The organism is Caballeronia sp. LZ043 (genome assembly GCF_031451075.1).
Classification (GTDB): domain Bacteria; phylum Pseudomonadota; class Gammaproteobacteria; order Burkholderiales; family Burkholderiaceae; genus Caballeronia.
Window position 1 is genome coordinate 1146438 of the sequence record NZ_JARUXT010000001.1, and the last position, 55528, is coordinate 1201965.

57 protein-coding genes and 2 tRNA genes (2 of these 59 only partly in view) are annotated in these 55528 nt (G+C 65.2%); 36 read left to right on the forward strand and 23 right to left on the reverse strand.

Annotation, left to right across the window (positions count from 1 at the left end):
- The 10 genes from QCE64_RS05055 to astE form a co-directional block, all read left to right on the forward strand.
- Nucleotides 1-9 carry the end of a histidine ABC transporter permease HisQ gene (locus tag QCE64_RS05055; protein WP_309915151.1) on the forward strand. 681 nt of this gene lie to the left of the window's left edge, so 9 of the gene's 690 nt are visible here — the last part of the coding sequence; the start codon falls outside the window, past its left edge; the stop codon is at nt 7-9.
- Nucleotides 10-40: 31 nt separating this feature from the next.
- Nucleotides 41-772: an ABC transporter permease gene (locus QCE64_RS05060; RefSeq protein WP_309915153.1), complete on the forward strand. Its 732-nt coding sequence runs from the start codon at nt 41-43 to the stop codon at nt 770-772.
- 55 nt (nt 773-827) lie between these two features.
- A complete protein-coding gene (locus QCE64_RS05065) occupies nt 828-1655 on the forward strand; it encodes an ATP-binding cassette domain-containing protein (protein ID WP_309915156.1) in 828 nt (275 codons plus the stop codon).
- 61 nt (nt 1656-1716) lie between these two features.
- The gene (locus tag QCE64_RS05070) at nt 1717-2685 is read left to right on the forward strand and encodes a GlxA family transcriptional regulator (RefSeq protein WP_309919638.1); all 969 of its coding nucleotides are present in this window, start codon (nt 1717-1719) and stop codon (nt 2683-2685) included.
- A 108-nt stretch (nt 2686-2793) separates the two neighbouring features.
- Complete coding sequence (locus QCE64_RS05075) at nt 2794-4020, forward strand: aspartate aminotransferase family protein (protein WP_309929682.1); 1227 nt, start codon at nt 2794-2796, stop codon at nt 4018-4020.
- A 16-nt stretch (nt 4021-4036) separates the two neighbouring features.
- A complete protein-coding gene (gene aruF, locus QCE64_RS05080) occupies nt 4037-5089 on the forward strand; it encodes an arginine/ornithine succinyltransferase subunit alpha (protein WP_310002927.1) in 1053 nt (350 codons plus the stop codon).
- On the forward strand, nt 5086-6117 hold the full coding sequence (astA, locus tag QCE64_RS05085) for an arginine N-succinyltransferase (protein ID WP_309915161.1): 1032 nt from the start codon (nt 5086-5088) through the stop codon (nt 6115-6117). The genes aruF and astA overlap by 4 nt, the downstream gene beginning before the upstream one ends.
- Before the next feature lie 12 nt (nt 6118-6129).
- Nucleotides 6130-7602 (forward strand): succinylglutamate-semialdehyde dehydrogenase, encoded by a 1473-nt coding sequence (astD, locus tag QCE64_RS05090; RefSeq protein ID WP_310002929.1) that lies wholly within the window; start codon nt 6130-6132, stop codon nt 7600-7602.
- A 67-nt stretch (nt 7603-7669) separates the two neighbouring features.
- Nucleotides 7670-9043 carry an N-succinylarginine dihydrolase gene (gene astB, locus QCE64_RS05095; RefSeq protein WP_310002932.1) on the forward strand — a complete coding sequence of 458 codons (1374 nt, stop codon included), beginning with the start codon at nt 7670-7672 and terminating at the stop codon, nt 9041-9043.
- The gene (gene astE, locus QCE64_RS05100) at nt 9027-10058 is read left to right on the forward strand and encodes a succinylglutamate desuccinylase (RefSeq protein WP_310002936.1); all 1032 of its coding nucleotides are present in this window, start codon (nt 9027-9029) and stop codon (nt 10056-10058) included. The genes astB and astE overlap by 17 nt, the downstream gene beginning before the upstream one ends.
- Nucleotides 10059-10088: 30 nt before the next feature.
- Here astE and QCE64_RS05105 read toward each other — a convergent pair whose 3' ends face one another.
- From QCE64_RS05105 to QCE64_RS05125, 5 genes are all read right to left on the reverse strand, one after another.
- On the reverse strand, nt 10089-10334 hold the full coding sequence (locus QCE64_RS05105; protein WP_309807985.1) for a hypothetical protein: 246 nt from the start codon (nt 10332-10334) through the stop codon (nt 10089-10091).
- Nucleotides 10335-10427: 93 nt separating this feature from the next.
- Entirely contained in the window at nt 10428-11291 is an 864-nt protein-coding gene (locus QCE64_RS05110) for an HlyD family secretion protein (protein WP_310002938.1), read from the reverse strand.
- A 42-nt stretch (nt 11292-11333) separates the two neighbouring features.
- Nucleotides 11334-11537 carry a DUF1656 domain-containing protein gene (locus tag QCE64_RS05115; protein WP_309929693.1) on the reverse strand — a complete coding sequence of 68 codons (204 nt, stop codon included), beginning with the start codon at nt 11535-11537 and terminating at the stop codon, nt 11334-11336.
- Entirely contained in the window at nt 11524-13686 is a 2163-nt protein-coding gene (locus QCE64_RS05120; RefSeq protein WP_309915178.1) for an FUSC family protein, read from the reverse strand. The genes QCE64_RS05115 and QCE64_RS05120 overlap by 14 nt, the downstream gene beginning before the upstream one ends.
- A gap of 10 nt (nt 13687-13696) precedes the next feature.
- Nucleotides 13697-15220: an efflux transporter outer membrane subunit gene (locus QCE64_RS05125; protein ID WP_309915180.1), complete on the reverse strand. Its 1524-nt coding sequence runs from the start codon at nt 15218-15220 to the stop codon at nt 13697-13699.
- 167 nt (nt 15221-15387) lie between these two features.
- Here QCE64_RS05125 and QCE64_RS05130 point away from each other — a divergent pair, with 167 nt between their 5' ends.
- The gene (locus QCE64_RS05130; RefSeq protein ID WP_309915183.1) at nt 15388-16326 is read left to right on the forward strand and encodes a LysR family transcriptional regulator; all 939 of its coding nucleotides are present in this window, start codon (nt 15388-15390) and stop codon (nt 16324-16326) included.
- Between the two features lie 115 nt (nt 16327-16441).
- A complete protein-coding gene (locus QCE64_RS05135; protein WP_309929695.1) occupies nt 16442-16606 on the forward strand; it encodes a hypothetical protein in 165 nt (54 codons plus the stop codon).
- Nucleotides 16607-16620: 14 nt separating this feature from the next.
- Here the strand turns inward: QCE64_RS05135 and QCE64_RS05140 are convergent, their stop codons facing one another.
- The 5 genes from QCE64_RS05140 to wrbA all read right to left on the reverse strand — a co-directional run bounded on the left by QCE64_RS05140 (nt 16621) and on the right by wrbA (nt 20850).
- Nucleotides 16621-17331, reverse strand: coding sequence for an SOS response-associated peptidase (locus QCE64_RS05140; RefSeq protein WP_310002940.1), 711 nt, complete (start codon nt 17329-17331; stop codon nt 16621-16623).
- A gap of 82 nt (nt 17332-17413) precedes the next feature.
- Complete coding sequence (locus tag QCE64_RS05145) at nt 17414-18217, reverse strand: metallophosphoesterase (protein ID WP_309915191.1); 804 nt, start codon at nt 18215-18217, stop codon at nt 17414-17416.
- A complete protein-coding gene (locus QCE64_RS05150; protein WP_310002942.1) occupies nt 18214-19668 on the reverse strand; it encodes an FAD-binding oxidoreductase in 1455 nt (484 codons plus the stop codon). Before QCE64_RS05150 ends, QCE64_RS05145 begins: the two co-directional genes overlap by 4 nt.
- A 160-nt stretch (nt 19669-19828) precedes the next feature.
- Nucleotides 19829-20224 (reverse strand): DUF2069 domain-containing protein, encoded by a 396-nt coding sequence (locus tag QCE64_RS05155; protein WP_310002945.1) that lies wholly within the window; start codon nt 20222-20224, stop codon nt 19829-19831.
- A gap of 8 nt (nt 20225-20232) precedes the next feature.
- Complete coding sequence (wrbA, locus tag QCE64_RS05160) at nt 20233-20850, reverse strand: NAD(P)H:quinone oxidoreductase (RefSeq protein ID WP_309807997.1); 618 nt, start codon at nt 20848-20850, stop codon at nt 20233-20235.
- Nucleotides 20851-20985: 135 nt separating this feature from the next.
- Here wrbA and QCE64_RS05165 point away from each other — a divergent pair, with 135 nt between their 5' ends.
- Entirely contained in the window at nt 20986-22299 is a 1314-nt protein-coding gene (locus QCE64_RS05165) for a YihY family inner membrane protein (protein ID WP_309915201.1), read from the forward strand.
- A 13-nt stretch (nt 22300-22312) separates the two neighbouring features.
- Here QCE64_RS05165 and QCE64_RS05170 read toward each other — a convergent pair whose 3' ends face one another.
- The 3 genes from QCE64_RS05170 to QCE64_RS05180 form a co-directional block, all read right to left on the reverse strand.
- Nucleotides 22313-22633 carry an Mpo1-like protein gene (locus QCE64_RS05170; RefSeq protein ID WP_309929701.1) on the reverse strand — a complete coding sequence of 107 codons (321 nt, stop codon included), beginning with the start codon at nt 22631-22633 and terminating at the stop codon, nt 22313-22315.
- Between the two features lie 124 nt (nt 22634-22757).
- Nucleotides 22758-23600, reverse strand: coding sequence for an alpha/beta hydrolase (locus tag QCE64_RS05175; RefSeq protein WP_310002948.1), 843 nt, complete (start codon nt 23598-23600; stop codon nt 22758-22760).
- Nucleotides 23597-24928, reverse strand: a complete 1332-nt coding sequence (locus tag QCE64_RS05180) for an O-acetylhomoserine aminocarboxypropyltransferase (protein WP_310002950.1) — start codon at nt 24926-24928, stop codon at nt 23597-23599. Before QCE64_RS05180 ends, QCE64_RS05175 begins: the two co-directional genes overlap by 4 nt.
- Nucleotides 24929-25298: 370 nt before the next feature.
- Between QCE64_RS05180 and QCE64_RS05185 the strand changes: the two genes are divergently transcribed.
- From QCE64_RS05185 to aroC, 3 genes are all read left to right on the forward strand, one after another.
- Nucleotides 25299-25751 carry a CBS domain-containing protein gene (locus QCE64_RS05185; protein ID WP_310002952.1) on the forward strand — a complete coding sequence of 151 codons (453 nt, stop codon included), beginning with the start codon at nt 25299-25301 and terminating at the stop codon, nt 25749-25751.
- A 196-nt stretch (nt 25752-25947) separates the two neighbouring features.
- A complete protein-coding gene (locus tag QCE64_RS05190; RefSeq protein WP_310002954.1) occupies nt 25948-27888 on the forward strand; it encodes an MFS transporter in 1941 nt (646 codons plus the stop codon).
- Nucleotides 27889-27955: 67 nt separating this feature from the next.
- The gene (gene aroC / locus QCE64_RS05195; RefSeq protein ID WP_309929711.1) at nt 27956-29062 is read left to right on the forward strand and encodes a chorismate synthase; all 1107 of its coding nucleotides are present in this window, start codon (nt 27956-27958) and stop codon (nt 29060-29062) included.
- 91 nt (nt 29063-29153) lie between these two features.
- On the opposite strand, the gene QCE64_RS05200 is transcribed toward aroC, so the two are convergent.
- Complete coding sequence (locus QCE64_RS05200) at nt 29154-30827, reverse strand: electron transfer flavoprotein-ubiquinone oxidoreductase (protein ID WP_310002956.1); 1674 nt, start codon at nt 30825-30827, stop codon at nt 29154-29156.
- A gap of 208 nt (nt 30828-31035) precedes the next feature.
- On the opposite strand from QCE64_RS05200, the gene QCE64_RS05205 reads away from it, so the two are divergent.
- Nucleotides 31036-31809, forward strand: a complete 774-nt coding sequence (locus QCE64_RS05205) for an SDR family oxidoreductase (RefSeq protein WP_309808008.1) — start codon at nt 31036-31038, stop codon at nt 31807-31809.
- Between the two features lie 59 nt (nt 31810-31868).
- A complete protein-coding gene (locus tag QCE64_RS05210) occupies nt 31869-32306 on the forward strand; it encodes a thioesterase family protein (RefSeq protein WP_310002958.1) in 438 nt (145 codons plus the stop codon).
- 9 nt (nt 32307-32315) lie between these two features.
- Here QCE64_RS05210 and QCE64_RS05215 read toward each other — a convergent pair whose 3' ends face one another.
- Nucleotides 32316-32861, reverse strand: a complete 546-nt coding sequence (locus QCE64_RS05215) for a LuxR C-terminal-related transcriptional regulator (RefSeq protein WP_309915224.1) — start codon at nt 32859-32861, stop codon at nt 32316-32318.
- 265 nt (nt 32862-33126) lie between these two features.
- Between QCE64_RS05215 and QCE64_RS05220 the strand changes: the two genes are divergently transcribed.
- The 15 genes from QCE64_RS05220 (at nt 33127) to QCE64_RS05290 (ending at nt 47584) form a co-directional block, all read left to right on the forward strand.
- The gene (locus tag QCE64_RS05220; RefSeq protein ID WP_309915227.1) at nt 33127-33831 is read left to right on the forward strand and encodes a CoA transferase subunit A; all 705 of its coding nucleotides are present in this window, start codon (nt 33127-33129) and stop codon (nt 33829-33831) included.
- Between the two features lie 2 nt (nt 33832-33833).
- Nucleotides 33834-34475 (forward strand): CoA transferase subunit B, encoded by a 642-nt coding sequence (locus QCE64_RS05225; protein WP_309929714.1) that lies wholly within the window; start codon nt 33834-33836, stop codon nt 34473-34475.
- A 191-nt stretch (nt 34476-34666) separates the two neighbouring features.
- On the forward strand, nt 34667-35587 hold the full coding sequence (locus tag QCE64_RS05230) for an alpha/beta hydrolase (RefSeq protein WP_309915234.1): 921 nt from the start codon (nt 34667-34669) through the stop codon (nt 35585-35587).
- Between the two features lie 69 nt (nt 35588-35656).
- The gene (locus QCE64_RS05235) at nt 35657-36010 is read left to right on the forward strand and encodes a RidA family protein (protein WP_309915238.1); all 354 of its coding nucleotides are present in this window, start codon (nt 35657-35659) and stop codon (nt 36008-36010) included.
- A 35-nt stretch (nt 36011-36045) separates the two neighbouring features.
- On the forward strand, nt 36046-38289 hold the full coding sequence (locus QCE64_RS05240) for a bifunctional (p)ppGpp synthetase/guanosine-3',5'-bis(diphosphate) 3'-pyrophosphohydrolase (RefSeq protein ID WP_310002960.1): 2244 nt from the start codon (nt 36046-36048) through the stop codon (nt 38287-38289).
- Nucleotides 38290-38427: 138 nt separating this feature from the next.
- A tRNA-Val gene (locus QCE64_RS05245) sits at nt 38428-38504 on the forward strand.
- A 306-nt stretch (nt 38505-38810) separates the two neighbouring features.
- Nucleotides 38811-40718, forward strand: a complete 1908-nt coding sequence (gene thrS / locus QCE64_RS05250) for a threonine--tRNA ligase (protein WP_309915243.1) — start codon at nt 38811-38813, stop codon at nt 40716-40718.
- 47 nt (nt 40719-40765) lie between these two features.
- Nucleotides 40766-41293, forward strand: a complete 528-nt coding sequence (gene infC / locus QCE64_RS05255) for a translation initiation factor IF-3 (RefSeq protein ID WP_075583873.1) — start codon at nt 40766-40768, stop codon at nt 41291-41293.
- 231 nt (nt 41294-41524) lie between these two features.
- Nucleotides 41525-41722: a 50S ribosomal protein L35 gene (gene rpmI / locus QCE64_RS05260; protein ID WP_004191477.1), complete on the forward strand. Its 198-nt coding sequence runs from the start codon at nt 41525-41527 to the stop codon at nt 41720-41722.
- A 26-nt stretch (nt 41723-41748) separates the two neighbouring features.
- Entirely contained in the window at nt 41749-42108 is a 360-nt protein-coding gene (rplT, locus tag QCE64_RS05265) for a 50S ribosomal protein L20 (RefSeq protein WP_008350196.1), read from the forward strand.
- A gap of 194 nt (nt 42109-42302) precedes the next feature.
- Nucleotides 42303-43316: a phenylalanine--tRNA ligase subunit alpha gene (gene pheS / locus QCE64_RS05270; RefSeq protein WP_310002962.1), complete on the forward strand. Its 1014-nt coding sequence runs from the start codon at nt 42303-42305 to the stop codon at nt 43314-43316.
- An 83-nt stretch (nt 43317-43399) separates the two neighbouring features.
- Nucleotides 43400-45832, forward strand: a complete 2433-nt coding sequence (gene pheT, locus QCE64_RS05275; RefSeq protein WP_310002965.1) for a phenylalanine--tRNA ligase subunit beta — start codon at nt 43400-43402, stop codon at nt 45830-45832.
- A gap of 70 nt (nt 45833-45902) precedes the next feature.
- Nucleotides 45903-46307, forward strand: a complete 405-nt coding sequence (locus QCE64_RS05280; protein ID WP_309808019.1) for an integration host factor subunit alpha — start codon at nt 45903-45905, stop codon at nt 46305-46307.
- A gap of 99 nt (nt 46308-46406) precedes the next feature.
- A complete protein-coding gene (locus QCE64_RS05285) occupies nt 46407-46790 on the forward strand; it encodes a MerR family transcriptional regulator (RefSeq protein ID WP_309915257.1) in 384 nt (127 codons plus the stop codon).
- 194 nt (nt 46791-46984) lie between these two features.
- The gene (locus QCE64_RS05290) at nt 46985-47584 is read left to right on the forward strand and encodes a short chain dehydrogenase (RefSeq protein ID WP_310002967.1); all 600 of its coding nucleotides are present in this window, start codon (nt 46985-46987) and stop codon (nt 47582-47584) included.
- Here QCE64_RS05290 and QCE64_RS05295 read toward each other — a convergent pair.
- The 8 genes from QCE64_RS05295 to QCE64_RS05330 form a co-directional block, all read right to left on the reverse strand.
- The gene (locus QCE64_RS05295; protein WP_310002969.1) at nt 47581-47997 is read right to left on the reverse strand and encodes a hypothetical protein; all 417 of its coding nucleotides are present in this window, start codon (nt 47995-47997) and stop codon (nt 47581-47583) included. The genes QCE64_RS05290 and QCE64_RS05295 overlap by 4 nt on opposite strands.
- Before the next feature lie 78 nt (nt 47998-48075).
- On the reverse strand, nt 48076-48330 hold the full coding sequence (locus QCE64_RS05300) for a hypothetical protein (RefSeq protein WP_309915265.1): 255 nt from the start codon (nt 48328-48330) through the stop codon (nt 48076-48078).
- A 121-nt stretch (nt 48331-48451) separates the two neighbouring features.
- Nucleotides 48452-48528 (reverse strand) — tRNA-Pro (locus tag QCE64_RS05305).
- Between the two features lie 153 nt (nt 48529-48681).
- Entirely contained in the window at nt 48682-49437 is a 756-nt protein-coding gene (locus QCE64_RS05310) for a hypothetical protein (protein WP_310002971.1), read from the reverse strand.
- Between the two features lie 79 nt (nt 49438-49516).
- Nucleotides 49517-49963 (reverse strand): hypothetical protein, encoded by a 447-nt coding sequence (locus QCE64_RS05315; RefSeq protein WP_310002972.1) that lies wholly within the window; start codon nt 49961-49963, stop codon nt 49517-49519.
- Between the two features lie 149 nt (nt 49964-50112).
- Nucleotides 50113-51006 carry a LysR family transcriptional regulator gene (locus QCE64_RS05320; RefSeq protein ID WP_309915373.1) on the reverse strand — a complete coding sequence of 298 codons (894 nt, stop codon included), beginning with the start codon at nt 51004-51006 and terminating at the stop codon, nt 50113-50115.
- 65 nt (nt 51007-51071) lie between these two features.
- Complete coding sequence (locus tag QCE64_RS05325; RefSeq protein WP_309915374.1) at nt 51072-51995, reverse strand: LysR family transcriptional regulator; 924 nt, start codon at nt 51993-51995, stop codon at nt 51072-51074.
- Between the two features lie 40 nt (nt 51996-52035).
- Nucleotides 52036-52872, reverse strand: coding sequence for an IclR family transcriptional regulator (locus QCE64_RS05330; protein WP_310002974.1), 837 nt, complete (start codon nt 52870-52872; stop codon nt 52036-52038).
- 252 nt (nt 52873-53124) lie between these two features.
- Between QCE64_RS05330 and QCE64_RS05335 the strand changes: the two genes are divergently transcribed.
- The 3 genes from QCE64_RS05335 to pcaF all read left to right on the forward strand — a co-directional run.
- On the forward strand, nt 53125-53817 hold the full coding sequence (locus tag QCE64_RS05335; RefSeq protein ID WP_309808028.1) for a 3-oxoacid CoA-transferase subunit A: 693 nt from the start codon (nt 53125-53127) through the stop codon (nt 53815-53817).
- A 25-nt stretch (nt 53818-53842) separates the two neighbouring features.
- A complete protein-coding gene (locus QCE64_RS05340) occupies nt 53843-54499 on the forward strand; it encodes a 3-oxoacid CoA-transferase subunit B (RefSeq protein ID WP_309915380.1) in 657 nt (218 codons plus the stop codon).
- Between the two features lie 83 nt (nt 54500-54582).
- A protein-coding gene (pcaF, locus tag QCE64_RS05345; protein ID WP_310002976.1) for a 3-oxoadipyl-CoA thiolase crosses the window boundary here: on the forward strand, nt 54583-55528 show its 5' portion. The gene runs 257 nt beyond the window's last position; only the first 946 of its 1203 coding nucleotides appear in the window; the start codon lies at nt 54583-54585; its stop codon lies off the right edge, out of view.

Here is a 55528-nt window from a genome sequence, read left to right on the forward strand (position 1 = left end):
GAACTTTGAACCCGCCGATCCCGTCCGCGAGCGCCAAGCCATGATCCAGATCTTCGCCGAATACTGGCGCCCCTTCCTCTATTCCGACGGCCTGCGCGCGTCGGGTCTCGTCGTGACGCTGTGGCTGCTGGCGACGTCGCTGGCGCTCGGCTTCTGCGCGGCGGTGCCGCTGGCGTGCGCGCGGGTATCGCGTAACCGCTGGCTGGCGACGCCGGTGCGCCTCTACACCTTCGTGTTTCGCGGCACGCCGCTCTATGTGCAACTGCTGCTGCTTTATACCGGCATGTACAGCCTGGAGTTCGTGCGGACGCAGTCGCTGCTTGAGGCGTTCTTTCGCAGCGGCTTCAATTGCGCGATCCTGGCGTTCGCGCTCAACACCTGCGCCTATACGACCGAGATCTTCGCCGGTGCGATCCGCGCGATTCCGCACGCTGAAGTGGAAGCCGCGCGCGCCTACGGCATGAGCACCTTCACGATGTACCGGCGCGTGATCCTGCCGTCCGCTTTGCGCCGCGCGTTGCCGCTGTACAGCAACGAAGTGATCCTGATGCTGCATGCAACGACGGTTGCCTTCACCGCGACCGTGCCGGACATCCTGAAGGTCGCGCGCGACGCCAATTCCGCAACCTATCAGTCATTCGAATCGTTCGGCGTGGCGGCGCTGCTCTACGTGGCGATTTCGTTCGCGCTGGTGGCGGCGTTCCGGCACGCGGAGCGGCGCTGGCTCGCGTATCTGCGGCCGGCCGGCGCGGTGCGGACACGCCGCGCATGAGCCGCCACATCAGCCATCGCATCAGCCGCCGCAGCGGGCGGTAGAATCCGATCCCATGCACCACACCCTGTCATCACTCGAGGAGAACGCGTTGGAGCCCACCGTCAAGGACGTTGCGACCAAGCTCGTCGCCGAGGACATTCACAAGCGCTACGGCGACAACGAAGTGCTGAAGGGCGTCTCGCTCGCCGCGAAAGCCGGGGACGTGATCAGCATCATCGGCGCGAGCGGCTCGGGCAAGAGCACGTTCCTGCGCTGCATCAACTTTCTCGAACGGCCCAACGCGGGGCGCATCATCGTCGATGGCGAAGCGGTGCGCACAAAAGCCGACAAGACCGGCAATCTCGAAGTCGCGGATCACAAGCAGTTGCAGCGCGTGCGCACCAAGCTCGCGATGGTCTTCCAGCATTTCAACCTGTGGTCGCACATGACGGCCATCGAGAACGTGATGGAAGCGCCTAGCCACGTACTCGGCGTGTCGAAAAAGGAAGCGGAAGAGCGTGCGCGCGAGTATCTGGAAAAGGTGGGACTGCCGCCGCGCGTCGAGAAACAATATCCGTCGCATCTGTCGGGCGGGCAGCAGCAGCGCGTCGCGATTGCACGCGCGCTGGCGATGCATCCCGATGTCATGCTGTTCGACGAACCCACGTCCGCGCTGGATCCGGAACTCGTCGGCGAAGTGCTGAAGGTGATGCAGCGGCTCGCGGAAGAGGGCCGCACGATGATCGTCGTCACGCATGAAATGGGCTTTGCCCGCAACGTGTCGAATCACGTGATGTTCCTGCATCAGGGCCGCACCGAAGAGGAAGGCGCGCCCGCGGACGTGCTCACGGCGCCGAAGAGCGAGCGCCTGCGCCAGTTCCTGTCGGGCAGCCTCAAATAACGTGGCGAATGGGGCCGGCGCGCCGCGGCAGGTGACCATCGTTGCGCTCGCGCCGGTCTCGATGAGCGGCATTGCGCCGATCATCGACAGTCTTGCGCTCGCCAACGAAATCGACGGGCATCGCCTCTACGAGTGGCGCATCTGTTCCTGGGACGGCCGTCCGGTGCCGCTGTCGGGCGGCGCGCAACTGCCCGCCGACGGCGCCTTCAACGACACCGTCCGCTGCGACTGGCTGATCGTCGTCACGGAGCGCTACCAGCAGTTCGCCGACTACCGGCTGTTTCTCGCCAGCCTCGCGCGGGTGGCGCCGCGCACGCCGCTCGTGAGCGGCATTCATCACGGCGTGTGGTGGCTCGCGATGGCCGGACAGCTCGCGCAGTATCGCGTCGCGGTGAACTGGGAAACCTACCAGCAGTTCACCGAGCAATTCGAGCGCGCGATCGTCAGCCAGCAGATTTTCGAAATCGACCGGGACCGTGCCACGTGCACAGGCGGACAGGCCAGCATCGACTTCATGCTGGCGATGATCTCGCGCGATCACGGCCCCGATCTCGCGGAACGCATCGCGGATTCGCTGGGCATCGGCGTGTTGCGCGCGGGCACGGAGCGCCAGCGCATTCCCTTCGTCACCGCGCCCGGCGAACGGCATCCGCGCCTCAACGACGCGCTCCAGCTGATGGAGGCCAACATCGAGGATCCGCTCACCACCGACGAGATCGCCAGTCTCGCCGGCATCTCGCGGCGGCAGCTGGAGCGGCTGTTTCGTCAATATCTCGGGGCGATGCCGTCAAAGTACTACCTCAACTTGCGGCTCACGAAGGCGCGCACGCAATTGCAGCGCACGAACAAATCGGTGGTGCAGATCAGCCTGGCGTGCGGATTTTCGTCGGCGGCGCATTTCTCGAACGCCTACCGCGACCGATTCGGCGTGACGCCGCGCGAGGAGCGCCGCAACTGGATCGAGAAACAGCGCGGCACGCCCGACGAACCGCGCGGCGGCGCACTGATCGAGCCGCCGGGCGCTGCGTGAGTAGACGGGCAAAGCGGTGGAAGCATGTCGCGAACGCGCAAGACGGAACCCGCGCGATTGCCTAATATCGAACCTGATACCGATGCGGAACCTGAAGAGGAGTGGCTCATGACCGAGATCAATGTGAATCGCGCGACCTTCGACGAGGTCATGGTGCCGGTGTTCGCGCCCGCCAACTTCGTGCCCGACCGGGGGCGCGGCTCGCGCGTGTGGGATACGGACGGACGCGACTACGTGGATTTTGCCGGCGGCATCGCGGTGACGGCGCTGGGCCACGGCCATCCGGAACTGCTCAAGGTGCTGCACGAACAGGGCGACAAGCTCTGGCACATCGGCAACGGCTACACCAACGCGCCGGTGCTGCGTCTCGCGAAGCGCCTGACCGACCTGACCTTCGCGGATCGCGCGTTCTTCGCCAACTCGGGCGCGGAGGCCAACGAAGCGGCGCTCAAGCTCGCGCGCCGTCATGCCATCGACCAGCACGGTGACGACAAGATCGAGATCATCTCGTTCACGCAGTCGTTTCACGGACGCACGTTCTTCACGGTGAGCGTCGGCGGCCAGCCGAAGTACGCCGAAGGCTTCGGCCCGCAGCCGCAGGGCATCCGCCATCTGCCTTATAACGATCTGCCGGCCGCGCTCGCGGCGATCGGCCCGAAGACCTGCGCGGTGATCGTCGAACCGGTGCAGGGCGAGGGCGGCGTGTTGCCGGCCGATCCGGCCTTCCTGCAAGGTCTGCGCGACGCGTGCGATCAGCACGGCGCGCTGCTCATCTTCGACGAGGTGCAGACCGGCGTCGGCCGCACGGGCAGCTTCTATGCGTACATGCAGTACGGTGTGACGCCGGACATCCTCACGAGCGCGAAGGCGCTGGGCAATGGCTTCCCGATCGGCGTGATGCTGACGACCGACGCCATCGCCGCGCACTTCAAGGTGGGCGTGCATGGCACGACCTACGGCGGCAATCCGCTGGGCGCGGCGATCGCGGAAAAGGTGGTCGAGCTGATCAGCGATCCGCAACTGCTCGAAGGCGTGCACGAACGCAGCCGGGCGATCAAGGCGCATCTCGCGCGGCTCAACGAACGCTTCGGCCTCTTCACGGAGATTCGCGGCCGCGGCCTGCTGATCGGCGCGGAACTGAACGATGCCTACCGCGACCGCGCCAAGGATGTGCTGAACGCGGCCGCAGCGAACGGCGTCATCATGCTGATCGCCGGGCCGAACGTGCTGCGCTTCGCGCCCTCGCTCATCATGCCGATGACCGATCTCGACGAAGGTTTCGCGCGCATCGGCCGGGCGTTGGAGCAGGTGGTCAGTGCGGCGGCGGTCAAGTGAACCCCGGGACCCGATGATGCTCTTCGTCCGACCCGCCAGACTCGCCGATCTCGACGAACTCGAACGCATGGCGCGCGCCGCGCAACCGGTGCTGCACTCGCTGCCGCGCGAGCGGCGCGCGCTGGAGCCGCGCGTCGCGCTCTCGGAAGATTCGTTCCGCGCCGAAGTCGAGTTTCCCGGCGAGGAGTTCTATCTCTTCGTGCTCGAAGAGTCCGAAACGAAGCGGCTGCTCGGGACCTCGAGCATCGTCGCGTCGGCGGGTTATGCCGAGCCGTTCCACGCGTTCCGCAACGATGCGCTGATCCACGCATCGCGCGAGCTCAAGGTGAACCGCAAGATCCACGCGCTCACCATGTCGCACGAACTGACCGGCAAGAGCCGTCTGACCGGCTTCTACATCGATCCATCGTTGCGCGATGAAGACAACGCCGCGGCCGCGCATCTGCTGTCGCGGGCGCGCATGATCTATATCGCCGCGAATCCGCGGCGCTTCTCGACTGAAGTGTTCTCGCTGATGCTGGGCGTCACCGACGACGCGGGCGCGTCGCCGTTCTGGGATGCGGTCGGCCGCAAGTTCTTCGGACGCGACTTCGAACAGGTGGAAGCGGATTCGGGCGGACGCAGCCGCACGTTCATCGCCGAGGTGATGCCGAGCTATCCGCTCTATGTGCCGCTGCTGCCCGCGGACGCGCAGCGCGTGCTGGGCGAACCCAACGAACATACGCTGCTCGCCTACGACATCCATCTCGAAGAAGGCTTCGAGCCGGACCGCTACGTCGATATCTTCGACGCGGGCCCGGTGCTGACCATTGCGGTCGACAAGAGCGCGTCGGCGAGTTCCGGCGAACTGCGCGCGGTGCGTGAGCGTGGCCCGGAAGATGGCGCGGGCGCGCCGTATCTCGTCGCGGCGGGCGGCGCGCATGCGTTTCGCTGCGTGATCGCGCGGCTGAGCGGCACGCGCGCCGACGGCGCCGCGCTCACGGCGGCGGCGCGCGCGGCACTCGGCGTCAGCGACGGCGACACGGTGCGCTGCGTGCCCTTGCACCAGGCCTCGGGAGAATTGCCATGATCGTCGTGCGTTGCACGCAGCCGGGCGACGTCGACGCATTGCTCGCGCTCGCCCAGGAAACAGGCCCCGGGCTGACCACCTTCAAGCCGGACCGCGCGGCGCTGGCCGCGCGCGTCGAACGCGCGCGCCGCACGCTGGAAGGCTCGGCCGCGCCCTTCGAAGCGGGCTACTTCTTCGTGATGGAAGACACCGCGACGGGCGACGTAGCGGGCGTATGCGGCATCGAAACGGAAGTCGGGCTGGAGCAGCCGTTCTACAACTATCGCGTATCGACGGTCGTGCATGCCAGCAAGGATATGGGCGTATGGACGCGCATGGCGCTGCTCAACATGTCGCACGACCTGACCGGTTATGCGGAGGTGTGCTCGCTGTTCCTGAGCCCGCGTTATCGGACGGCGGGCGTGGGCGGGCTGCTGTCGCGCTCGCGCTTCATGTTCATCGCGCAGTTCACGGAGCGCTTTCCGCAGCGCCTGTGCGCCGAATTGCGCGGCCATTTCGACGAGAACGGCGAGTCGCCGTTCTGGAACGCGGTGGGTTCGCACTTCTACCAGATCGATTTCAACGAAGCGGATTACCTCAGTTCGCACGGCAAGAAGTCGTTCGTGGCGGAACTGATGCCGCGTTATCCGGTGTATCTCGACCTGCTGCCCGACGCCGCGCAGCGCGCGGTCGGCGTGACGCACAAGGACACCGCGCCCGCGCGCAAGATGCTGGAGGCGGAAGGCCTGCGCTATGAGAATCACGTCGATATCTTCGACGCCGGTCCGGTGCTCGAGTGCCATATCGGCGACTTGCGCACGGTGCGTGAAAGTGTGCTGGCGAGCGTGCATATCGGCACGCGCCCGGACACGGACAACGATGTGAAGAGCCTCGTGTCCAACACGCTGCTGGATGACTTCCGCTGCGGCGCGACCGTCGGCGTGGTGCAGGGCGGCACGTTCCTGCTGACGGCGGACGAAGCAGGAGCCTTGCGCGTGAAGGAAGGCGACGCGGTGCGCGTGCTGAGTTCGGCTTCGCGATCCCGATGACAGAGACACGACATGGAAATTTCGAATCAGTTGTATATCGACGGTGACTGGCAGGAAGGCCGGGGCGCGGCATTCGGCTCGCGCAATCCGGGCACCGATGAAAGCGTCTGGCAGGGCAACAGCGCGTCGGCGGAAGATGTCGAGCGCGCGGTGTCGTCGGCGCGGCGCGCGTTTCCCGCGTGGGCCGCGCGCGCATTCGACGAACGCGTGGCGATCGCGAAGCGCTTCGCCGCGCTGCTCAACGAGAACAAGGACGCACTGGCGCACGCGATCGGCCGCGAAACCGGCAAGCCCTTGTGGGAGGCGCGCACGGAAGTGGCCTCGATGGCAGCCAAGGTCGATATCTCCGTGCAGGCCTATCACGAACGCACCGGTGAAAAGCGCGCGCCGATGGCCGATGGCGTCGCGGTGCTGCGGCATCGGCCGCACGGCGTCGTTGCCGTGTTCGGGCCGTACAACTTTCCGGGGCATTTGCCGAACGGGCATATCGTGCCGGCGCTCATCGCGGGCAATGCGGTGGTATTCAAGCCGTCGGAACTCGCGCCCGGCGTCGCGGCCGCGACCGTCGCGCTGTGGATCCAGGCGGGGTTGCCCGCGGGCGTGCTCAATCTCGTGCAAGGCGAGAAGGACACGGGCGTGGCGCTCGCCAATCACCGGCAGATCGACGGCCTGTTCTTCACTGGCAGCTCCGACACCGGCACGCTGCTGCACAAGCAGTTCGGCGGCCGGCCCGAGATCGTGCTCGCGCTCGAGATGGGCGGCAACAATCCGCTCGTCGTCGCGCCGGTGGAAGACATCGACGCCGCCGTGCATCACACGATTCAATCGGCGTTCCTGTCGGCGGGCCAGCGCTGCACGTGCGCGCGGCGTCTCTTCGTCCCCGACGATGCCTTCGGCGAACGCTTCCTGCACCGCTTCACTGAAGTGAGCGCGAACTTGCGCGTCGGCGCCTATGACGAGGAGCCGCAGCCGTTCATGGGCGCGGTGATTTCGGCGCGCGCGGCGGCGCGGCTCGTCGAGGCTCAGCGGCACCTCGTCGAGGCGGGCGCCGTGCCCGTGCTGTCGATGCAGCAACGCGACGCGCATCTCGGCTTCGTCACGCCGGCGATTCTCGATGTCACGCAGGCGCGCGACGTGCCCGACGAAGAGCACTTCGGCCCGCTGGTTCAAATCACGCGCTACCGCAGCTTCGACGAAGCCATCGAGCGCGCCAACGACACCGCCTACGGTCTCTCCGCCGGCCTGCTCGCCGATGACGAACACGCGTGGACGCACTTCCAGCGCACGATTCGCGCGGGCATCGTCAACTGGAACCGGCCGACCAATGGGGCATCGTCGGCGGCGCCGTTCGGCGGCATCGGGCGGTCGGGCAATCAGCGGCCGAGCGCGTTCTACGCGGCGGACTACTGCTCGTATCCGATGGCATCGGTGGAGAGCGCGCAGCTCCAGATGCCCGCGAGCCTGTCGCCGGGCATGCGGTTTTGAGTTTTGTGTCACGCGCCATGTCGCGCGAAGTTCCGGCACGGCAAGCGGTCATCGCGAAGGATTCATGATGCAGGCATCGAAAGAGGCACCTAAAGAAGCGCCGAAGGCTTACGAGGCGAATTTCGACGGGCTGGTCGGCCCGACGCACAACTACGCCGGACTGTCCTTCGGCAATGTCGCGTCGCGCAGCAACGAGAAGTCGGTGGCCAATCCGAAGGCCGCAGCCAGCCAGGGTCTGCGCAAGATGAAGCGCCTCGCGGACGCGGGCTTCCGGCAAGGCGTGCTGCCGCCGCTCGAACGGCCTTCAGTGCGGCTGTTGCGCGCGCTGGGCTTCTCGGGCGACGACGCCAGCGTGATCGCCCGCGCGGCGCGCGAAGCGCCCGAACTGCTGGCGGCGGCGAGCTCGGCGTCGGCGATGTGGACCGCGAACGCGGCGACCGTGAGTCCGTCCGCCGACACCGCCGATGGCCGCGTGCATTTCACGCCGGCCAATCTGGCGGCGAAACTGCATCGCGCGATCGAGCATGACGAGACGCGCCGTTCGCTCGGCGCGATCTTCGCCGATGACGCGCACTTCCAGATACATCACGCGTTGCCTGGAACGCCCGCGCTCGGCGACGAGGGCGCGGCGAACCATACGCGCTTCGCCAGCGCGTACGGCGCGCCGGGCGTCGAGTTCTTCGTGTATGGCCGCAGCGAGTATGGCGCGGGTCCGCAGCCCCGGCGCTACCCGGCGCGGCAGACGCTGGAGGCGAGCCGCGCGGTGGCGCGCCTGCATGGCCTGGACGCCGACGCGGCCGTGTTCGCGCAACAGTCGCCCGATGTGATCGATGCCGGCGTGTTCCACAACGACGTGATCGCGGTGGGCAATCTCACGACGCTGTTCTGCCATGAGCAGGCCTTCGTCGATCGGCACGCGGTGTATGACGCGCTGCGCACGCGGCTCCAGGCACGCGGCGCCACGTTCACCGCGCTCGAAGTGCCGGCGGACGAAGTGAGCGTCGAGGACGCGGTGACGTCGTACCTGTTCAACAGCCAGTTGCTGTCGGCGGCGGATGGACGGCAAGTGCTGGTGGTGCCGCAGGAATGCCGCGAGAATGCGCGCGTGGCGGCCTATCTGGACGGGCTCGCGGCGCGCTCGACGCCCATTGACGAGGTGCTCGTCTTCGACCTGCGCGAGAGCATGAAGAACGGCGGCGGCCCGGCCTGCCTGCGCTTGCGCGTCGTGCTGAACGAGGCCGAGCGCGCGGCCGTGAACCCGCACGCGTGGATGAACGACGCGCTGTTCGCGCGGCTCGACGCGTGGATCGAGCGGCATTACCGCGATCGCCTCGCGCCGGCCGATCTCGCCGATCCACAGTTGCTCGTCGAGTCGCGTACGGCGCTCGACGAACTGACGACCATCCTCGGACTGGGTGCCCTCTATGATTTCCAGCGCTGATGCTTCGCGCATGCTCGACGATTTTCTCGGCTTCACGCTCGGCAACGGCGTACCCGCGACGCACGCCGGCACGACGGCCTCGGGCGTGCGCTGGACGTGGCTGGGAGACGGCGTGCTGCGCCTCGAACCGGAGCATGCGCCTTCGCATAGCGTGCTTGCCTCGGCGGGCATTCACGGCGACGAAACCGCGCCGATCGAACTGCTGACGCGGCTCGTGGCGGATGTCGCAAGCGGCCGCGCGCCGCTGGCTGCGCGGCTGCTGGTGATTCTGGGCAACATCGGCGCGATGCGCGCGGGCGAGCGTTATGCCGACGACGATCTGAACCGGCTCTTCGGCGGCCGTCACGCGCAGTTCGGCGCCAGCCGTGAAGCGCCGCGCGCGGTGGAACTGGAACAAGCGGCGCTGGCTTTCTTCGCGGACGCCGCGCACGACAAGTGGCACATCGACATGCATACGGCGATCCGCGCCTCGGTGTTCGAGCAGTTCGCGTTGCTGCCGTACACCGGCGCGCCGCCCGCGCGCGCGATGTTCGACTTGCTGCGCGACGCGCGTCTCCAGGCCGTGCTGCTGCATCGGGAGAAGGGTCATACGTTCACGCAGTTCACCGCGCAGCATGCGGGCGCGCTGGCCTGCACGCTGGAACTCGGCAAGGTGCGGCCGTTCGGGCAGAACGACCTGACGCGCTTCACGGCGGCGGATGCCGCGCTGCGCCGCTTGCTGGCGGGCGCGCCGGCAGCCGCTTCAGCGGCAGGGGAGGCGTCGTTGCGCGTATTCAGCGTGGTCGCGCAGATCGACAAGCGCAGCGAGCATTTCGTGCTGAACGTAGCCGGCGATGTGCCGAACTTCACCGCGTTCGCAGCGGGCACGGAACTGGCCCGGGACGGCGATTATCGCTACACGGTTTCACACGACGAAGAGCGCATCGTGTTTCCGAACCCGAAGGTGAAGCCGGGATTGCGCGCGGGCCTGATGGTCGTCGATACGACCGATGCCACGCTCGCGACGCTTGCCTGACACGGGAGCAATGGGCAAGACCGTCGCCGGTCATTGTTCCGGCGGCGCGGGATCGTCCTTGACGAAGAGCATCGAGATATACAGCACGGTCGATACCGCGATGATCCCGACGCCCGTGAACACCTTGGTCCGGTTGAACTCCAGTCCGCCGTTGATCGCCATGCCGATGCCGAAACACGCCGCCAGCGTGCCGGCCGCGGCCAGCGCCACGTGCGCGCGGCTCAGGAACATGCGGCGCCGTCTCCTGCCTGCCTCGCTGAACGGTCCTCGTTTCATCGCATCCTCCGCTTGAGTCTGCCGTGTCCGGGTAGCTCATCACCAATATCACAATCGGCATGGCGGTCAGCGAGGACTGCGCACTGCGCGGCCTTACATGGATGGCGCGATCACCACGGTGGCCGTCGTTCCGGCCGAGAGCAGCACGCCGTCCGGGATGTGATCGATACCCACGCGCACCGGCACGCGCTGTGCGAGCCGCACCCAGTTGAAGGTCGGATTGACGTCGGCGAGCAGTTCGCGGCTCTGCGGATTGTCGCGGTCATAGATGCCGCGCGAGATGCTCTCCACGTGGCCCTGCAGTTCGCCGCCGCTCATCAGGCGGATCGACGCGCGGTCGCCCACGCGCACGTGCGGCAGCTTGGTTTCCTCGAAGTAGCCGTAGACCCAGAACGAGTGACTGTCGACGATCGCGAGCTTCGCCGTGCCCGCCGTCGCATAGTCGCCGCGAAACACGTTCAGGTTCGTCACGTAGCCGTCCACCGGCGACACCACCCGCGTGCGTTCGAGATTGAGCTGCGCGGCATCGAGCGCGGCCTGGGCCTGCTGGAGCTGCGCCGCCGCCGTCGAGGCGGTCTGTTGCGCGTTGTCGCGGGATTCCTTCGAGACGACGAGACTGTCCATGTCGGCGCGGCGCGCGGCGTCCGCGCGGCGCATGCGCAATTCGGCGGCGCGCGCCGCCACGTTCGCCTGCGCCTGCTCGACGGCGATCCGGTAATGCGACGGATCGACCTCCATCAGCAGGTCGCCCTTCTTGACGAACTGGTTGTCGCGCACCGGCAACTGCACGACCGCGCCCGACACGTCCGGCGCAACGTTGACGACATCGGCGCGCACGCGGCCGTCGCGGGTCCACGGCTCATCCATGTAGTGGACCCACAGCACGCGCCCGATGACGAGCGCCACCGCGAACATCGCGAGGGTCAGCACGAGGCCGATGATCTTTCTGAGAACCATGATGCAACTCTCTGGACTGGGTTGAAGGTTTGAACGGCTAGCTCAGCGATACGCCACGAGCCCGAGCGTCCCGCAGATGCAGACCAGCAGGCTCGCGCGGAACAGCGCCGGATGCCAGACCACGCGATACAGCCCGGTCAGCGCCAGCACGCGGTCGATGAACCACGTCAGCACCGCGCCGGCGATGAAGAGCAGCAGGATCGTCGGCACATAGGCTTCGAGGATCGCGACGTTACGCGGGAACATGGGGCGCTCCTTCGGGTGTGGCTGGATCAACCGACGCGTGTCGTGCGAACGGTGCTTCGGGGTCGAGCAGCGCGGTACGGATGAGATGCAGATGACTTGTCACGCGCCGCAGTTGGCGCGGGTTTTCGGACGCCGCCTGCACTTCCTGGATTGCACGCGCGGTGGCGGCGAGCGTGGTGTCGAAGCGTTGCGGACCCGGACGTTCGAACAGCCGCGCGACGGCATCGAGCGTCGCCTCGACCTGGCGTTGCCACTGCATCGGAGCATCGCTTTCGGAAGCCGCGAGTTCGTGCCGCAGGTCGATCACCGCATTGCCGAATTCGAGCACCGCGAAGAGCCATTGCAGCGCGTCGCGCTGCAAGTCGGCACGGCCGGCCGCGATGGCGTTGATCTGCGCGAGCAGGTCGCGCGTGCGGCTCTCGAAGTGCGTCTTGATGCGCGGCAGGCGGCCACGGCGCGCGTGCGCCACTTCACGGCGCAGGTCGGCGAGCAGCAGCTTGCGCAGCCACGGCGCATCGGTCGGCAGCAGCACGGCGAAGGCGATCGCGGCGACGATCATCGACAGCACCAGTGCGAGGGCGTCGTTCATGAAGCCGGTCGGATCGTAGTGGACGAGATTGTCCGGGCCCGCAAGAAAACAGAAGAAGATGCAGTAGCCGATGCCCGCGCCCGCGAACCGGGGCCGCGTGCTCAGATACGCGCCGAACATGAGCGCGGGGGCGAGCGCGGCGCACATCATCGGAAAGCCGTCCACATGCGGGAACACGCCGAAGACCACTACCATGCCGGCCAGCGCGGCGAGCAGCGTGCCGGCCGCCATCTGCGCCGACATCAGCGCGGGCCGCGGCGACGACGACGCCAGCGCGCACACGGCGGCCGCGTTGAGGACCATCGTGCCGCCGCTCGGCCAGGCCGTGCCGATCCAGAACGCCGACAGCGCGAACATGACGACCGCCCCGCGCAGCCCCGACACGGCCGCCGCGAAGAGGTTGGTGCGCGGCACATAGCGGGCGACCCAGCGCTCGCGTTCGTGCGACGGCGCGCTCAGCGACGCATAGGTTTCGGCGTAGGCGAGCATGTCGTCGACGAAGCGATGGAGCAGTTCGGTGGCCGTGTCGAATTCGAGCGGCACGAAGTCCGGATGCGTGTCGACGCCGGCGCGCGCCGCGCGCACGCGTGGCGGCAACGCGGCCCGGTAGGCGCGCAACTGCGTGGCGGCTTGTGCGGCGTCGGCGGCGTTGCGCACCGGCTCGCCCGCGATCGAGAACAGCGGCGGCACTTCGCGAAAGAACGGTTCGAGCGCGGCGATGGTGGTCACCGATGCGTTCTCGCGCAGCCGGTTCATCAACTGATGCAGCGCGTGGAAGCGCGTCGAGGCGTTCATGAATTCGCTGTTCAGCCGCGCGAGCCGGCCGCCGCGCCTGCGCGATTCCGGATTCTCGAACACCGCGACGCTGCGCGCCGCCTCGAAGCCGACGATATCCGCGACGAACGCCAGGTTGGTCCGCTCGATCTGCGCACGCGGCATGGCGCCGGACATCGCGCGGCACACGTAATCGACGAATTGCGTGAAGCGGCGGCGTACGGTGGTGCGGACCTGTTCGCCCGCGTGCTGCGGAAAGATCAGCGCGCTGACCGCGCCCGAGCAGAGGATGCCGAGCGTCACTTCGCCGACCCGCGTCAGCGCCGACAGATACGCGCCGTCCGGATGCTGCGCGGCCGGGATGCCGATCAACGCCGCCGTGTAGCCCGCCAGCACGAAGCCGTACGAGCGGAAGTTGCGGTTGCGGGCCGCGCCCGCCGTGCAGATGCCGACCCACAACGCGGTGGCCGACAGGAACAGCACCGGCTGCTGCGCGAACAGACCGATGAAGACCATCATCACGACGAGGCCGACCATCGTGCCGCAGAAACGGTAGAAGCTTTTCGCGAGCACCATGCCGCTTTGCGGCTGCATCACGACGAACACCGTGGTCATCGCGGTGCGCGGCTGCTGCATGTCGAGGCGCATCGCGAGCCACAACGCGAGCAGCGCCGCGAGCACGGCCTTGAAGATGTAGATCCAGGCGAGCCCGTCGGTGCGCGCCCAGTCGGCGAGCGCCCGCATGAACGTGTGCCGTGCGCCTGCTGGATGAGTGGAGGAGGTCATGGGCGCCGCCTCACTTCGGTCCGTGCGCGCTCAGCTGCCCGAGCGTGCTGATGTGCCGAGACGGCGCGAGCGCGGTCTGCTCCGGCCCGTTCGACGGATCGTCGAGGCCGCCGCCGAGCGCCGACGTAAGCGTTGCATAGGCCGCGAGCCGTGCCGCGCGCACGCGCGCCTGGCCATCCTGCGCCTTGAGCAACTGCGTCTGCGCGACGAGCACGTTCAGGTAATCGGTGAGACCGCGCCGGTAGCCTTCGTTCGCGAGGTCGTAGCTCTTGCGCGCGGCGGCGACCGAGCGGCCCGAGGCGTCGAGCTGGGTATCGAGCGAATGCACGCGCACGACCTGATCCGCGATGTCCTTCAGCGCCGCGACCAGCGTCGCGTTGTAGTGGTCGACGGCTTCGTCGTATTGCGCCGATGCCGCGCCCAGTTGCGCGCGCAGGCGTCCGCCTTCGAAGATCGGCAGCGAGATGGCCGGGCCGAAGCTGTAGCCCGACGCCTTGCTCGTGAGGAAACTCAGCAGCGCGCCGCCCGCGAAGGCCTGGGTGAGCGAAGCGGCCAGGTTGATGTTCGGATAGAAGCCGGCCTTCGCGACGTCGATGCCGCGCGCCTGCGCCGCCACCATCCAGCGGGCCGCGACGATATCGGGCCGGTGGCCGACGAGCTCGGCCGGCAGCGCGGAAGGCAGCGGCAACGGCGTGGCGAGCGACAGGGCGGGGCGCGTCAGCGCCTCTCCGGCGCCTGGCCCTGCGCCCGCGAGCGCGGCCAGCTGATGGCGCGCCAGTGCGATCTCTTCCTGATAGATGTCGACCTGCCGCTCGTACTCGGGCAGCGGCGCTTCGGCCTGGCTGAGTTCGAGCTGCGTGCCGATGCCGCCGTTCAGACGGCGGCGCGCATGGTCGGCGATATGTTGCTGCTGTTCGAGCGTTTGCTGCGCGATGTCCAGCAGCGCGAACGCCTGCGAGAAGCCGATATAGGCGCGCACCACGTTGGTTTCGAGATCGAGCTGCGCGGCGCGGGCGTCGGCGGCGCGGACGTGGGCGACATCGAGCGCGCGTTCGGCATTGTTCTCGTCGCGGCCCCACAGGTCGAGGTTGTAGGACAGCGTCAGTCCGGCCGTGTCGTCCCAGGTGGTCGTGTCCGCGTAAGGGCCGGGGCCATAGAAGTCGTTGTTGGGCCAGTTCTTGCGCGCGACGCTCATGGCGGCATCGACGTGCGGATACAGGTCCGAGCGCGCAATGCCCGCGGCTTCATGCGCCTCGCGCACGCGCGCCGCGGCCATCGCGAGCGTCGGATTGCCGCTCGTCGCGCGTTCGATCCACTGGTCCAGTTGCGGGTCCTGATAGGCGCGCCACCATTGTTCGGCGGGCCATTGGGCATCGGCGTTGGCTTGCCGGATCGCGGTGCCGACGTCGAGCGTCGCGGCGTCGTTCAGCGAATCGTGAGGCGCGATGTTGCCGGTGCTGGCGCACCCGGAGATGATCAGGATAGTTGCAAGAACTGTGGCTGAAGCAGTCTTGCGGATTACTCGCCCTCGCACGATTTACTCCCAAATTTGAATCAATTTCCTGGAAGTAATTATATTTTTGCAGTATTTGTCGAATAACCCGCGAGCACGCAAAGCATTTTTACGTATTGTGTGATAATCCCTCTTGCGAGAAGTGCAACAATTCGTCACGTCACCAGTTTCATTGTCGGAAAAGCGCTATGGACACGCTGCAGAACATGCGCGTATTTGTGCGGGTCGTGGAGGCGGGCAGCTTCACGGCAGCCGCGCAGCATCTCAACACGACGACCGCGTATGCATCGCGGGCCGTTTCGGATCTCGAGGCGCATCTGCGTGCGCGCCTGTTGAATCGCACGACGCGCCGCATCGCGCTTACCGAGGCCGGCGAGCGCTATCTGCAACGTTGCGAGCAGATTCTGGCGTACGTGGACCAGGCGGAAGCCGAGGCGGGCGACGCCCATGCGCGGCCCTCCGGCAAACTGAAAGTGCATTCGATGACGAGCTTCGGCCAGCATTACATCGTGCCGATGATCTCGCGCTACCAGGAGCGGCATCCCTCGGTTCAGGTCGATCTGACGCTGGCGCAGCGCGTGCCCGATCTGCTCGACGAAGGTTACGACGTGTCCGTCGTGCTCGCCTCCGAATTGCCCGACTCGGCGCTGGTGTCGGCGCGGCTGGGTTCGGTGTTCAGCATCGCGTGCGCGTCGCCGGCCTATGTGGAGAAGCATGGCGCGCCGCATGTGCTGTCGGATCTCGTGCGCCATACCTGCCTGCATCTGATGACGCCGGTCTTTCCGCCGGACCGCTGGGTGTTCGACGGTCCGAACGGGCAGGAAACCGTAAGTCTGGGACCGTCGGTGTTCACGGTGAACGTCGCCGACGCGATGGTCGTGGCGCTGCGCGAGGGCATGGGTGTCGGCGTGCTGCCGACGTCATCCGCGCTGCCGGCCTTGCGCGCGGGCACCCTGGTGCGGGTGCTGCCGCAGTACACGATGCAGGAGTTGAACGTGTACGCGCTGTATCCGTCGCGCCAGTATCTCGACGCGAAGATCCGCACCTGGGTGGAATTCCTGCGCGAGGTCATGCCGGACACGCTCGCGGCCGATACCGATTCCCTGAAGGAGTTCGTGGTCAGCTGAGCGCAGGCGCGGCTGTTACGAAATTAGGTGCGGCGCAACACTTGCTTACTCACGAAGCGTCCGCAGCTTGGTAATGTCAGCCTTCGACCACTCGCACCTTTTACGGGGACCTTACATGAGTACGCCACTTCTGCTCGCCCTCGCGGCTTTGTTGCTGCTGATCGCGATTCCGGCTTCGCGCGATCTGTTCAATGCGATGCGTGCTCAGTCTGAACGCAATGCACGGCGCCGCCTCGTGCCGATCCGCATCGACGACGACCGCGAGACGCGCAGGCGTTAAAAGGCGCTGCCTGCTCAGAGCAGCGTTTCCAGCGGCTCGATCAGGCGTGGTTCGTCGTTCGTGGCGCGGTTGACGTCGGTGGACACGCGGTGCCATACGAAATGCGACGCCGGTACGCCATCCGTCCTGACCAAGGCCGCAAGATCATCGGGCGTGGCGTCCGGATCCAGCCAGCGTCGCGCGGCGGCGGGCGCAAAGACAAGTGGCCGGCGGTCATGGACGTCGACGAGACCTTCGTCGGCGGCCGCCGTCACGATCACGAAGCCCGCGCCCGGCGCGGCGGCATCTTCATCGCGCATGATGCTCGTGAGCGCGGCAAGGTACATGGGCTCGCCGTCGGCGCGCTGGATGTAGTACGGCTGCTTGGCGGGCTTCGCGGCCGGGTTGTCCGCACGCGGCTCGATGCGCCATTCGAACCAGCCATCGGCCGGGATCAGGATGCGCGCTTTCTTCCACAGATGCTTGAAATAAGCGCTCGTCGCCGCAGTTTCGACGCGCGCGTTGATGGTCTGCGGCAGTTTCTTCTGCAGCGCCCACGGCGGGCAGTATCCCCAGTGAACGGCACGGATGGATTCGTCCGGATACACGCCCAGCGGATGCGTGCCCGGCGAGAGGTTATAGCCCGGACGCCGGTCGGCGGCATCCACGAGCACGAACGGATTTTTCAGATGCAGGCGTTGCGCGTAATGCATCGGCAGTCGGTACTGGCTGATTCGGCCGCACATGGCGTTCCTCCGCAGGGTCCAACAGGGTTCCGTGCTGCTTGTCGGGTTACCTTCCTTCAGTTCGTCTCGCTGTCGCTCACGCTCAGATCTCGACCACCTTGTCCCACGCAAACTGCTCGTTCTCCCAGCGGCCGCTGCGCCTGCTGAAGTAGCCGCGCGGATTGCATACCACACGCGTGCCGTCTGCTTCGTAATCGAACGAAGTATGTGTATGGCCGTGAATCCACAGCGCGACCGGCGCGCGCGCGAGCGTGGGCAAGTGGTTGACGAACCCCGCCGAAACGATGTCTTCCGCATACTGCGGCGCAAGGCTCTCGCGCCGGGGCGCATGATGCGTGACGACGATCGTCTGGCCCGCGAAGGGCTTCGCGAGTTCGGCTTCGAGCCAGCCGCGTGCCTGCTCGTGCAGCGCCAGCGAGTCGTCGGGTGCGAACGCGCGCGGCTCGCCGTCCGGCTCGGGCCACGCGAGCTGGATCGCCCCCTTGTAGTCGAGCATGACTTTCGTACACGCCTCGCAGGCGCGGCCGATGTCGCTCTCGCCCGATCCGAACAGCTCGAAGTCCGTCCACAAGGTCGTGCCGAGCACGCGCCACGCGCCCCGGCGATCCACCAGCGACGCGTTGTTCAGGTAATGCACGTTGTCGACGCTGCGGGCGGCGTCCTGCATGGCCGCTTCCATCGCGCCGAATTCGGCGTCGTAGTACTCGTGATTGCCGGGCACGTAGATGACCGGGACATCGGAATCGAAATTCTCGGCGGCCCAGCGCAGACCTTCGGCGTGGTTGTGGATGTCGCCGGCGAGCACGACGAGATCCGCCTGCGCGTAGGGAATGGCCAGGGGCTCGTCGCACTCCAGATGCAGGTCCGACAGCACGCGAATCTTCATGCGCCGTTCTCCTTGGCAGGCGCCGCGCCGGAGTGCACGACCTTGCCGGGGTTCATCAGGTTGTCGGGATCGAGCGCGGCCTTGACCGCCTGCATGAGGCGCACCTCGACCGGCGACTTGTAGTGCATGGCTTCCTCTGCTTTCAGTTGGCCAAGGCCATGCTCGGCGCTGATGCTGCCGCGATGCGCATGCACCTGATCGTAGACGAGCGCGTTGATCTGCGTTTCGCATTCCGCCAGGAAGGCCTTTTCGTCGACGCCTTCGGGCGCCTGCACGTTGTAGTGCAGATTGCCGTCGCCGAGGTGCCCGAAGGTCACCATGCGCGCGCCGGGTACGGCTTTCGCGATGATCGCGTCGGTTTCCTCGATGAAGCGGCCGATGCCCGAGATGGGCACGGCGATGTCATGCTTGATGTTCAGCCCTTCCTCTGCCTGTGCAAGCGGAATGTGTTCACGCAGCGACCAGAACGCCTGCGACTGCGCGAGATTCTCGGCCACCACCGCATCTTCCACGATGCCTTGCTCCAGCGCTTCTTCCATCAGCCGCTCGAAGAGGGCGCGGGCGTGCGCTTCGCTTTCGCTGTCCGAGAATTCGAGCAGCACCGTCTGCGCATGCGTGGCCTCGAACGGATAGCGCAACTGCGGGAAATGCCGGCCGACCAGGCGCATGCAGAAGTCCGACATGAGTTCGAAGCCGGTCAGCAGCGCGCCCGCGTGATGCTGCGCCAGCGAGAGGAAGTCGAGCGCGGCCTGCGCGGACGCCAGACCGGCAAGAGCCGTGACCTTCGCGACCGGCGCGGGGTGCAGCTTCATGACGGCGGCCGTGATGATGCCGAGCGTGCCTTCCGCACCGATGTAGAGATCGCGCAGATCGTAGCCCGTGTTGTCCTTGCGCAGCCCGCGCAGGCCGTCCCAGATCTCGCCCTGCGGCGTGACCACTTCGAGCCCGAGGCACAGCTCGCGCGTGTTGCCGTAGCGCAGAACGCCGGTGCCGCCGGCATTGGTCGCAAGATTGCCGCCGATCGTGCAGCTGCCTTCGGCGGCCAGACTCAACGGGAACAGACGCTGTGCCGCCTGCGCGCGCGCCTGGATCTCGGCCAGCACGACGCCCGCTTCGACGGTGATCGTGTTGTTGTGCGGGTCGATGCCGCGCACGCGGTTCAGCCGCTTCAGGCTCAGCACGGCCTGTGCGCCGGTGTTGTCCGGCGTGGCGCCGCCGGCCAGGCCGGTGTTGCCGCCTTGCGGGACGATGGCGATGCGGTATTCACGCGCCAGCCGCACGACGCCGGCCACCTGTTCGGTGTTCCCGGGCAGCAGCACGGCGCACGCATTGCCGCGATAGCGCTTGCGCCAGTCGACGAGAAACGGCTCGGTGTCGTGGGTCTCGGTCAGGACGTGCGAGGTGCCGAGCAGTTCGGCGCAGGCGGAAACGAAAGCTTGGGTGGCGGTCATGAACGGTTGGGCAGGAAAGGGGTTCAGGCGTAGTGCAGAGTATCGCGCAGGGCGGCGCGAAGCGAACCTCGGCCGAATGGCATAGGCACGCACGGTGCGCCGGGAATCGTGCTACAAAGCATCACGTCGAAGCGATGCAGGCGTGGGAAAAGCGCACGGCTCAGCGTTCCTTCGCACGCGCATCCAGCTTCGCCGCACGCTTGAATGGCGCGACATACGCCAGCGCGAAGCCGAAAAAGGCTGCCGCAAGCAGCACTTCGAGCCAGCCCAGCGACGCGGACAGGCCCGCATCCGTCATCCCGCGCACCACGCCCTCGGCGATATAGAGCAGGACGAGCATCGCGGCCCATTGCATTGTGTAGAGGCTCTTGCGCGCCACGCCCGGCAGCGCGCACGCCAGCGGCACGGCTTTCAGCGCGAGCGCCCAGGCGCCTGGCCGCACCGGTGCAAGCCAGAGTTCCCAGAGCAGCGCCAGCACGATCAGCGCAATCAGGCTCGCGAGTGCGCCACGGGCATAGGCAGGGTGGCGGCGGGAAATGGCGGCGGGTGCGTTCATCGTCCGCGTCAGGCTGCTTGCGCGCCGCGTTGGACATTGAGCGCCGTGCGCGCGAGCCGCGCGCCGAGCGCAATGGCGAGCGCCTTTTCGTCGGCGGTGATGCCGTGGCTGGCGGAGTCGCTGCCGAGGCGCGCGTGATGCGACGCGCCATAAGGCGTGCCGCCGCTCTGGGTCGTGGAGAGACGCGACTCCGTGTACGGAATGCCCAGGATCAGCATGCCGTGATGCAGCAGCGGCAGCATCATCGAAAGCAGGGTGCTTTCCTGGCCGCCGTGCAGGCTGCCGGTCGAGGTGAACACGCAGGCGGGCTTGTCCGCGAGCGCGCCCGAGAGCCATTGCGGCGTGGTGCCGTCGAGAAAATACTTGAGCGGCGCGGCCATGTTGCCGAAGCGCGTCGGCGAACCCAGCGCCAGGCCCGCGCATTCTTCGAGATCGCGTAGCTCGGCGTAGGGCGGACCGTCGGCGGGAATGTCGGGCTGGGTTGCTTCGCAAACCGCGGATACCGGCGGCACCGTGCGCACGCGCGCCTGCATGCCGGGAACGCTGTCGACGCCCTGGGCGATGGCGAGCGCAAGCTCGCGGGTCGCGCCATGGCGGCTGTAATAAAGCACGAGGATGTCGTTCATAAGGCTTTTTCAGTGAACGGCTATTATAGGTTTTGAGCTGGTTTCCGGGGCGTGCGCCCTCCCGGTAATGCGGGCATGGGGCAAGGCGGGCATGGCCCGCCGCCGTGGCGTACGCCGGAAATCACGACGAGGAGAATGCCTTTGCAGTCACTTTCCATCGATCTCGCCGCGGTCAGGCGTCTCGCCAGCTTCGTGGCGCGCCGCATCGGTGAAGACCGCGTCGCGCAGGTGGCCGGCAGCCTGACGTTTACGAGCGTGCTGTCGCTGGTGCCGCTCGCCACGGTCGCGTTCGCGCTGTTCACCGCGTTTCCGATCTTCGGCTCGTTCCAGGCTTCGTTGCAGGATTTCCTGGCGGTCCACCTGATGCCGCCGCAGATCAACGACCAGATCTTCAAATACCTGAACCAGTTCGCGGCCAAGGCGAAGGGACTCACGACAGTCGGCATGATCATCCTGTTCGTGACCGCCGTGATGACGATGATGACCGTCGAATCCGCGTTCAACGTCATCTGGCGCGTGCGCAAGGCGCGTCCGTTCGCGCAGCGCGTGCTGGTCTACTGGTCGATCATCACGCTCGGCCCCATCCTGTTCGGCTGCAGCCTGTCCATCTCGTCCTATGTGTTCGCGCATTCGGTCGCCTTCGCGGGCTCGCACAACCTGATGCCGCCGGTCATCGAATGGGCGCTGACCGGGGTCTCGCTGCCGCTGACGGCGGTCGCGTTCACGCTCATCTACGTGTTCATGCCGAACTGCAAGGTGGAGTGGCGCGATGCGCTGGTGGGCGGGCTGATTGCAGCAGTTGCGTTCGAACTCGGCAAGCGTGGTTTCGGCTCCTACGTGCGGCGCATTCCCACCTACACGGCGGTGTACGGGGCCTTCGCCGCGTTGCCGGTGTTCCTGCTGTGGGTCTATCTGTGCTGGATGATCGCGCTGGTCGGCGCCATGGTGACGTCCGCGCTGCCCGCCATTCGCACCGGGCAATATCACCGGCGCGATTTCCCCGGCAGCGACCTGCTGGACGCGCTCGAGATCCTGGCGCGGCTGGTGGAGGCGCGCGTCGAAGGCAAGCCCGGCTACACCGCGCTGCAACTCTCGACAATGGCGCGCTGCGACCTCGATACCTCAAACCGGCTCATCGCCCGGCTCGACGCGCTCGGCTGGATCGGCCGGCTGGAGGACGCGCGCCAGCCGCGTTACGTGCTTATCGCGAATCCGAACCAGATGACGGTGACGATGCTGTTCGACCAGTTCGTGATCGATCGCGCGGAACTCGAATATCAGCTGAAGCTCGATGCCGCGCAGGTGGATTGCGCCGCGCTCATGAACGCGCTCGAAAACGACGCGCTGGACATCACGGTGGGCTCGCTGATCGCCGCGCGCGCCTCGGCGCTGACTGACGCGCGCCTGCGCGAGCCGCCGCCTTCCGCGCTGCCCCGGCAGACGGCATGAATTGCATGAGCCGTCAGAGCGAAATCCTGCCGATGCAGATGTCCTTGAACATCACCCAGTCGCCCATCAGGCTGTAGATCGGGTGGCGAAACGTGGCCGGCCGGTTTTTCTCGAAGAAGAAGTGGCCGACCCACGCGAAGCCATAGCCGCAGATCACGGCCGCCGGCAACCAGAGCCAGTCGCCGGTGGCGATCGCCATGGCGAGACAGCCGATCACGCCGAGCGAACCGATGAAATGCAGCCGGCGCGAAATGAGATTGCGATGCTCCTCGAGATAGAACGGATAGAACTGGGCGAAGTTCGCGAAATGCTCCCCGTGTGCGGCGTGCGCCATGACGGCCTCCCTGTCATGCTTGGCTGATGTGCTGCGGCGCGTGGCGCGCCGGCTCTCCGACACCAGCAAGATTCATTCTGCGGCGGCGGCAGGCGCGGCGCAAGCGGGGGTTCCGGGGGGCGTTTCAAGCGGGCGGGCGAGTGCCGCGTGCGCAATCGAGCGCGAATGCAAACAGGGTATCGAGCGTCGCGTCCGGCTGTTCGGTCATCATGGCGTGACCCGCGTCCAGTTCCACTGTCTGCACCGTCGCGCCGGCCTTTCTCAAGGCCTCGACGACCGGACGCGACGCACGCGGCGGCGTCATGATGTCGCGGCGGCCGCTCAGCACGCACACCGGACAGCGCACCGCGCCGGCGCGTTCGAGCGCCTCCGCGTAGGCATTGCAGGCGCTGAAGTCGGTATGGAAGAGCAGGGCCTCGCCCAGCAGGCTCACGCGCTCCATCAGCCGCCGGTTCGCGCCTTGCAGCCAGAAGCCGGGCGCGGGGCTAGAAGGTTTTGCGGCGAGCGTCGAATGCGACCACTGATTGACCATTTCGATGGCCTCCGGCTCGTGCTCGCGGGCCGCGTCGAGCAGGGTCGCGGAGACGGTCATCGGCGCGGCGGTCGCGAGCAGCGCGAGACCCAGCGCACGCTCCGGATGGCGCGCGGCGGCGTCGAGCGCGATCAGCGAGCCCATGCTGTGGCCGACGAAGATCGCCTGCCGCACGCCGGCCGCGTCGAGCACGCCGATCACCCAGTCGGCCAGCGCGCCGATGGTCGACAACGGCGCGCCGGCGCTGCGTCCATGTCCCGGAAGATCGAGCGCGAGCACCCCGAAGCCGTGATGCGCGAAATAGCGCGTCTGCAACGCCCACACGCTGTGATCGTGCTCCGCGCCGTGAATGAACACGACGGCAGGCCGCGCGGCGTCGAACGATTTGCTGCCGGTATAGGCGTAGGCAGCGCGGCCGTGATGATCGAATTTCATGCGCGGCTCCCGAGCGTTGCGGCGGCGCCTGCGCCTGCGTTCTCGGCGGCCTTTTGCGCCGCCTTGAGCCCGCGCTTCAGGTCGTCGATCAGGTCGTCCGGATCCTCCAGACCGATCGACAGACGGATGCGCCCCGGCCCGATGCCCGCCGCGGCGAGCGCGGCGGCGTCCATGCGGAAATGGGTCGTGGAAGCCGGATGGATGACGAGCGAGCGTGCATCGCCGACATTCGCGAGATGCGAGAACAGTGTGAGCGTCTCGATGAAGCTGCGCGCCGCCGTCAAGCCGCCCTTGATGTCGAAGCTGAACACCGCGCCCGCGCCGCGCGGCAGCAGGCGCTGGGCGAGCGCGTGGTCGCGGTGGGTCGGCAGTTCGGGATAGGCCACGCCCTCGACCGCCGCGGAACCGAGCAGAAATTCGATCACCTTGCGCGTGTTCGCGACATGCCGGTCCATGCGCAACGGCAAGGTTTCGATGCCTTGCAGCAGTTGCCACGCGGCTTGCGGATGCAGACAGGCGCCAAAGTCGCGCAGGCCTTCGCGGCGGGCGCGCAGCAGGAAGGGCGCGACGGTGCTTTCCTCGGCGAACACCATGCCGTGAAAGCCGTCGTAAGGCTCGGTGAATTCGGGGAAGCGGCCGTTGGCGAAGTCGAAGGTGCCCCCGTCGACGAGCACGCCGCCGACGGTCGTCCCGTGGCCGCCGAGGAACTTGGTCGCCGAGTGGTAGACGAGGTCCGCGCCGTGTTCGAAAGGGCGCAGCAGATACGGCGTCGTGAAGGTGGAATCGACCAGCAGCGGCGCGCCGTGCGCATGCGCGATTTCCGCGACGCCCGCGATATCGAGCACGTCGAGGCCCGGATTGCCGAGCGTCTCGCCGAAGAACAGGCGTGTTTCGGGCCGCGCGGCCGCGCGCCAGGCGTCGAGATCGTGCGGCGCGACGAAGGTGGTGTCGATGCCGAAGCGCCGCAAGGTGTAATGCAGCAGATTGTGCGAGCCGCCGTAGAGCGCACTGGACGCGACCACATGCGAGCCCGCGCCCATCAGCGTGGCGATCGCGAGATGCAGCGCGGCCTGGCCGCTCGCGGTGCCGATCGCGCCGACGCCGCCTTCGAGCGCCGCGACCCGTTCCTCGAACACCGCGACGGTCGGGTTCGAGATGCGCGAATAGACGTGCCCGGAGCGCTCCATGTTGAAGAGCGCGGCGGCGTGATCGGTGTCGCGGAAGGTGAAGGAGGTGGTCTGATAAATGGGCGTCGCGCGGGCGCCGGTGGCGGGGTCGGGCGCGGCGCCCGCGTGCAGCGCGAGCGTGTCGAAGCGGTTGGCTGGCATCGTGGACGGCCGGCGCGCAGGGTGCCGGCGGGCGGCGAACAAGGGCCGATCATCGTAACATCGGGGATTCGGCGTTCAAACTTAGGGCGAACATCAGGGCTGCGTCAGGGCTGCGTCAGGGCTGCGTCAGGAACAAGCCACGCCGGATGCATGCTCCAAAGCAGGCACTCGAAACCGCGCAAAGCCTTGTCCATCCGGCCAGTGCGGGCGTTTCCCGGGCCGTTCGCCTTTTCTTTTGCGAGTCTTTCCGATAGCATCGATCCATCTTTCCACCCCGTTCGCACCGCGGCTGCACGCCGTGCGCAACGCCGGCGGCGTCAACGTTTCAGGCTGCAACAGGCATCGTGCGGCCATTCGCGAGGAGACAACCATGCGAGTCAGCGACATTCTCAAGGTGAAGGGCAACACCCTTTTCACCGTCACACCGGACACCCCGCTCGGCGAGGCCGTCGACACCATGGCGGCGCACGACATCGGCTCGCTGGTCGTCATGGAGTACGGCGACCTGGTCGGCATGCTGACCTTCCGCGAAATCATCGTGACCTTGCGCGACAACGGCGGTTCGGTGGGCACGTCCACCATCCGCAAGATCATGGACGACCATCCGCTCACCTGCACGCCGGAAACCGACGCGAAGGAAGTCCGCCGCATGATGCTCGAGCATCATGTGCGCTATCTGCCGGTCATGGAGAAGCGTCAGCTGATGGGCGTGATCTCGTTCTATGACGTTGCAAAGGCGGTGGTGGAGGAGCAGGGTTTCGAGAACCGCATGCTGAAGGCCTATATCCGCGACTGGCCCGAGCAGCAGGAAGAAGCGCGCTGAGCGCGTCATTTTTTGCGGCGGAACTTCGCAATCAGACATGATCTGGCTCGGGCGGTTTGAGCAGCTTGCTTGAACCCCGCGCCCCGCAAAGCGCGCCCGACCGGCGCGCTTTTTTTCGCCCCGCCCGGCAACCCGTCTCGCTCCAACGACTTCCATTCGGGCGCGCCCGACACCCAATCTCACCCTCCCGCAACACATGAGCGACCATCCGCCGCGCGCCCGAGAGCGCGACTCCCGACGTGCGCATGCAGCCGGCGAAAGCCAGTTCCGCCTGGTGCGCGAGCGCCGTTTCGCACCGTTTTTCTGGACGCAGTTCCTGGGTGCGATGAACGACAACGTCTTCAAGGTCGGCTTCACGTCGCTCGTGACGTTCCAGGCGGCGCGCTTTTCCGGCGTCGATCCGAAGACGGCCGCGTTCCTGATTTCCGCCATCTTCATCGTGCCGTTCGTGCTGTTCTCGGCGACCTCCGGCCAGATTGCCGACAAATACGACAAGGCCGTCCTCGCGCGCCTCGTGAAGAGCTTCGAGATCGTCGTGATGCTGATCGGCGGCGCGGGCTTCCTGTGGCACAGCGCGCCGCTGCTGTACGCCTGCACTTTCCTGATGGGCGTGCATTCCACCGTGTTCGGCCCGGTGAAATATGCCTATCTGCCGCAGCATCTCGACGCGCATGAACTGGTCGGCGGCAACGGGCTGGTCGAGATGGGCACCTTCGTCGCCATCCTGTTCGGCACGATCATCGGCGGCGCGGCAGCGGGCGCGTCCGAACACGGCGCGCTGCTGCTCGCCTGCGCCTGCTTTGCGTTCGCGCTGATCGGAAGGGTGGCGGCCGCGTTCGTGCCGGCGTCGGCGCCGTCGCAATCCGGGCTGCGCATCAACTGGAATCCGTTCTCGGAAACCTGGCGCAACCTGCGGCTCGCGAAATCCGACCGCACCGTGTTCCTGAGCCTGCTCGGCATCTCCTGGCTATGGTTCGTCGGCGCGACCTTCCTGACCTCGTTCTTCAACTTCGCCAAGGACGTGCTGTCCGCCGATCCTGACGTCGTGACCGTCCTGCTCGCGACGTTTTCCCTGGGCATCGGCACGGGTTCGCTGCTGTGCGAGCGCCTGTCGAAGCGGCGCGTGGAGATCGGGCTCGTGCCGCTCGGGTCCATCGGCATCAGCGTGTTCGCGGTCGACCTGTTCTTCGCCAGCCACCGGATGATGCCGGCGGAACATCTGCTGGGCGTCGGCGAGTTTCTGCTTGCGCTGCCGCACTGGCGCATTCTCGCGGACCTGTTTCTGCTGGCGATGTTCGGCGGCTTCTACAGCGTGCCGCTCTACGCGCTGATCCAGGCGCGCAGCCAGCCCACGCATCGTGCGCGCATCATCGCGGCCAATAACATCCTCAATTCGTTCTTCATGATCGTGTCGGCGCTGATGGCGCTTGCGCTCACGTCCTTCGGCGTCGGCATTCCGGGACTCTTCCTCACTACCGCGCTGCTGAATGTGGTGGTCGCCTTGTACATCTATTCGCTCGTGCCGGAGTTCCTGCTGCGCTTCATCGCGTGGCTGCTGGTGCATACGTTCTATCGCATCCGGCTGGTCGATGCAGCGCGCATTCCCGCGCATGGCGCGGCCGTGCTGGTGTGCAACCACGTAAGTTTCGTGGACGCCGTGGTGATCATGGCCGAAAGTCCGCGGCCGATCCGCTTTGTGATGGACCACCGCATCTTCCGCACGCCGCTGTTCGGCTGGATGTTCCGCCACGTGAAGGCCATTCCGATCGCGCCCGCGCACGAGGACGCCGCCATGCTCGCACGCGCCTACGACGCGTGCGCCCAGGCGCTGGAAGAGGGCGATCTGGTCTGCATCTTCCCGGAAGGCAGGCTCACGCGCACCGGCGAGCTGAATCCGTTCCGGCATGGCATCGCCGAGATTCTGCGGCGCCATCCGGCGCCCGTCGTGCCGATGGCGCTGCGCGGCCTGTGGGGCAGCGTGTTCTCGCGTCACGAAGACGCGCAATGGCCGCGGCCGATCCGGCGCGGCGCGATGACGCGGCTGACGCTCGCGGTGGGCGAGCCGATCGCGCCGGAGGATGCGACTCCGCAGCATCTGCAGGAGGTGGTGTCGGCCTTGCGCGGGGCGCGCCGCTAGGGCGCGTCGGCGGGCGGCGCTGGCATAATGGCGGTTTCCCCCGACACTTTTTATCAGGTCGACGCTCATGTCCGGCAATACCCTTGGCACGCTCTTTACCGTCACGAACTTCGGCGAATCGCACGGTCCGGCGATCGGCTGCGTGATCGACGGCTGCCCGCCCGGCATGGCGCTCACCGAAGCCGACATCCAGATCGAGCTGGATCGCCGCCGCCCCGGCACGTCGCGGCACGTGACGCAGCGTCAGGAACCCGACCAGGTCGAGATTCTTTCCGGCGTGTTCGAAGGCGTGACCACGGGCACGCCCATCGCGCTCCTGATCCGCAATACCGACCAGCGCAGCAAGGACTACGGCAACATCGCGCAGAGCTTCCGTCCCGGTCATGCGGACTACACGTACCTGCAGAAATACGGCGTGCGCGACTATCGGGGCGGCGGCCGTTCGTCGGCGCGTCTCACTGCGCCGACCGTGGCCGCGGGCGCCGTCGCGAAGAAATGGTTGCGCGAGAAGTTCGGCCTCGAGACGCGCGGCTGCATGAGCGCGCTGGGCGAAGTGGCGATTCCGTTCGAAAGCTGGGAGCACGTGCGGGAGAACCCGTTCTTCTCGCCGAACGCGCAGATCGTGCCGCAGCTCGAGGAATACATGGACAACCTGCGCCGCGACGGCGATTCGGTTGGCGCGCGCATCGAGGTGGTGGCGAGCGGCGTGCCGGTGGGTCTCGGCGAGCCGCTGTACGACCGGCTCGACGCGGACATCGCCCACGCGATGATGGGCCTCAATGCCGTAAAGGCCGTGGAGATCGGCGCGGGCTTCGCGAGCGTCGCGCAACGCGGTTCGCAGCACGGCGACGAGATGTCGCCCGAAGGCTTCGCCACCAACAACGCCGGCGGCATTCTCGGCGGCATTTCAAGTGGGCAGGACATCACGGTGTCCATCGCGATCAAGCCGACGTCGAGCATCCGTACGCCGCGCCAGTCCATCGACAAGGACGGCGCGCCCGCCACCGTCGAAACCTTTGGCCGTCACGATCCGTGCGTCGGCATCCGCGCCACGCCGATTGCCGAAGCGCTGCTCGCGCTGGTGCTGATGGACCACGCGCTGCGGCATCGCGCGCAATGCGGCGACGTCGTCGTGGGCACGCCGAAGATCGCGGCTCAGGCGCCGTCGAAGTAGGCGGCAGGAGCGAACCTGAAATGAGAAACGGGCGCCATGGCGCCCGTTTTCTTTCGCTCGAACGATGCAGCCGGAACCCGGCCGCACGCCATCACATGTTCGGATAGTTCGGGCCGCCGCCGCCTTCCGGCGTGACCCACACGATGTTCTGCGTCGGATCCTTGATGTCGCACGTCTTGCAGTGCACGCAGTTCTGCGCGTTGATCTGCAGGCGCTCGTTGCCGTCGTCGCCCTTCACGAATTCATACACGGCCGCCGGACAGTAGCGGCTTTCCGGGCCCGCATAGGTGCGCAGGTTGACATCGACCGGCGCCTTCGGGTCCTTGAGCGTCAGGTGCGCCGGCTGATTCTCCTCGTGGTTCGTGTTCGAGATGAACACGGACGAGAGCCGGTCGAAGGTGAGCTTGCCGTCGGGCTTCGGATAGACGATTGGCTTGCACTGCGAAGCCGGCTTCAGCATCTCGTGATCCCAGTGCTGATGGTGCAGCGTCCAGGGCACGTTGCCGCCCATCACCTTCTGCTCCAGGCCCACCATGAAGGTGCCGAGGTACAGGCCCTTGCTCATCCACTGCTTGAAATTGCGCGCCCGATACAGCTCCGTCTTGAGCCACGAGCTCTCGAACGCTTCCGGATAGGCCGTGAGTTCGTCGTTCTGGCGGCCGGCCTGCACAGCGTCGAACGCGGCTTCGGCGGCCATCTTGCCGGACTTGATCGCCGCGTGGCTGCCCTTGATGCGCGAGGCGTTCAGGAAGCCGGCGTCATCGCCCGCCAGCGCGCCGCCCGGGAAGCTCAGCTTCGGCAGCGACATCAGCCCGCCCGCGGTGATCGCGCGCGCGCCGTAGGAAATGCGCTTGCCGCCTTCGAGGAACGCGCGGATCGACGGATGGGTCTTGTAGCGCTGGAATTCCTCGAACGGCGACAGATACGGATTCGAATACCCCAGCCCGACGACGAAGCCCACCACCACCTGGTTGTTGTCCATGTGATAGAGGAACGAGCCGCCGTAGGTGTCCGGTTCGAGCGGCCAGCCGGCCGTGTGGATCACGAGGCCGGGCTTGTGCTTGACCGGATCGATTTCCCACAACTCCTTGATGCCGATGCCGTACACCTGCGGATCGGCATTGCGGTTCAGCTTGTACTTGTCGATCAGCTGGCGGCCGAGATGCCCGCGCGCGCCTTCGCAGAACAGCGTGTACTTCGCGTGCAGTTCCATGCCGAGCTGGAAGTTCTCGGTCGGCTGGCCGTCCTTGCCGACGCCCATGTTGCCCGTGACCACGCCGCGCACCGAACCGTCGTCCGCATACAGCACTTCGGCTGCCGGAAAGCCCGGAAAGATCTCGACGCCCAGCGCCTCGGCCTGCTGGCCCAGCCAGCGCGTGACGTTGGCGAGCGAAATCACGTAGTTGCCGTGATTCTTGAAGTTGTCGGGAAGCAGCCAGTTCGGCACCTGCTTCGCGTCGTTCTGAGACAGGAACAGGAAGCGGTCCTCGGTCACCTCGACGTCGAGCGGCGCGCCTTTTTCCTTCCAGTCGGGAATCAGTTCTGCAAGCCCGCGCGGGTCCATCACCGCCCCGGACAGGATGTGCGCACCGACCTCCGAGCCTTTCTCCAGCACGCACACGCCGATCTCGACGCCTTTTTCTTCCGCCAGTTGCTTTAACCGGATGGCCGCCGACAAACCGGCTGGCCCACCGCCGACGATCACGACGTCGTATTCCATCGATTCGCGGGGACCGTACTGCTCGATGAGGCTCGCCGGGGTCATCAATGCTCCTCTGTACTTTAGAATGCCCTTTCGGGTTCGGGGATCGCGTATTGTCGGGGAAGCTCAGGCAGCCCGCAACCGATGCTCGTTATATTCGCACGAACGTACTATTATGGCGGCGCCTGTGCCATCGGTGCCGACGCTGATGGCTTGCGGCGCGCGCCCGGTGCGCCGTCGAGGCTGAATCCACCCTGGAAAAGGAAGCACAATGGGCCGTTCGATCAACCTGGAAGGCAAGGTCGCGCTGATTACCGGCGCGTCCAGTGGTTTGGGCAAACGTTTCGCGCAGGTGCTGTCGCAGGCGGGGGCCAAGGTGGTGCTCGCGAGCCGCCGCACGGAGCGGCTGAAGGAATTGCGCGCGGAGATCGAGGCGTCGGGCGGCGCGGCGCACGTGGTCTCGCTCGACGTGACGGATTACCAGAGCGTCAAGTCCGCCGTGGCGCATGCCGAGACGGAAGCCGGGACCATCGACATCCTGGTGAACAACTCGGGCGTCTCCACCACGCAGAAACTCACCGACGTCACGCCCGCCGACTTCGAATTCGTTTTCGGCACGAATGTGCGCGGAGCGTTCTTCGTCGCGCAGGAAGTGGCCAAGCGCATGATCATGCGCGGCAACGGCGCCGCGAAACCGGCGTACCGGATCATCAACATCGCCTCGGTGGCGGGGCTGCGGGTGTTTCCGCAGATCGGCGTCTATTCGATGAGCAAGGCCGCCGTCGTGCAGATGACGAAGTCCATGGCGCTCGAATGGGGCCGCCACGGCATCAATGTCAACGCCATCTGCCCGGGTTATATCGACACCGAGATCAATCACCACCACTGGAAGACCGAGCAGGGGCAGAAGCTCATGTCGATGCTGCCGCGCCGGCGCGTCGGCACGCCGAACGATCTCGACGGCCTGCTGCTCCTGCTGGCCGCCGACGAATCGCAGTTCATGAACGGCGCCGTGATTTCCGCGGACGACGGTTTCTCGGTCTGAGCGCGGCCCTTCCACTTTCAGTCAACCAGGCCGTCATACGGCAACAGGTAACGCAGTCAATGAGCAGCGAGCAGAGCTTCCGCACCGTCATCGAATTACCCATCCCAATCCGCTGGGGCGACATGGACGCCTTCGGGCACGTCAACAACACCGTCTATTTCCGCTACATGGAGCAGGTGCGGATTTCCTGGTTCGAGCAACTGGGCATCGTGGGCGGCCACGGCGCGGGGCAGGGGCCGGTGATCGTGAACGCATCGATGGAATTTCTCCGGCAACTGCACTATCCCGGCGACGTGATCGGCCGGATGTCGGTCGGCCAGCCGGGACGCAGCAGCTTCGACACGCATTTCGAGCTGGTGCGCGCCGATGCGCCCGACACGCTGGTCGCGCGCGGTGCGGCGAAGATCGTGTGGATCGAGTACGCGGCGGGCAAGTCGGCGCCGCTGCCGGAGGCGCTGCGCCGCGTGATCGAGACGGGTGTGTCCGTCGCGCTGTGAGTCCGTGGGTCAGGTGCCGAGCAGCCGTTGGAGCAATTCGGTGGCGTTGCCGGTGTCGTACTTGCGCATGAGTCGCGCGCGATAGATGTCGACGGTGCGCGGGCTGATGTCGAGCACGCGGCCGATCTGCTTGCTGGTCTTGCCGGTCACGAGCTGCGCGGCGATCTCCCGTTCGCGCGGCGTCAGTTCGATGGCGACCCGCCGCGTCGCGCTCAGGTCCTCGAAGGTCCAGACGCCGGCTGCGTGCGGCGTGGCGCGGTCGAGCGCGCGGCCGGTCACGTGGCACCAGAAGAGCTCGCCATTGTTGCGCTTCATGATGCGGTCGTCGCTGTAGGTGCCTTCCTTGCTGATGTGCGCGGCGATCCGCTCGCCGATCCGCGCGAATTCGTCCGGCGACGGATACAGCACCTCGAACGACTGGCCGATGAGCGCCTCGCGCGCAAAGCCGAAGATCGCGCAGAGCTGCGCGTTGCAGTCCTCGATCGCGCGCTCGCGCGAGAGCACGAGCCCGACGGGCGCGAGATGAAACGCGGTTTGATAGTCCAGTGCAGGCATGTGATCCGGGCGCCCGGGCGCTTGGCGCGGCGCGGCTGACGGGGCCGGGAACCAAACGCGCGCGGGCAATGACTTATGTATTTTTGCGTATTGTGCCGGATCAGCCGGGCAGCGTACTCTTTCGCCACGCTTCTGCCTCGCCAGCAGGCCGTCCGCGCGTCGGGTGACAGCGTCGTGACGGTTCACAAGCCGACGGATCAAGGCCGGTGCAAAACCGCTCAACAGCCGTTTCTCAGTTGGTTTCACACATGGAAGGGACACACAGATGAACAAGGTCTATCCCAGCGCGAAAGCCGCGCTCGAGGACATCGTCAAGGACGGGCAGACATTCGCCGTCGGCGGTTTCGGGCTGTGCGGCATTCCGGAGGCGCTGATCGCCGCATTGCGCGACACCGGCGTGAAGGGCATCACCTGCATCAGCAATAACGCGGGCGTCGACGGCTTCGGTCTCGGGCAACTGCTCGAAACTCGCCAGGTCAAGAAGATGATTTCTTCCTACGTCGGCGAGAACAAGGAGTTCGAACGGCAATACCTGGCCGGCGAACTCGAACTCGAATTCACGCCGCAGGGCACGCTGGCCGAAAAGCTGCGCGCGGGCGGCGCGGGTATCCCGGCCTTCTTCACCAACACCGGCTTCGGCACCGTGATCGCGGAAGGCAAGGAAACGCGCCAGTTCGGCGAGAACCACTACGTGCTCGAACATTCGCTGACGGCGGATGTCGCGCTCGTGAAGGCGTGGAAGGCCGACAAGTCCGGCAACCTGATCTACCGCCGCACGGCGCGCAACTTCAACCCGATGTGCGCGATGGCCGGCAAGATCACGGTGGTGGAAGTGGAAGAGATCGTCGAGGTGGGCGAGCTCGATCCGGACGCCATCCACACGCCCGGCATCTTCGTGCAGCGCCTCGTGCTGAACGCACAGCCCGAGAAGCGCATCGAACAACGCATCGTCCGCGCGAAAGGAGAGTAATCATGGCTTGGACTCGTGACCAGATGGCCGCGCGCGCGGCGCAGGAACTGCAGGACGGCTTCTACGTGAACCTGGGCATCGGCCTGCCGACGCTCGTCGCCAATCACGTGCCGGACGGCATGGAAGTGTGGCTGCAATCGGAGAACGGCTTGCTGGGCATCGGCCCGTCGCCGTATGAAGACGAAGTGGACGCCGACCTCATCAACGCCGGCAAGCAGACCGTGACCACCTTGCCGGGCTCGTCGATTTTTTCGTCGGCGGATTCGTTCGCGATGATTCGCGGCGGCCACATCAACCTGGCGATCCTGGGCGCCATGCAGATCAGCAAGAAGGGCGACCTGGCCAACTGGATGATCCCCGGCAAGATGATCAAGGGCATGGGCGGCGCGATGGACCTGGTCGCCGGCGTCAAGAAGGTGGTCGTGCTGATGGAGCACGTCGCCAAGGGCGACCAGCACAAGATCCTCGAAGAATGCTCGTTGCCGCTGACGGGCGTGGGCGTCGTGGACCGCATCATCACGGATCTCGGCGTGATCGACGTCACGGAGAACGGACTGCGGCTGGTCGAGCTCGCGGACGGCGTGTCGGTTGAGGAAATCCAGCAGAAGACGGGTGCGCCGCTGGATGTCTCGGGCGTGAAGTGACGCGCGGGCAAGCGGTTTAAGCGCCGGATCTCGAACGGGCGCGGCTTTCGGGCTGCGCCCGTTTTGCTTTTCGCGCCGATGGTTCGTTCAGGGTCGTCCGTTCGGCCAGCGGGATTCCGGAGGACGCCACGCGCCGTACAATCGTTGCAATCCAAGTCACCAACCGCAATCTCATTCGCGAGGACCGCTTCATGACCGCACCGATCGTCGTCGAACCCGTTCACCCGGAGCTGGGCGAGCCGCGCCAGCGCTTCGTGCAATGCGCGAGTCCGGGCGGGCTGCATCGCGTGGCATACACGGAATGGGGCGATCCGTCGAACCCGCGCGTGCTGCTCTGCGTGCATGGCCTCACGCGCTCGGGGCGCGACTTCGACAAGCTCGCGAAGGCGTTCGCCCATGAGTATCGGGTCGTGTGTCCGGATGTCGTCGGGCGCGGGCTCTCGGGCTGGCTGGCGGATCCGCGTTACTACGGCGTGCCGCAATACGTCGCGGACATGGTCACGCTGATTGCGCGGCTCAACGTGGAGACGGTGGACTGGTTCGGCACGTCGATGGGCGGACTGATCGGCATGGCGCTCGGCGGACTGCCGGACTCGCCCATCCGCAAGCTGCTCCTGAACGATGTCGGGCCGCATATCGAGCCGGTCGCGCTCGGAAGGATCGGCGAATATCTGGGCAAGCCGGCGCGCTTTGCTTCCCTCGAAGAGGGCGTGCGGCGCGCGGCGGAACTCGCGGCGAGCTTCGGGCCGCTCAGCGACGCGGAATGGACCAGCATCAACACGCCGCTGCTGCGCGAGCGCGACGGCGCGTGGACCTTCCACTACGACCCGGCCATTGCCACGCCGTTCGCGTCGGTGACCGAGGAGCAGGCCGCCGCGTATGAGGCGTTCCTGTGGCATTCGGTAGCGTGCATCGCCTCGCCGGTTTTGGTCGTACGCGGCGAGACTTCTGATCTGCTGTCGCGCGAAACCGTCGAGCGGATGGTGAAGACGGGGCAAGCGGTGACGAGCGTCGAGATTCCCGGCGTGGGCCACGCGCCGGCGTTTCTTGCCGACGATCAAATCGCCATTGCCAAAGGGTTCTTTCTGGGCGATAGCGGCAGCGGGGCATAATATCGGGCTTGGCCGAAGCCGCACAGCTTCATCGATCCCATCTCCATCAACCATCGTCAGGAACCCATCATGGCAGTCATTCGTCATCACGTCGGCCCGCGTCTGTCCGAAACCGCCATTCATAACGGTACGGTCTATCTCGCCGGCCAGATCGCCGAGGACACGGACCAGGACATCACCGGCCAGACGCGTGAGGTGCTCGGCCACATCGACCGTCTGCTGGAAGAGGCCAACAGCGACAAGGCGCATTTGCTGTCGGTGCAGATCTATATCTCCGATCTCGTGCACTTCGCCGGCATGAACGCGGTGTGGGATGCGTGGGTTGCCGACGGCAACGCGCCGCCGCGCGCCACCGTCGAGGCCAAGCTGGCCAATCCGGCGTGCCTCGTCGAAGTCGTCGTGGTCGCGGCGCAGCGCACCTGAACCTTCGTATCGGCTGAAGCAGTCGCATTTCCCGCATGAGCGAGACCGCCGTTCCCACCGAGACCTGGCCCGAGCCGTCGATCGACGACGCGCTCGCGTTCGTGCACGAGCACGCGCGAGACGCCCGGCTGTCGACGGGCGAACTGCTCGCGGAGCACGCGGTGGGCACCGCACGCATCATGCAGACGCTCAATGTCGATGCGCACGCGGTCACGGCGGCGGCGCTGTTCGCGCTGGCGCCGCATCTCGAGGATCCCGAGAAGCTCATCACCGAGCGCTTCGGTCCGGAAGTGCAGCGTCTCGTCGGCGATGTCCGAAAGCTGTTGCGGCTCGGTTCCGTCAGCTCGCGCGCCACGCTGGCCGAGTTTCCCGATACCCGCGACGCACAGGCGGCCCGCCGCGCGCAGGTCGAGTCGCTGCGCAAGATGCTGCTGGCATTCGCGCAGGACATTCGCGTGGTGCTGATCCGGCTGGCGTCGCGGGTGCAGACCTTGCGCTTTCATGCCGCGCACAAGATCGATCCGCCGCCGGACGTGCCGCGCGAAACCCTCGAGATCTACGCGCCGCTCGCCAACCGGCTTGGCATCTGGCAACTGAAGTGGGAGCTGGAGGACCTCTCGTTCCGCTTCCAGGATCCGGTCACGTACAAGCGTATCGCGAAGCTGCTCGACGAAAAGCGCGTCGAACGCGAAAGCTATGTGACCGAGGCGATCGCGCGCCTGCAGCGCGAGCTGGACACCGCGCACATCAAGGCTGAAGTGAGCGGCCGGCCGAAGCACATCTACAGCATCTGGAAGAAGATGCGCGGCAAGCATCTCGACTTCTCGGAGCTGAACGACGTGCGCGCGTTTCGCGTGATCGTCGGCGACATCAAGGATTGCTACACCGTGCTCGGCATCGTGCATAACCTGTGGCAGCCGGTTCCGCGCGAGTTCGACGACTACATTTCCCGGCCCAAGCCGAACGGCTACAAGTCGCTGCACACCGTCGTGATCGGCGACGACGGGCGCGCCTTCGAAGTGCAGATCCGCACGCAGGAAATGCATCAGTTCGCCGAGTACGGCGTGGCGGCGCACTGGCGCTACAAGGAAGCGGGCGCGCGCGGTTACGCGGGGCAGGTGACCGCGAGCGAGAAATACGACGAGAAGATCGCGTGGCTGCGTCAGCTGCTGGCCTGGAAGGACGACGTGGAAGGCGAGGGCGACGGCGATGCGGAAGCGGAAAAGCGCGGCTGGCAGCATCTGCGCGACGCCACGCTCGACGACGACCACATTTACGTGCTGACGCCGCAGGCCCGCGTGATCGCGCTGCCGCACGGCGCGACGCCTGTCGATTTCGCTTATCACCTGCACAGCGAGCTGGGGCATCGTTGTCGTGGCGCACGTGTCGACGGCGCAATGGTGCCGCTCAATACGCAGCTGCAAAACGGCCAGACAGTCGAGATCGTCGCAGTGAAGGAGGGCGGCCCCTCGCGCGACTGGCTCAACCCGCAGCTCGGCTATCTGCACAGCCCGCGGGCGCGGCAGAAGGTGCGCTCGTGGTTCCTTGCGGCGGACGCGGCGGAGACCATCGCGGCGGGCCGGACGATCGTTGAAAAGACACTGCAGCGAGAAGGCAAGACGTCCGTCAGCCTCGATCAACTCGCCACGAAGCTCGGCTTCAAGACGCCGGAGGAGTTGTACGCGGTCGTCGGCAAGGACGAGTTCAGCCTGCGCAACATCGAGCAGGCGCTCTCTGACGCGCCGCCGCCCGAGCCCGAACCGGAAGCGCCCGAGCAGTTCGAGAAGCGCAGCAGCGGGCAGAGCGTGGCTCATGGCGCGTCGACGGGCGTGCTCGTCGTCGGCGTCGATGCCTTGCTGACGCAATTGGCGCGCTGCTGCCGGCCCGCGCCGCCGGACCCGATCGCCGGTTTCGTGACGCGCGGCAAAGGCATGTCGGTCCATCGCACCGACTGCACGACCTTCAAGCGCATGGCGCAGCGCTCGCCGGAGCGCGTGCTGCATACGACCTGGTCGGCGGAGGTGATGAACGGGCGCGGCTCGTCGGTTTATCCGGTGGATCTGTCGGTGGAGTCGACCGACCGGCAAGGCTTGCTGCGGGATATCTCGGAAGTGTTCGCGCGCGAGAAGATCAACGTGATCGGCGTGAAGAGCCAGAGCCGCCGCAATGTCGCGTACATGCAGTTCACGGTTGAAGTGTCGAGCGCGGCACAGATCCAGCGCGCCTGCACGTTGCTGGGCGAAGTGCCGGGCGTGATCCGCGCGTCGCGGCGGGCGTGAGTGCCGTCTCAGTGAATTCCGCCTGACTTGCCGCAGCGGAATTCACCGAAAGATCCGCGGTTCGGCGAATAAACTTGAAGTTTCTCCGGACAAACCCTTGCCAAGGTTCGAAATACTCCATATAATCTCACTTCTTTCAGGCTCGTAGCTCAGCTGGTTAGAGCACCACCTTGACATGGTGGGGGTCGTTGGTTCGAGTCCAATCGAGCCTACCAACGAAAAAGAAGGCTTGCGGACTCCGGTCCGCGGGTTTTCAAACCGCGAAGGGCGTCTGAATGGCGCTCAGTGCAAAAGGCGAATGAAAATGGCACGTCGAACGTTGACCGAAACAGTTTCGGAGCGACGCTAGTCGAGGACCTAATTCGCCTTCTGCCAAATTGTTTCGCGGTCAGTGTGAAAAGTGAATGCGGCCCCTCGATAGCGGGGCCGCATTTTTTTTGTCTCCCGATTTCTCGACGTGAGATCGCGAGGCAAGCCTCAAACGACATCGCCCGGCGTGCGCCGGCGTTCTGGAGAACGATATGGTTTCGGTACGTTTGCCTGATGGGTCGGTCCGTCAATACGACCACCCGGTGACCGTCGCGGAAGTCGCGGCATCGATCGGTGCGGGCCTCGCCAAGGCCGCGCTCGCCGGCAAGCTCAACGGCGAACTCGTCGATACCTCCTTCCTGATCGACCGCGACGCGTCGCTTGCCATCGTCACCGACAAGGACCCGGAAGGCGTCGATGTCGTGCGCCACTCCACCGCGCACTTGCTGGCGTATGCGGTGAAGGACCTGTTCCCCGAGGCGCAGGTGACCATCGGACCGGTCATCGACAACGGCTTCTACTACGACTTCTCCTACAGCCGGCCGTTTACCCCCGAAGATCTCGAAAAGATCGAAAAGCGCATGCAGGAACTCGTCAAGAAGGACGAGCCGGTGTCGCGCCGCGTGGTGTCGCGCAACGAGGCCGTCGAGTACTTCAAGAGCATCGGCGAGAAGTACAAGGCCGAGATCATCGAGTCGATCCCCGAAAGCGACGAAATCAAACTGTATTCGCACGGCGGTTTCACCGACCTGTGCCGCGGCCCGCACGTGCCGTCCACCGGCAAGCTCAAGGTCTTCAAGCTGATGAAGCTTGCGGGCGCCTACTGGCGTGGCGACTCGAAGAACGAGCAGCTGCAGCGCATCTACGGCACCGCCTGGACCAAAAAGGAAGACCAGGAAGCCTATCTGCACATGCTGGAAGAAGCCGAGAAGCGCGATCACCGCAAGCTCGGCAAGCAACTCGACCTGTTCCATCTGCAGGACGAGGCGCCCGGCATGGTGTTCTGGCATCCGAAGGGCTGGTCGTTGTGGCAGCAGGTCGAGCAATACATGCGCCGTCGTGTGAACGAGGCCGGCTATCTCGAGATCAAGACCCCGATGGTCATGGACCGTTCGCTGTGGGAAGCCTCGGGTCACTGGCAGAACTATCGTGAAAACATGTTCACGACCGAGTCGGAAAAGCGCGACTACGCCATCAAGCCGATGAACTGCCCGGGTCACGTGCAGGTGTTCAATCACGGCCTGCGCTCGTACCGCGATCTGCCGTTGCGCTATGCGGAGTTCGGATCGTGCCACCGCAACGAGCCGTCGGGCGCGCTGCACGGCCTGATGCGCGTGCGCGGCTTCGTTCAGGACGATGCGCACATCTTCTGTACCGAAGATCAGTTCATCGCGGAGTCCATCGCGTTCAACACGCTGGCCATGAGCGTGTACAAGGATTTCGGCTTCGATCACATCGCCATCAAGCTGTCGCTGCGCCCTGAACAGCGCGCGGGCAGCGATGAAACCTGGGATCGCGCGGAGCAAGGTCTGCGCGAGGCACTGACCGCATGCGGTCTGGAATGGGAAGAGCTCGAAGGCGAGGGCGCGTTCTACGGTCCGAAGATCGAGTACCACATCAAGGATGCGCTGGGCCGTTCGTGGCAATGCGGCACCCTGCAGCTCGACATGGTGTTGCCGGAGCGTCTGGGCGCCGAATATGTCGCCGAGGACAACAGCCGCCGGCGTCCGGTGATGCTCCATCGTGCAATCGTCGGGTCAATGGAGCGTTTCCTCGGGATTCTGATCGAACACCACGCCGGCGCCATGCCGCCGTGGCTCGCTCCGACGCAGGCAGTCGTGCTCAATATTGCCGAAAGTCAGGCAGAATATGCCGCGAATCTGACCCAATCGTTGCAAAAACAAGGGCTTAGAGTCGAGTGCGATTTGCGCAATGAGAAGATTAGCTATAAAATACGCGAGCACACGCTGCAGAAGGTGCCGTATTTGCTGGTTGTCGGTGACAAGGAGCGTGAGGCGCAAACCGTAGCCGTGCGTGCTCGTGGCGGTGTCGATCTGGGCGTGATGCCGGTCGACGCATTTCTGGAGCGTCTGCAGCAGGATGTGCGGGCGTTCAGGTAAGTCACTCGCAGCGCGGCTTGTTTTTTAATTTTTAGAGGAAACGTAACATCGCTACTGATAAGTCGTCACATCGCATCAACGGTGAAATTACCGCACCGGAAGTGCGCTTGGTCGGAGTGGACAACGAGCCGCTCGGAATCGTGAAACTGGCCGAGGCGTTCCGTCAATCGGAACAGCTCGATGTCGATCTCGTCGAAATCGCGCCGCAGGCTTCTCCGCCTGTCTGCCGTTTGATGGATTACGGCAAGTTCAAATACTCGGAAGCGAAGAAGCAACACGAGGCGAAGCTCAAGCAGAAGATCGTGCAGGTGAAGGAAGTCAAATTCCGCCCCGGCACGGATGACGGTGACTACAACGTCAAGCTGCGCAACCTCACCCGCTTCCTCGAAGACGGCGACAAGACGAAAATCACATTGCGTTTCCGCGGTCGTGAAATGGCGCACCAGGAAATCGGCATGCGCATGCTGGAACGGTTGAAGTCGGATCTCGACGAATTCGGCCAGGTCGAGCAGATGCCGAAGATGGAAGGGCGTCAGATGATCATGGTGCTGGCCCCGAAGAAGAAGGGCAAGTAACCTCAAGCAACAAGCAATGGATCGCGCGCCGTCGAATGGCGGTCGGTGCGGCATTGCCGGCAGTTTCAGGCCGGCGTCATCTCGGTGACGCCGGTCATGAGAAGCGGCGACTCTTTACCGAGTCGTCTGCAAACAAGTGGCGCGTGGGTTTCGAAGGGCGGGAAGGGGTCTTGGCCAGCATGGACGGATCAGCCGCACACCCATGACCATCTAATAAACTGGAGTAGTTTCATGCCGAAGATGAAGACCAAGAAGAGCGCTGCAAAGCGCTTCGTGGTGCGTCCGGGCGGTACCGTCAAGCGCGGTCAAGCGTTCAAGCGCCACATTCTTACCAAGAAAACCACCAAGAACAAACGCCATCTGCGTGGCGCCACGGCCGTTCATGATTCCGATCTGAACTCCGTCCGCGCAATGCTGCCGTTCGCCTAACCTCAACTTAACTTAAGGAGCGCAACATGCCTCGAGTAAAACGTGGGGTTACCGCACGGGCCCGTCACAAGAAGATCATCCGTCTGGCCAAGGGTTACCGCGGCCGTCGCAATAACGTCTATCGCATCGCCAAGCAGGCGGTCATGCGCGCTGGCCAATACGCCTACCGCGATCGCCGCAACAAGAAGCGTGTGTTCCGCGCACTGTGGATCACGCGTATCAACGCGGCGGTGCGTCAGCATGACATGACCTACAGCGTGTTCATCAACGGCCTGAAGAAGGCGTCGATCGAACTCGACCGCAAGGTGCTGGCTGACATGGCTGTGTTCGACAAGGCTGCTTTTGCTGCGATCGTGAAGCAGGTGAAAGCCGCCGTTGCAGCCTAATTGCGAAATTAGTACTGCGTGGTTCGCCTTCTCGTCGCCGGGTTGTTGACGGCGGCGCGAAGGCAGAAAACGGGGCTCTCACCGAGCCCCGTTTTTGTTGGTCGGACGGTTTTGCACATCGCATGCGCGCGTATCGGCGTGGATGAGCAAAACCGAACCTCTGTTTGAACTTCGACGTTAAGAAGATGGGATCAATGGATCTGGATCAGATTGTCGCGGACGCGAAAAGCGCCTTTGAACACGCCACCGACGCCAACACGCTCGAAAACGAGAAAGCGCGCTTTCTCGGCAAGTCGGGCGCGCTGACCGACTTGCTGAAGGGTCTGGGCAAGCTCGATCCCGAAGCGAAGAAGACCGAAGGCGCGCGCATCAACCAGGCAAAGCAGCAAGTCGAAGCCGCGCTGAACGCCCGCCGCCAGGCGCTGGCCGACGCGTTGCTCAACCAGCGTCTTGCGGCAGAAGCCATCGACGTCACGTTGCCCGGCCGCGGCGCCGGCGCCGGCACGCTGCATCCGGTGATGCGCACGTGGGAGCGCGTCGAGCAGGTGTTCCGCTCGATCGGCTTCGACGTCGCCGACGGTCCCGAGATCGAAACCGACTGGTACAACTTCACCGCGTTGAACAGCCCGGAAAACCATCCGGCGCGCTCGATGCAGGACACGTTCTATGTCGACGGCCAGGATGCCGACGGCCGGCCGCTCCTGCTGCGCACGCACACGAGCCCGATGCAGGTGCGTTACGCGCGCATGAACAAGCCGCCCATCAAGGTGATCGTGCCGGGTCGCACCTACCGCGTGGACAGCGACGCCACGCACTCGCCGATGTTCAACCAGGTCGAAGGCCTGTGGATCGAAGAGAGCATCAGCTTCGCCGACCTGAAGGGCGCCTACACCGATTTCCTGAAGAAGTTCTTCGAGCGCGACGACATTCTCGTGCGCTTCCGTCCGTCGTATTTTCCGTTCACGGAGCCGTCGGCCGAGATCGACATGATGTTCGAGCACGGCAAGAACGCGGGCAAATGGCTGGAAATCTCCGGCTCGGGCCAGGTGCATCCCACCGTCATCCGCAACATGGGCCTCGATCCGGAGCGCTATATCGGCTTTGCGTTCGGCAGCGGCCTCGAGCGCCTGACGATGCTGCGCTACGGCGTGCAGGACCTGCGTCTGTTCTTCGAGAACGACCTGCGTTTCCTGCGCCAGTTCGCCTGAAGCACGCACGGCCCGCGACGTCCGGCTGCTCGCACCCGCCGAAGCCGGACCCGAGACTCCAAACATTTCGAACGTAGACATCCATGCAATTCCCAGAATCCTGGCTCCGCAGTTTCGTCGATCCGCAGCTCTCCACCGACGAACTCGCGCACGCGCTGACCATGGCCGGCCTCGAAGTCGAAGACCTGCGGCCGGTTGCGCCGCCCACCACGAAGATCGTCGTGGGCCAGGTGCTCGAAGTCGCGAAGCATCCGAACGCGGACAAGCTCAACGTCTGCCAGGTCGATGCCGGCACGGGCGAGCAGCTGAACATCGTGTGCGGCGCGCCGAACGTGGCGCCGGGCATCAAGGTGCCGGTTGCGCTGATGGGCGCCGTGCTGCCGCCGGGCGAAGCGGGCGGCGAGCCGTTCGTGATCAAGCCCGCGAAGCTGCGCGGCGTCGATAGCCAGGGCATGCTGTGCTCGGCGCGCGAACTGAAGCTGTCGGAAGATCACAGCGGCCTGCTGATCCTGCCCGCCGATGCACAAGTCGGCCAGGACATCCGCGAGGCGCTCAATCTCGACGACACGGTCTTCGAGATCAAGCTCACGCCCAACAAGGCGGATTGCCTGTCGGTGTATGGCGTCGCGCGCGAAACGGCCGCGATCACCGGCGCGCCGCTGAAGGCGCTCGAGGTGCCGGCAGTCGAAGCCACGCTCGACGAAAAGCTGCCCGTGAAAATCCTCGCGCCTGACCTGTGCGGCCGCTTCTCCGGCCGCGTGATTCGCGGCGTGAACGCGCATGCGAAGACGCCGCAATGGATGGTCGAGCGGCTCGAACGCGCGGGCCAGCGCAGCATTTCCGCGCTCGTCGACATCTCGAACTACGTGATGCTCGAGCTCGGGCGTCCGTCGCACGTGTTCGATCTCGACAAGATCTATGGCGCGATCGAAGTGCGCTGGGGCAAGCAGGGCGAGTCGCTGAAGCTCTTGAACGGCAACACCGTCGAGCTCGATGAAACCGTCGGCGTGATCGCCGATGACCGTCATGTCGAAAGCCTCGCGGGCATCATGGGCGGCGACAGCACGGCGGTGTCGCTGGATACCACGAACATCTATCTCGAAGCCGCGTTCTGGTGGCCCGACGCCATTCGCGGCCGCGCGCGCAAGTACAACTTCTCGACCGATGCCGCGCATCGCTTCGAGCGCGGCGTCGATTATTCGACGACCGTCGAGCACATCGAAATCATCTCGCGCCTGATTCTGGACATCTGCGGCGGCGCGGCGGGTCCGGTCGACGACCAGATCGTCAACGTGCCCGAACGCAATCCGGTGGCGATGCGCGTGTCGCGCGCGCATCGCATCATTGGCGTGGAGATCGGCGCCGGGGAGATCGCGCAGATCTTCACGCGCCTGAACCTCGCGTTCGAGCGCGACGGCGATACCTTCAAGGTCACGCCGCCTCCGTATCGCTTCGACATCGAGATCGAGGAAGACCTGATCGAAGAAGTCGCGCGCATCTATGGTTTCGAAAAGATTCCGGCGCGTCCGCCGGTCGCGCACAGCGAAATGCGCCGCACCGACGAGACCCGCCGTTCGATCCACGTGCTGCGTCACGCGGTCGCCGCGCGTGATTACTCGGAGACGGTGAACTTCAGTTTCGTCGATGCCGAGTGGGAGAAGGACTTCGCTGGCAACGATCAGCCCATCAAGCTGCTGAACCCGATCGCGAGCCAGCTCTCGGTCATGCGCACGACGCTGTTCGGCAGCCTGATCGAAGTGCTGCGTCATAACCTGAACCGTCGCGCCGAGCGTATCCGCGTGTTCGAGGCGGGCCGCGTGTTTCATCGCGACGCGTCCGTGCAGGCAGGCGAACTCAGCGTGCAAGGCTATGCGCAGCCGAAGATGATCGGCGGCCTCGCGTATGGCCCGGTCATCGAGGAGCAATGGGGCGCGGCTACGCGCAACGTCGACTTCTTCGACGTCAAGGGCGACGTCGAGGCGCTGTTCGCGCCGGTCGTGCCGCGTTTCGTGAAGGCCGAACATCCGGCGCTGCATCCGGGACGCAGCGCGCGTATCGAGGTGGCGGGGCGCGCGGTGGGCTGGATCGGCGAATTGCATCCGCGCTGGCTGCGAAAGTATGACCTTCCGCATGCGCCGGTCGTCTTCGAAGTCGATGCCGAAGCGTTGATGGAACGCGCGCTGCCGGCGACGTCCGAGGTGTCGAAATTCCCTCCGGTGCGACGCGATATCGCGGTCGTCGTGGATCAGGACGTGCCGGTTCGGGCGCTGCTCGACGAGCTCGAAAACGCCCGTTCGGAACCCGCCTGCAGGCACGTCACGAGGGTTGCGCTTTTCGACGAATTTCGTCCAAAATCAAATACTTCCGGAGGGTTGGGCGCGCACGAGAAAAGTCTTGCCTTCCGTGTAACGTTGCAAGATACTGGCGGCACGCTTCAGGACGAAACAGTCGATACGGCCATCAAAACCCTGGTGGATCGTCTGACTCGAGTACACGGCGCGCGATTGCGCGGATAGCCTTCCTCTGGAGTCGGCCCATCCGCACAACGCCCAAGGTCTCAAGCGTGTTACGCGCCGTTTTACCGATATGAACCAAATGAACTCGAGTGATTTCGAAGCCCTTCTTTCGGCGCAGCGCAGCGCCATGACCCGAGATATCCCGACCTCGAGCGCGCCCGGCGACACGCCGACGCTCACGAAAGCCGAACTGGCGGAGATGCTGTTCGACCACGTCGGCTTGAACAAGCGCGAGGCGAAAGACATGGTCGAAGCTTTCTTCGAAGTCATTCGCGACGCGCTGGAGAGCGGCGAGAGCGTCAAGCTCTCCGGCTTCGGCAATTTTCAGTTGCGCGACAAGCCGCAGCGTCCCGGGCGTAATCCGAAGACCGGCGAGGCCATTCCCATTGCGGCGCGGCGAGTCGTCACGTTTCATGCAAGTCAGAAGCTGAAGGCGCTGGTTGAAACGGGAGCGGAGACGGATCTCGCACGCTGATTCCTGATTCACGGAAGGCATGCGGCATGATCCGCGCTTTCCGCTGCTGCTGACCACCGCGCTTCAATCGACATCAATAACCACGATGGTTGATCGACGATGGAAAAAGTCGTCTTGCCTCCTATCCCGGCCAAGCGTTATTTCACGATTGGCGAAGTGAGCGAACTGTGCGGCGTCAAGCCGCACGTGCTGCGCTATTGGGAACAGGAGTTCACGCAGCTGAGACCGGTGAAGCGGCGCGGCAACCGCCGCTACTATCAGCATCACGAGGTTCTGCTGATCCGGCGTATCCGTGACCTGCTGTACGAGCAGGGCTTCACGATCAATGGCGCCCGCAATCGCCTCGACTCGCAAGGCCGTGCAAGCGCCGACGAAGCTGAAGCCGAGGGCATGCCGGGCGATCCGCAAGCAGCGCAGGGATCGGTGGATGTCGATCAGTTGCGCAAGGAAATTCTTAAGGTGATCGATTTGCTGGGCGGCTGAAGGCCGTCTCCGGATGATCGATGTGCCTGGGTGATGCAGGTAGCGCAATGCCGCGAATCGTCGCGGCATTTTTTTGTCTGCGCAAAAAGCATTGGCGCGGTTGTGCGGCCGAGTTCATGCGCTGCATGCCGCACACCGGCGCAGTACGATACGCCTGCTTGTCCCCGTCTCGTCCTATCGATTCAGGAGGCTTTATGCGAGTACTGCTCGTTGGCGCAACCGGTCTGTTGGGCACTGAAATCAAACGACTCCTCGAACACCGGCACGAAGTGATCACCGCGAGCCGCAAGGGCTCCGACGTGGCTGTGGATCTGTCGGACAAGGCGAGCATCGTCGCCCTGTACGAGCGAGTGGGGATGGTTGGTGCAGTGGTGTGTGTCGGCGGAGCAGCGAAGTTCAAGCCCCTCAATGCGCTGGACGACTCGGACTATGCCTTCAGCCTCGCCAACAAACTGATGGGTCAGGTGAACCTCGTGCGCTGCGCCAGCGGACATGTGGAGACCGGCGGCTCGATCACGCTGACGAGCGGCACACTGGCGCAGGAACCGATGGTCGGCGCGGCTGCGGTGAGCATCGTCAATGCGGGGCTGGAGGGTTTCGTGCGGGTCGCGGCGCTGGAACTGCAAGGCACCTTGCGCGTGAATGTAGTGAGTCCGGGATGGGTTGCGGAGACGCTCGAATCGATGGGCCAGGATCCGTCGCAGGGCATTGCCGCCGCGGAGGTTGCAAAGGTCTATCAGCGCGCCATCGATGAGGCCATCACCGGGCAGACGCTCCTCGCCGCCAGGAGCTAGGATTTGAGGGCGGCGCGCAGGCGTCGCTTCGGGCGAAGCGCGGCGCGAGTGGCTGAAGGGGCGGGCGCTTTGACGTCGACCGAGCAATAAACAATGCTCGGTCCGACGCCCGACGGCGGATAGATGCGCCAGTCGTCATCGCCGTGATGGAAGAAGTAGAGCGCGTATCGACCGCCGGGCTTGGGCGCGCTCAGACACACGTAGCGGCTGCCGCAGGGATAGATGCGCCCGTAGCGCGCAACGCGCGCGTGACTCGTGGAATCGAACCATTTCGAGACTTCCTCGCGCAAACGGGAGAAAGGTCGATCTGACGAAATGCGCCCGGATTGCATGGGCGTGGATACGGTCGAGGGCATGGCGCGCCAATCCTTATGCGTCACGTTAAGACTAGAGCTTAAATAGCTGATTGACAAGTCATTTTTCGTGCTTAACGTATGAGCATTAAGCGTTGAAGCAATCACCTTCGACAGTCGCCAAAAGGCTTTCGACTGTCAGACGCTGAAGCCCATCATCGCGCCGGTGCTGGAGAGGGCCTCCTCTTCCGCGCGGGCCTTGAGCATGGCGTCGGCCAGACGGTAGTAAAACTGCGCGCGCTCTTCGAGAAACTCGGAGGAGGCATCGTTTGACAAGAAGTCATCTGCCATGTCGCCCGCCAGGGCCTGACCGGCGAAATAGTCCCGGAGCGACATCCCGAAATTCGTATTGCCGGGAAATGCGCGCGGGTTGTTGAGCTTGTTATACGCCATCGTTCTTGCTCGCCGTGTGTACGTAACGGTTCTTCAAATTCCCAAGCGGGTTCTTTTCAAGCTTGATTGGAGCGGCAAAGAAAAAGGCTCTCTGGTCGAGACCAGAGAGCCTTTCTTGTACTGGTCGGGGCGAGAGGATTTGAACCTCCGACCACCTGCACCCCATGCAGGTACGCTACCAGGCTGCGCTACGCCCCGATTGCCTTTGCGAAAGGTCTGGCGTTGCCGTCTGACCCTTCGCCACGATCCCGAACTGCGCTGTGAGGCAGCAGGGTGTGTAGCAAAGAACGGCGATTGTAGCGTGGCGGCGGGCCGGCCGCAAGCGCGCCGGCCCTATGTGCCGCCAGCTAATTACTGTCTTGCGCCAACGAAGAGCACGCCCGCTTTCGTCGGTGACTGAAGCGTCTGAAGTTCAGCACGCATGGTCGTTCCAGTCATGATCGCAACACCCGATGCAGTGGTGTTCGGATAGGCGCAGTTGTCACCACCGAAGCGAATCGTCAGGTCGTAGACGTTGCCCGACGCATGCGGCTTGATGGACCCGGTGAAATTGCAACTCGTGCCCGTACCCGTGATCGAACCGGTGGCGTCTGCCGTAAGCGTGACGTTTGGGTCGTTGCCGCCGTTGGTCACGCTTTCTCCCTTGAAGGTACCTGTGACCGTGGCCTGCATGGGTACGGTGTCGTAGCTCGGATCGTAGGTGCCCGCGAAGGTGGTCTTCGCTCCGTTTGCGTAGAGGAGCGTGGTGTTGAGGGAGGCTTTCGCGGAATAAGCGCCTGAGAGCGTGACTGCGTTACTGCCTTGACCCTCGAGGTTGTAGTCGATGCCGCTGCCATTTGACAACTTGCCGTTGCTCGACGTGACCGCTCCAATCACCCCGCCCGCGATGAAGTTCGTATTGCCAGCGACGGAGTAGATCGAATACAGGCGCCCGTCGTCGAGAATGAGCACGGAGGCTTGCCGGTTGCTGTCTGTTTTACCCGAGTAAAGCCCTGCCGCAGACGCCGTGGAAACGGGCGTCGACGGCCCGTTGTCGCTTCCACCGCCGCCGCATGCGGTCAGGATGATCGCGGCCGAAGCGGCGGCGATAGGTGAATGTCGTCTCATTGGATGTCTCTGTTGTAGATGTGAAACTTGCCTCAGGAAAACGGGCTCAACGCGCACAGACAGTCACCGTACAAGACCCCTACAGCCGCAACTCCGACCGCGTATAAGCCGACGTCTGAATCTGCACGACATCGCGCTGCTTGCACTGCGCGCGTCGCTCCACCGGACATTTCGCGCAAGCCCTCGCACTCCCGCCCGCACGACATCGCGCGAATCGCTGACGCCTTCGGAACCGCACCGCCAGCGCCAGTGCGATCGTCAACTGGATCAGATAAGTCACAGCGCGTTCACCCCATTCGTTCCGGGACGCATAGCGCTCATACTCCGTGCGCTCGTAGAAGCTGGCCGAAGCAAAGATCATCGTGAGGGCGAAGTCCAGCAGCATGGCCAGACCACACAGTGCGAAGAAGAACAGCGCGCCGTTCCATCGCGGGACGCCGCAAGCTGCATTGACCGTACGGCACACGAACATCACGAACGCCAGCAGGCACAGCCCGAGCGCCAGGGGAAGCCAGGGAAAAACCATGTCGCGCAAACCTCGTGACAGACGAAGTGAGGGAAAGTCCCGGCGACGCGCGAGATCGCGACACACCTGCGACACACCACATCGCGCGCACGCTTCGGGAAGCGGCGCGATGATGGCACGCCGTCCCTCAAGCACGAATACGAGTAATCCTAATAAGGCAGACGATCGCTCAGCGCGTCGGAGAGGAAATCGATGAAGGTGCGCACCTTGCTCGTCATGAACTTGCGGCTGGTGTACACCGCGTACACCGATGGCGCGAACGCCGAATAGTCCGGCAACACGCGCAGCAGCGTTTCGGATGCGAATTCCGGTTCCGCGATCCACGCCGGAAAGTAGGCGAGCCCGAGCCCGGCGCGCACGAGTTGCAGCGCCATCGCGGTGTCGTTGGTCTTGAGCACGGCCTGATGCTTCACGGTGAACGCGCCGTCCGGTCCGGTCAGCGTCACCGATTCGATATTGGTGTAGGTCGGCAACACCAGTCGGTGCCGGGCGAGATCGTCCGGATGGCGCGGCTGGCCGTGCCGCTCCAGATAGCCACGCGCGCCCGCGAGCAGGAAAGGCATCCTGCACAGCGGCCGCACGATCAGCGAAGGCGAGGGATCGGAGGTCGCGCGCAAGGCCATGTCGTAGCCTTCCTCGACCAGATCGACGAAGCGGTTCTCCAGCCGCAGGTCCACCAGCACGCCGGGATAGCGCGCCTGATAGGCCACCACGAGTTCAGCGAACGTGGGATTGGCGAACCAGCCCGGCGCGGTCACCTTGAGCACGCCCTGCGGCTGCGCCGTCTGCGCGCCGACGGCCGCCTCGGCGGCCTGCAGGATATCGAGCGCCTCGCTGCATTGCTCGAAATACACACTGCCGGCTTCCGTGAGACTGAGATGGCGCGTGGTCCGGTTCAGGAGACGCACGCGCAACTGCCGCTCCAGATTCGCGACATGCTTGCTGGTCATGGCGGTCGACATGTCGAGGCGCTCGGCGGCCTTCACGAAGCTGCCCGCCTCGACGACCTCGCGAAACACCCGCAGACTGGTCAGCGCATCCATCGATCATTTCCCGCCGGGCAATAAAACTGCGATGTTAGCGGGATTCATCGCCCGCGAGGTGAAGCTCACTTCGGCCATTCGTCGAGCTCGTCGTTGAACAGCGCGGCCACGACACCGCGCAGCCATTTCGTGCGCGCGTCGTTATGGAACTTGCGATGCCAGTGCTGCTTGAGATCGAAGCGCGGCAGCGCGAGCGGCGGTTCGGCGAGCGTGATCGATGCGTGTTCGGCGACGTACGCGAAGCCGATCGCATGCGGCACCGTGGCGATCAGGTCGGTGCGCGACAGGATGAACGGCAGGCTCATGAAGTGCGGCGTTTCGAGTACGGCGCGGCGGCGCACGCGTTCGCGGTCGAGATGGTTCTCGAGGATCTCCTGGCTGCGGCCTTCCGCGCGCACCACCGCGTGTCCGCAGGCGAGAAAGCGTTCCAGCGTCAGCGGTTCGCGTGCAAACGGATGATCGCGCCGCATCAGGCAGATGAACCGGTGTGAAAAGAGCCGCTGCTGGAAGAAGTTGTTGCCGCGCAGATCCGGAAAGTAACCGATGGCCAGATCGATTTCACCGGCTTCGAGCCCGCGTCCGACATCGCCATGCGAAGCCGACACCGAGCGCAGATTCGCATTCGGCGCCTGTTGCGCGAACGCCTGCAGAAGCCGCGGAAGGAACACGATCTCGCCGACGTCCGACAGCGCGATCGAAAAGGTTTCCGAGCTCGTGGACGGATCGAAATGCTGCCGGTCGAGCATGCCGCGCTCGATGCGGGCGAGCGCCTCGCGCGCGGCGGGCACCAGCGCGAGCGTGCGTGGCGTCGGCTCCATGCCGCGTGCGGTGCGCACGAACAGCGGGTCGTTGAAATACTCGCGCAGCCGCGCCAGCGCCGTCGATACACGCGGCTGGCTCACGCCGAGACGCTCGGCCGCGCGGCTTACGTTGCGCGTCTCCTCGATGGCGACGAGGTACGGGATCAGGTTCAGATCGAGATCGTTCATGGCGCTACTGCGTCCAATGCTTCAACCTGCGGAAAAACCATCAGCCGCGCCGCGCGACCATGTCCGACACGCGCTGCGCGGCATCCAGCAAGGGTTCGAGAAAGGCCTTCACCATCTGCTTCGCGCTCTTGCGCTGCGCGTTGCCGCTGATGTTGAGCGCCGCGATCACCCGGCCTTGCCGGTCGCGGATCGGCGCCGACATCGAGATCAGTCCTTCTTCCAGTTCCTGATCGACGATGGCCCAGCCTTGCGCGCGCACGACCGCAATGGCTTCCTTCAGCGCAGCGCGGTCGACGATCGTGCGCGGCGTGCGCGCCACCAGCGGATTGGCATTGAGGATGGCGTCGAGGCTGGCTTCGTCGAGCGCGGCGAGGAGGACCCGGCCCATCGACGTGCAGAACGCGGGCAGCCGGCTACCGATGGATAGGTTCTGCGTGATGATCTTGTGCGTCGGCACCCGCAGCACATAGACGATCTCCGCGCCGTTCAGCACGGCCGCCGAACAGCTCTCGTGCACCTGTCCGACCAGATCTTCCATGACCGGTTCAGCGAGATTCCAGAACGGCATCGACGTCAGGTACGCGAAACCCAGGTCGAGGATTTTTGGCGTAAGTTGGAACAGGCGGCCGTCCGCCTCGACATAACCGAGCGCCTGCAAGGTGAGCAGGATGCGGCGCGCGCCGGCGCGCGTGAGCCCGGTGGCCGCGGCGACGTCGGTGAGGGTCTGGGCGGGCCGGCTGGCGTCGAAGGAACGGATCACCGACAGCCCGCGCGCGAAGGACTGCACATACGCGTCGCCGGGACGCGACTGTGCATCCGGTGCATCCGGCGCATGTGTCGTGTCGATCTCGGGAGCGGCTGAGGCTGAGGGTTTCATAGGCATGATCCAGGTGGCGCGAAGCAGCGGCAGCTCCGTGAAAACCCGCACTTCGACAGTGCTTCGTTGACACGGCAACAAACGCGGGACTACCATGCCGATGTTCGCTAAACGAATCCATGTTCGCATATCGAACATTCGCTGACAAGCTGATTCGCGAGTCAGCTGCAAGTCTGATTTCGAGCAGATAAACCCTGGAACGGGACGGATGCCTGCGGCGACCTCGGGCGTCCAGACTGGAGAAGAACGGCAATGATCAACAAGATTTTCGATTCGCTCGCCTCGGCCGTGGCCGACGTCCACGACGGCGCGACCATCATGATCGGCGGTTTCGGTACGGCGGGCATGCCGTCCGAGCTGATCGACGCGCTCATCGAGCAGGGCGCGCGCGATCTCACGATCGTCAACAACAACGCCGGCAATGGCGACATCGGCCTGGCCGCGCTGTTGAAGGCGAAGCGCGTGCGCAAAATCATCTGCTCGTTCCCGCGCCAGACCGATTCGCACGTGTTCGACGCGCTGTATCGCGCGGGCGAGATCGAGCTCGAACTCGTGCCGCAGGGCAATCTGGCCGAGCGCATCCGCGCGGCGGGCGCGGGCATCGGCGGATTCTTCACGCCGACGGGCTACGGCACCAAGCTCGCGGAAGGCCGCGAAACGCGCGAGATCGACGGCAAGCACTACGTGCTGGAGTCGCCGCTGCATGCGGACTTCGCGCTGGTGAAGGCATTCAAGGGCGACCGCTGGGGCAATCTGGTGTATCGCAAGACGGCGCGCAACTTCGGCCCGATCATGGCGAGCGCCGCGAAGACGGCCATCGTCCAGGTGTCGAAGGTCGTGCCGCTGGGCGAACTGGACCCCGAGAATATCGTGACGCCGGGCATTTTCGTGCAGCGCGTGGTGGAAGTGCCGCAAGCGGTGCATCAAGCCGAACTCGCTGCCTGAATGAACGTTGAGGAAGGATATAGCCATGAAGAAACTCACTCGTGACGAAATGGCCCGGCGCGTGGCCGCGGACATTCCCGAAGGCGCCTACGTGAACCTGGGCATCGGCGTGCCGACGCTCGTCGCCAACCACCTCGCGGCGGACCGCGAGATCTTCCTGCACAGCGAAAACGGCCTGCTCGGCATGGGCCCGGCGCCGGCCAAGGGCGAGGAAGACGACGAACTCATCAACGCCGGCAAGCAGCACGTCACGCTGCTCACGGGCGGCGCCTATTTCCATCACGCGGATTCGTTCGCGATGATGCGCGGCGGCCATCTCGACTTCTGCGTGCTCGGCGCGTTCCAGGTGTCGGCGGACGGCGATCTCGCGAACTGGCACACCGGCGCGCCGGATGCGATTCCAGCGGTCGGCGGCGCGATGGATCTCGCAATTGGCGCAAAGCAGGTCTACGTGATGATGGAACTGCTGACCAAGCAGGGCGAAAGCAAGCTGGTTGCGCAATGCTCGTATCCGGTGACGGGCGTGCAGTGTGTGGATCGCGTGTACACGGACCTCGCCGTGTTCGACGTCACGCCGCAAGGCTTCGTCGTGCGGGAAATGGTGGAAGGCCTGTCGTTCGATGAGCTGCAGAAGCTCGCGCAGGTGCCGCTGCAATATGCCCCGCTGAGCGAAGCCGCCTGAACGGCATACCGAGCCCGAGCCGAAGCCCGAGCCCGAGCCTGAGCCTGAGCCTGAGAGACACAAGACAATACTGGAGCCAAGCAATGAAAGAAGCCTTCGTATGTGATGCGATCCGCACGCCGATCGGCCGTTACGGCGGCGCACTCTCGTCAGTGCGCGCCGACGATCTCGGCGCCGTGCCGCTGCGCGCGCTCATCGAACGCAACAAGGACGTGGACTGGGACGCGGTCGAGGAAGTGATCTACGGCTGCGCCAACCAGGCGGGCGAAGACAACCGCAACGTCGCGCGCATGTCGGCGTTGCTGGCGGGCCTGCCGGTCGGCACGCCGGGCTCGACCGTCAACCGCCTGTGCGGCTCCGGGATGGACGCGGTCGGCATTGCCGCGCGCGCGATCAAGGCGGGCGAAGCCACGCTGATGATCGCGGGCGGCGTGGAAAGCATGAGCCGCGCGCCGTTCGTGATGGGCAAGGCGACGAGCGCGTTCTCGCGCGCCGCCGAGATCCATGACACGACCATCGGCTGGCGCTTCGTCAATCCGCTGATGAAGAAGCAATATGGCGTCGATTCGATGCCGGAAACCGCCGAAAACGTCGCCGACGACTACAAGGTGAGCCGCGCCGATCAGGACGCGTTCGCGCTGCGCTCGCAGCAGAAGGCGGCCCGCGCGCAGCAGGACGGTACGCTGGCGCAGGAGATCGTCGCGGTGACGATCGCGCAGAAGAAGGGCGACCCGCTGGTCGTCGGGCGCGATGAACACCCGCGCGAAACCACGCTCGAGGCGCTGGCGAAGCTGAAGGGCGTCGTGCGGCCGGACGGTTCGGTGACGGCCGGCAATGCGTCGGGCGTAAACGACGGCGCGGTCGCCATGCTGATCGCCGACGAAGAAAGCGCGCAGCGTCACGGCCTCACGCCGCGCGCGCGCATTCTCGGCGTCGCCACGGCGGGCGTGCCGCCGCGCGTGATGGGCATCGGTCCGGCGCCGGCGTCGCAGAAGCTGCTGACGCGCCTCGGCATGAGCATCGACCAGA

Coding starts and splice junctions, on each gene's coding strand:
- QCE64_RS05185 (WP_310002952.1), top strand. CDS start 25,299: ATGCGAGTCAGCGACATTCTCAAGGTGAAGGGCAACACCCTTTTCACC.
- QCE64_RS05240 (WP_310002960.1), top strand. CDS start 36,046: ATGAGCGAGACCGCCGTTCCCACCGAGACCTGGCCCGAGCCGTCGATC.
- QCE64_RS05165 (WP_309915201.1), top strand. CDS start 20,986: ATGCCTTTGCAGTCACTTTCCATCGATCTCGCCGCGGTCAGGCGTCTC.
- QCE64_RS05110 (WP_310002938.1), bottom strand. CDS start 11,291: ATGGTTCTCAGAAAGATCATCGGCCTCGTGCTGACCCTCGCGATGTTC.
- pheT (WP_310002965.1), top strand. CDS start 43,400: ATGCAATTCCCAGAATCCTGGCTCCGCAGTTTCGTCGATCCGCAGCTC.
- QCE64_RS05175 (WP_310002948.1), bottom strand. CDS start 23,600: ATGAAATTCGATCATCACGGCCGCGCTGCCTACGCCTATACCGGCAGC.
- QCE64_RS05205 (WP_309808008.1), top strand. CDS start 31,036: ATGGGCCGTTCGATCAACCTGGAAGGCAAGGTCGCGCTGATTACCGGC.
- QCE64_RS05340 (WP_309915380.1), top strand. CDS start 53,843: ATGAAGAAACTCACTCGTGACGAAATGGCCCGGCGCGTGGCCGCGGAC.
- QCE64_RS05220 (WP_309915227.1), top strand. CDS start 33,127: ATGAACAAGGTCTATCCCAGCGCGAAAGCCGCGCTCGAGGACATCGTC.
- QCE64_RS05075 (WP_309929682.1), top strand. CDS start 2,794: ATGACCGAGATCAATGTGAATCGCGCGACCTTCGACGAGGTCATGGTG.
- QCE64_RS05155 (WP_310002945.1), bottom strand. CDS start 20,224: ATGAACGCACCCGCCGCCATTTCCCGCCGCCACCCTGCCTATGCCCGT.
- rplT (WP_008350196.1), top strand. CDS start 41,749: ATGCCTCGAGTAAAACGTGGGGTTACCGCACGGGCCCGTCACAAGAAG.
- QCE64_RS05210 (WP_310002958.1), top strand. CDS start 31,869: ATGAGCAGCGAGCAGAGCTTCCGCACCGTCATCGAATTACCCATCCCA.
- QCE64_RS05215 (WP_309915224.1), bottom strand. CDS start 32,861: ATGCCTGCACTGGACTATCAAACCGCGTTTCATCTCGCGCCCGTCGGG.
- QCE64_RS05315 (WP_310002972.1), bottom strand. CDS start 49,963: ATGGTTTTTCCCTGGCTTCCCCTGGCGCTCGGGCTGTGCCTGCTGGCG.
- QCE64_RS05335 (WP_309808028.1), top strand. CDS start 53,125: ATGATCAACAAGATTTTCGATTCGCTCGCCTCGGCCGTGGCCGACGTC.
- astA (WP_309915161.1), top strand. CDS start 5,086: ATGATCGTCGTGCGTTGCACGCAGCCGGGCGACGTCGACGCATTGCTC.
- QCE64_RS05310 (WP_310002971.1), bottom strand. CDS start 49,437: ATGAGACGACATTCACCTATCGCCGCCGCTTCGGCCGCGATCATCCTG.
- QCE64_RS05190 (WP_310002954.1), top strand. CDS start 25,948: ATGAGCGACCATCCGCCGCGCGCCCGAGAGCGCGACTCCCGACGTGCG.
- QCE64_RS05300 (WP_309915265.1), bottom strand. CDS start 48,330: ATGGCGTATAACAAGCTCAACAACCCGCGCGCATTTCCCGGCAATACG.
- QCE64_RS05285 (WP_309915257.1), top strand. CDS start 46,407: ATGGAAAAAGTCGTCTTGCCTCCTATCCCGGCCAAGCGTTATTTCACG.
- QCE64_RS05060 (WP_309915153.1), top strand. CDS start 41: ATGATCCAGATCTTCGCCGAATACTGGCGCCCCTTCCTCTATTCCGAC.
- rpmI (WP_004191477.1), top strand. CDS start 41,525: ATGCCGAAGATGAAGACCAAGAAGAGCGCTGCAAAGCGCTTCGTGGTG.
- QCE64_RS05130 (WP_309915183.1), top strand. CDS start 15,388: ATGGACACGCTGCAGAACATGCGCGTATTTGTGCGGGTCGTGGAGGCG.
- astE (WP_310002936.1), top strand. CDS start 9,027: ATGATTTCCAGCGCTGATGCTTCGCGCATGCTCGACGATTTTCTCGGC.
- pheS (WP_310002962.1), top strand. CDS start 42,303: ATGGATCTGGATCAGATTGTCGCGGACGCGAAAAGCGCCTTTGAACAC.
- QCE64_RS05225 (WP_309929714.1), top strand. CDS start 33,834: ATGGCTTGGACTCGTGACCAGATGGCCGCGCGCGCGGCGCAGGAACTG.
- QCE64_RS05070 (WP_309919638.1), top strand. CDS start 1,717: ATGAGCGGCATTGCGCCGATCATCGACAGTCTTGCGCTCGCCAACGAA.
- QCE64_RS05120 (WP_309915178.1), bottom strand. CDS start 13,686: ATGACCTCCTCCACTCATCCAGCAGGCGCACGGCACACGTTCATGCGG.
- QCE64_RS05325 (WP_309915374.1), bottom strand. CDS start 51,995: ATGAACGATCTCGATCTGAACCTGATCCCGTACCTCGTCGCCATCGAG.
- QCE64_RS05115 (WP_309929693.1), bottom strand. CDS start 11,537: ATGTTCCCGCGTAACGTCGCGATCCTCGAAGCCTATGTGCCGACGATC.
- astB (WP_310002932.1), top strand. CDS start 7,670: ATGCAGGCATCGAAAGAGGCACCTAAAGAAGCGCCGAAGGCTTACGAG.
- QCE64_RS05330 (WP_310002974.1), bottom strand. CDS start 52,872: ATGAAACCCTCAGCCTCAGCCGCTCCCGAGATCGACACGACACATGCG.
- QCE64_RS05135 (WP_309929695.1), top strand. CDS start 16,442: ATGAGTACGCCACTTCTGCTCGCCCTCGCGGCTTTGTTGCTGCTGATC.
- QCE64_RS05290 (WP_310002967.1), top strand. CDS start 46,985: ATGCGAGTACTGCTCGTTGGCGCAACCGGTCTGTTGGGCACTGAAATC.
- QCE64_RS05145 (WP_309915191.1), bottom strand. CDS start 18,217: ATGAAGATTCGCGTGCTGTCGGACCTGCATCTGGAGTGCGACGAGCCC.
- QCE64_RS05065 (WP_309915156.1), top strand. CDS start 828: ATGCACCACACCCTGTCATCACTCGAGGAGAACGCGTTGGAGCCCACC.
- astD (WP_310002929.1), top strand. CDS start 6,130: ATGGAAATTTCGAATCAGTTGTATATCGACGGTGACTGGCAGGAAGGC.
- aroC (WP_309929711.1), top strand. CDS start 27,956: ATGTCCGGCAATACCCTTGGCACGCTCTTTACCGTCACGAACTTCGGC.
- QCE64_RS05200 (WP_310002956.1), bottom strand. CDS start 30,827: ATGACCCCGGCGAGCCTCATCGAGCAGTACGGTCCCCGCGAATCGATG.
- QCE64_RS05235 (WP_309915238.1), top strand. CDS start 35,657: ATGGCAGTCATTCGTCATCACGTCGGCCCGCGTCTGTCCGAAACCGCC.
- QCE64_RS05280 (WP_309808019.1), top strand. CDS start 45,903: ATGAACCAAATGAACTCGAGTGATTTCGAAGCCCTTCTTTCGGCGCAG.
- QCE64_RS05150 (WP_310002942.1), bottom strand. CDS start 19,668: ATGACCGCCACCCAAGCTTTCGTTTCCGCCTGCGCCGAACTGCTCGGC.
- QCE64_RS05170 (WP_309929701.1), bottom strand. CDS start 22,633: ATGGCGCACGCCGCACACGGGGAGCATTTCGCGAACTTCGCCCAGTTC.
- thrS (WP_309915243.1), top strand. CDS start 38,811: ATGGTTTCGGTACGTTTGCCTGATGGGTCGGTCCGTCAATACGACCAC.
- QCE64_RS05320 (WP_309915373.1), bottom strand. CDS start 51,006: ATGGATGCGCTGACCAGTCTGCGGGTGTTTCGCGAGGTCGTCGAGGCG.
- QCE64_RS05140 (WP_310002940.1), bottom strand. CDS start 17,331: ATGTGCGGCCGAATCAGCCAGTACCGACTGCCGATGCATTACGCGCAA.
- QCE64_RS05230 (WP_309915234.1), top strand. CDS start 34,667: ATGACCGCACCGATCGTCGTCGAACCCGTTCACCCGGAGCTGGGCGAG.
- aruF (WP_310002927.1), top strand. CDS start 4,037: ATGCTCTTCGTCCGACCCGCCAGACTCGCCGATCTCGACGAACTCGAA.
- wrbA (WP_309807997.1), bottom strand. CDS start 20,850: ATGAACGACATCCTCGTGCTTTATTACAGCCGCCATGGCGCGACCCGC.
- QCE64_RS05180 (WP_310002950.1), bottom strand. CDS start 24,928: ATGCCAGCCAACCGCTTCGACACGCTCGCGCTGCACGCGGGCGCCGCG.
- QCE64_RS05105 (WP_309807985.1), bottom strand. CDS start 10,334: ATGAAACGAGGACCGTTCAGCGAGGCAGGCAGGAGACGGCGCCGCATG.